This is a genomic window from Marinobacter sp. (assembly GCF_048266785.1).
Classification (GTDB): Bacteria; Pseudomonadota; Gammaproteobacteria; order Pseudomonadales; family Oleiphilaceae; genus Marinobacter.
The window spans coordinates 113003-169271 of record NZ_JBLWYX010000006.1 but is presented as its reverse complement, the minus strand read 5'-3'; the positions used below and the strand labels follow the sequence as shown (position 1 = coordinate 169271).

55 protein-coding genes and 1 tRNA gene (2 of these 56 cut by a window edge) are annotated in these 56269 nt (G+C 55.3%); 27 read left to right on the top strand and 29 right to left on the bottom strand.

From position 1 onward, the window contains the following. The 5 genes in view from ACN0V1_RS11160 to astB are tightly spaced (at most 53 nt apart) and all read left to right on the top strand, a layout consistent with a single transcriptional unit that may run on beyond the window. On the top strand, positions 1-714 hold the 3' portion of the coding sequence (locus ACN0V1_RS11160; protein ID WP_417545059.1) for an aspartate aminotransferase family protein. Its footprint begins 501 nt before the window's first position; the window shows 714 of its 1215 coding nt (coding positions 502-1215); its start codon lies beyond the left edge, outside the window; it ends in the stop codon at positions 712-714. 8 nt (positions 715-722) lie between these two features. After that, positions 723-1751: an arginine N-succinyltransferase gene (locus tag ACN0V1_RS11155; protein WP_417545058.1), complete on the top strand. Its 1029-nt coding sequence runs from the start codon at positions 723-725 to the stop codon at positions 1749-1751. Then, positions 1745-2809 (top strand): arginine N-succinyltransferase, encoded by a 1065-nt coding sequence (astA, locus tag ACN0V1_RS11150; RefSeq protein WP_417545057.1) that lies wholly within the window; start codon positions 1745-1747, stop codon positions 2807-2809. The genes ACN0V1_RS11155 and astA overlap by 7 nt, the downstream gene beginning before the upstream one ends. 35 nt (positions 2810-2844) lie before the next feature. Next, positions 2845-4323 (top strand): succinylglutamate-semialdehyde dehydrogenase, encoded by a 1479-nt coding sequence (gene astD, locus ACN0V1_RS11145; RefSeq protein ID WP_417545056.1) that lies wholly within the window; start codon positions 2845-2847, stop codon positions 4321-4323. Between the two features lie 53 nt (positions 4324-4376). Next, on the top strand, positions 4377-5717 hold the full coding sequence (astB, locus tag ACN0V1_RS11140; RefSeq protein ID WP_417545055.1) for an N-succinylarginine dihydrolase: 1341 nt from the start codon (positions 4377-4379) through the stop codon (positions 5715-5717). Here the strand turns inward: astB and ACN0V1_RS11135 are convergent. After that, positions 5714-6373, bottom strand: coding sequence for a TetR/AcrR family transcriptional regulator (locus ACN0V1_RS11135; RefSeq protein ID WP_417545054.1), 660 nt, complete (start codon positions 6371-6373; stop codon positions 5714-5716). The two genes, astB and ACN0V1_RS11135, sit on opposite strands and share 4 nt — an antisense overlap. A 161-nt stretch (positions 6374-6534) precedes the next feature. On the opposite strand from ACN0V1_RS11135, the gene ACN0V1_RS11130 reads away from it, so the two are divergent. Then, the gene (locus tag ACN0V1_RS11130) at positions 6535-7614 is read left to right on the top strand and encodes an efflux RND transporter periplasmic adaptor subunit (RefSeq protein WP_417545053.1); all 1080 of its coding nucleotides are present in this window, start codon (positions 6535-6537) and stop codon (positions 7612-7614) included. Then, positions 7614-10640: an efflux RND transporter permease subunit gene (locus tag ACN0V1_RS11125; protein ID WP_417545052.1), complete on the top strand. Its 3027-nt coding sequence runs from the start codon at positions 7614-7616 to the stop codon at positions 10638-10640. The genes ACN0V1_RS11130 and ACN0V1_RS11125 overlap by 1 nt, the downstream gene beginning before the upstream one ends. 21 nt (positions 10641-10661) lie before the next feature. Here ACN0V1_RS11125 and astE read toward each other — a convergent pair whose 3' ends face one another. The 6 genes from astE to ACN0V1_RS11095 form a co-directional block, all read right to left on the bottom strand. After that, positions 10662-11693: a succinylglutamate desuccinylase gene (gene astE / locus ACN0V1_RS11120; RefSeq protein ID WP_417545051.1), complete on the bottom strand. Its 1032-nt coding sequence runs from the start codon at positions 11691-11693 to the stop codon at positions 10662-10664. A gap of 161 nt (positions 11694-11854) precedes the next feature. Continuing rightward, positions 11855-12580 (bottom strand): ABC transporter permease, encoded by a 726-nt coding sequence (locus ACN0V1_RS11115; protein ID WP_417545050.1) that lies wholly within the window; start codon positions 12578-12580, stop codon positions 11855-11857. A 2-nt stretch (positions 12581-12582) separates the two neighbouring features. Beyond that, complete coding sequence (locus ACN0V1_RS11110) at positions 12583-13287, bottom strand: ABC transporter permease (RefSeq protein WP_417545049.1); 705 nt, start codon at positions 13285-13287, stop codon at positions 12583-12585. Between the two features lie 55 nt (positions 13288-13342). Beyond that, positions 13343-14119, bottom strand: coding sequence for a transporter substrate-binding domain-containing protein (locus ACN0V1_RS11105; protein WP_417545048.1), 777 nt, complete (start codon positions 14117-14119; stop codon positions 13343-13345). An 85-nt stretch (positions 14120-14204) separates the two neighbouring features. Then, positions 14205-14975, bottom strand: a complete 771-nt coding sequence (locus ACN0V1_RS11100; RefSeq protein WP_291945196.1) for an ABC transporter ATP-binding protein — start codon at positions 14973-14975, stop codon at positions 14205-14207. 155 nt (positions 14976-15130) lie between these two features. Further along, on the bottom strand, positions 15131-15889 hold the full coding sequence (locus tag ACN0V1_RS11095; RefSeq protein WP_417545047.1) for an FCD domain-containing protein: 759 nt from the start codon (positions 15887-15889) through the stop codon (positions 15131-15133). Between the two features lie 270 nt (positions 15890-16159). Here ACN0V1_RS11095 and dctP point away from each other — a divergent pair, with 270 nt between their 5' ends. The 9 genes from dctP (at position 16160) to ACN0V1_RS11050 (ending at position 25735) form a co-directional block, all read left to right on the top strand. Further along, positions 16160-17296 (top strand): TRAP transporter substrate-binding protein DctP, encoded by a 1137-nt coding sequence (dctP, locus tag ACN0V1_RS11090; RefSeq protein ID WP_417545046.1) that lies wholly within the window; start codon positions 16160-16162, stop codon positions 17294-17296. Between the two features lie 104 nt (positions 17297-17400). Next, positions 17401-18105 (top strand): TRAP transporter small permease subunit, encoded by a 705-nt coding sequence (locus tag ACN0V1_RS11085; protein WP_417545045.1) that lies wholly within the window; start codon positions 17401-17403, stop codon positions 18103-18105. Beyond that, entirely contained in the window at positions 18102-19637 is a 1536-nt protein-coding gene (locus ACN0V1_RS11080; protein ID WP_417545044.1) for a TRAP transporter large permease, read from the top strand. The genes ACN0V1_RS11085 and ACN0V1_RS11080 overlap by 4 nt, the downstream gene beginning before the upstream one ends. 19 nt (positions 19638-19656) lie before the next feature. Then, on the top strand, positions 19657-20082 hold the full coding sequence (locus ACN0V1_RS11075; RefSeq protein WP_417545043.1) for a GlcG/HbpS family heme-binding protein: 426 nt from the start codon (positions 19657-19659) through the stop codon (positions 20080-20082). A 24-nt stretch (positions 20083-20106) separates the two neighbouring features. Beyond that, the gene (locus ACN0V1_RS11070) at positions 20107-21582 is read left to right on the top strand and encodes an FAD-linked oxidase C-terminal domain-containing protein (RefSeq protein WP_417545042.1); all 1476 of its coding nucleotides are present in this window, start codon (positions 20107-20109) and stop codon (positions 21580-21582) included. Next, a complete protein-coding gene (gene glcE, locus ACN0V1_RS11065; protein ID WP_417545041.1) occupies positions 21575-22642 on the top strand; it encodes a glycolate oxidase subunit GlcE in 1068 nt (355 codons plus the stop codon). The genes ACN0V1_RS11070 and glcE overlap by 8 nt, the downstream gene beginning before the upstream one ends. A 66-nt stretch (positions 22643-22708) precedes the next feature. Beyond that, positions 22709-23917, top strand: coding sequence for a glycolate oxidase subunit GlcF (gene glcF, locus ACN0V1_RS11060; RefSeq protein ID WP_417545040.1), 1209 nt, complete (start codon positions 22709-22711; stop codon positions 23915-23917). 85 nt (positions 23918-24002) lie between these two features. Next, positions 24003-24446 (top strand): DUF4124 domain-containing protein, encoded by a 444-nt coding sequence (locus ACN0V1_RS11055; RefSeq protein ID WP_417545039.1) that lies wholly within the window; start codon positions 24003-24005, stop codon positions 24444-24446. Between the two features lie 83 nt (positions 24447-24529). Beyond that, positions 24530-25735, top strand: a complete 1206-nt coding sequence (locus ACN0V1_RS11050) for a multidrug effflux MFS transporter (protein WP_417545038.1) — start codon at positions 24530-24532, stop codon at positions 25733-25735. On the opposite strand, the gene ACN0V1_RS11045 is transcribed toward ACN0V1_RS11050, so the two are convergent. Further along, complete coding sequence (locus ACN0V1_RS11045) at positions 25732-27471, bottom strand: SulP family inorganic anion transporter (protein ID WP_417545037.1); 1740 nt, start codon at positions 27469-27471, stop codon at positions 25732-25734. The two genes, ACN0V1_RS11050 and ACN0V1_RS11045, sit on opposite strands and share 4 nt — an antisense overlap. A 225-nt stretch (positions 27472-27696) precedes the next feature. On the opposite strand from ACN0V1_RS11045, the gene ACN0V1_RS11040 reads away from it, so the two are divergent. Further along, positions 27697-27852 (top strand): hypothetical protein, encoded by a 156-nt coding sequence (locus ACN0V1_RS11040; protein ID WP_417545036.1) that lies wholly within the window; start codon positions 27697-27699, stop codon positions 27850-27852. Positions 27853-28395: 543 nt separating this feature from the next. Here ACN0V1_RS11040 and ACN0V1_RS11035 read toward each other — a convergent pair. Both ACN0V1_RS11035 and ACN0V1_RS11030 read right to left on the bottom strand, forming a co-directional pair. Further along, positions 28396-28797, bottom strand: coding sequence for a type II toxin-antitoxin system death-on-curing family toxin (locus tag ACN0V1_RS11035; RefSeq protein WP_417545106.1), 402 nt, complete (start codon positions 28795-28797; stop codon positions 28396-28398). 30 nt (positions 28798-28827) lie between these two features. Continuing rightward, positions 28828-29394 carry a virulence RhuM family protein gene (locus ACN0V1_RS11030; RefSeq protein WP_417545035.1) on the bottom strand — a complete coding sequence of 189 codons (567 nt, stop codon included), beginning with the start codon at positions 29392-29394 and terminating at the stop codon, positions 28828-28830. Positions 29395-29744: 350 nt separating this feature from the next. Between ACN0V1_RS11030 and ACN0V1_RS11025 the strand changes: the two genes are divergently transcribed. Next, a complete protein-coding gene (locus ACN0V1_RS11025; protein WP_417545034.1) occupies positions 29745-30617 on the top strand; it encodes a hypothetical protein in 873 nt (290 codons plus the stop codon). 73 nt (positions 30618-30690) lie between these two features. Here the strand turns inward: ACN0V1_RS11025 and ACN0V1_RS11020 are convergent. The 4 genes from ACN0V1_RS11020 to ACN0V1_RS11005 all read right to left on the bottom strand — a co-directional run bounded on the left by ACN0V1_RS11020 (position 30691) and on the right by ACN0V1_RS11005 (position 34513). Then, positions 30691-30766: transfer RNA gene (locus tag ACN0V1_RS11020), tRNA-Phe, on the bottom strand. Positions 30767-30887: 121 nt separating this feature from the next. Next, the gene (locus ACN0V1_RS11015) at positions 30888-31160 is read right to left on the bottom strand and encodes an oxidative damage protection protein (RefSeq protein WP_417545033.1); all 273 of its coding nucleotides are present in this window, start codon (positions 31158-31160) and stop codon (positions 30888-30890) included. 75 nt (positions 31161-31235) lie between these two features. Beyond that, positions 31236-32303, bottom strand: a complete 1068-nt coding sequence (gene mutY, locus ACN0V1_RS11010) for an A/G-specific adenine glycosylase (protein ID WP_417545032.1) — start codon at positions 32301-32303, stop codon at positions 31236-31238. Continuing rightward, positions 32300-34513, bottom strand: coding sequence for an AsmA family protein (locus ACN0V1_RS11005; protein ID WP_417545031.1), 2214 nt, complete (start codon positions 34511-34513; stop codon positions 32300-32302). The genes mutY and ACN0V1_RS11005 overlap by 4 nt, the downstream gene beginning before the upstream one ends. Before the next feature lie 213 nt (positions 34514-34726). Between ACN0V1_RS11005 and ACN0V1_RS11000 the strand changes: the two genes are divergently transcribed. The 5 genes from ACN0V1_RS11000 to hisF all read left to right on the top strand — a co-directional run bounded on the left by ACN0V1_RS11000 (position 34727) and on the right by hisF (position 38118). Further along, positions 34727-35188 carry a hypothetical protein gene (locus tag ACN0V1_RS11000; RefSeq protein ID WP_417545030.1) on the top strand — a complete coding sequence of 154 codons (462 nt, stop codon included), beginning with the start codon at positions 34727-34729 and terminating at the stop codon, positions 35186-35188. Positions 35189-35315: 127 nt separating this feature from the next. Beyond that, the gene (gene hisB / locus ACN0V1_RS10995; RefSeq protein ID WP_071264760.1) at positions 35316-35909 is read left to right on the top strand and encodes an imidazoleglycerol-phosphate dehydratase HisB; all 594 of its coding nucleotides are present in this window, start codon (positions 35316-35318) and stop codon (positions 35907-35909) included. Between the two features lie 48 nt (positions 35910-35957). Further along, positions 35958-36599, top strand: a complete 642-nt coding sequence (hisH, locus tag ACN0V1_RS10990; RefSeq protein WP_417545029.1) for an imidazole glycerol phosphate synthase subunit HisH — start codon at positions 35958-35960, stop codon at positions 36597-36599. Then, entirely contained in the window at positions 36593-37330 is a 738-nt protein-coding gene (gene hisA, locus ACN0V1_RS10985) for a 1-(5-phosphoribosyl)-5-[(5-phosphoribosylamino)methylideneamino]imidazole-4-carboxamide isomerase (protein ID WP_417545028.1), read from the top strand. The genes hisH and hisA overlap by 7 nt, the downstream gene beginning before the upstream one ends. Positions 37331-37344: 14 nt before the next feature. Further along, positions 37345-38118: an imidazole glycerol phosphate synthase subunit HisF gene (hisF, locus tag ACN0V1_RS10980; RefSeq protein ID WP_417545027.1), complete on the top strand. Its 774-nt coding sequence runs from the start codon at positions 37345-37347 to the stop codon at positions 38116-38118. Here hisF and ACN0V1_RS10975 read toward each other — a convergent pair. From ACN0V1_RS10975 to gpmI, 4 genes are all read right to left on the bottom strand, one after another. After that, on the bottom strand, positions 38115-38930 hold the full coding sequence (locus ACN0V1_RS10975) for a divergent polysaccharide deacetylase family protein (RefSeq protein ID WP_417545105.1): 816 nt from the start codon (positions 38928-38930) through the stop codon (positions 38115-38117). The two genes, hisF and ACN0V1_RS10975, sit on opposite strands and share 4 nt — an antisense overlap. Before the next feature lie 14 nt (positions 38931-38944). Next, complete coding sequence (locus tag ACN0V1_RS10970) at positions 38945-40342, bottom strand: S41 family peptidase (protein ID WP_417545026.1); 1398 nt, start codon at positions 40340-40342, stop codon at positions 38945-38947. 96 nt (positions 40343-40438) lie between these two features. Beyond that, on the bottom strand, positions 40439-41578 hold the full coding sequence (locus tag ACN0V1_RS10965) for a murein hydrolase activator EnvC family protein (protein ID WP_417545104.1): 1140 nt from the start codon (positions 41576-41578) through the stop codon (positions 40439-40441). 20 nt (positions 41579-41598) lie between these two features. After that, positions 41599-43146 carry a 2,3-bisphosphoglycerate-independent phosphoglycerate mutase gene (gene gpmI / locus ACN0V1_RS10960; protein ID WP_417545025.1) on the bottom strand — a complete coding sequence of 516 codons (1548 nt, stop codon included), beginning with the start codon at positions 43144-43146 and terminating at the stop codon, positions 41599-41601. Between the two features lie 159 nt (positions 43147-43305). On the opposite strand from gpmI, the gene ACN0V1_RS10955 reads away from it, so the two are divergent. After that, on the top strand, positions 43306-43722 hold the full coding sequence (locus ACN0V1_RS10955) for a rhodanese-like domain-containing protein (RefSeq protein ID WP_144777988.1): 417 nt from the start codon (positions 43306-43308) through the stop codon (positions 43720-43722). 152 nt (positions 43723-43874) lie between these two features. Next, the gene (gene secB / locus ACN0V1_RS10950) at positions 43875-44378 is read left to right on the top strand and encodes a protein-export chaperone SecB (protein ID WP_417545024.1); all 504 of its coding nucleotides are present in this window, start codon (positions 43875-43877) and stop codon (positions 44376-44378) included. Between the two features lie 55 nt (positions 44379-44433). Here secB and trmL read toward each other — a convergent pair whose 3' ends face one another. The 5 genes from trmL to ACN0V1_RS10925 form a co-directional block, all read right to left on the bottom strand. After that, positions 44434-44910, bottom strand: a complete 477-nt coding sequence (trmL, locus tag ACN0V1_RS10945) for a tRNA (uridine(34)/cytosine(34)/5-carboxymethylaminomethyluridine(34)-2'-O)-methyltransferase TrmL (RefSeq protein ID WP_417545023.1) — start codon at positions 44908-44910, stop codon at positions 44434-44436. Positions 44911-44918: 8 nt separating this feature from the next. Further along, positions 44919-46097: an acetyl-CoA C-acetyltransferase gene (locus ACN0V1_RS10940; RefSeq protein ID WP_417545022.1), complete on the bottom strand. Its 1179-nt coding sequence runs from the start codon at positions 46095-46097 to the stop codon at positions 44919-44921. 129 nt (positions 46098-46226) lie between these two features. Continuing rightward, the gene (locus ACN0V1_RS10935) at positions 46227-46973 is read right to left on the bottom strand and encodes a pteridine reductase (RefSeq protein ID WP_417545021.1); all 747 of its coding nucleotides are present in this window, start codon (positions 46971-46973) and stop codon (positions 46227-46229) included. A gap of 9 nt (positions 46974-46982) precedes the next feature. Next, complete coding sequence (locus ACN0V1_RS10930) at positions 46983-48104, bottom strand: multifunctional CCA tRNA nucleotidyl transferase/2'3'-cyclic phosphodiesterase/2'nucleotidase/phosphatase (RefSeq protein ID WP_417545020.1); 1122 nt, start codon at positions 48102-48104, stop codon at positions 46983-46985. Positions 48105-48222: 118 nt separating this feature from the next. Then, positions 48223-49476 (bottom strand): conjugal transfer protein TraF, encoded by a 1254-nt coding sequence (locus tag ACN0V1_RS10925; protein ID WP_417545019.1) that lies wholly within the window; start codon positions 49474-49476, stop codon positions 48223-48225. A 263-nt stretch (positions 49477-49739) separates the two neighbouring features. On the opposite strand from ACN0V1_RS10925, the gene ACN0V1_RS10920 reads away from it, so the two are divergent. Then, a complete protein-coding gene (locus ACN0V1_RS10920; RefSeq protein WP_417545018.1) occupies positions 49740-50288 on the top strand; it encodes an LPP20 family lipoprotein in 549 nt (182 codons plus the stop codon). 88 nt (positions 50289-50376) lie between these two features. Beyond that, positions 50377-51537: a flagellar assembly protein T N-terminal domain-containing protein gene (locus tag ACN0V1_RS10915; RefSeq protein ID WP_417545017.1), complete on the top strand. Its 1161-nt coding sequence runs from the start codon at positions 50377-50379 to the stop codon at positions 51535-51537. A 23-nt stretch (positions 51538-51560) separates the two neighbouring features. On the opposite strand, the gene ACN0V1_RS10910 is transcribed toward ACN0V1_RS10915, so the two are convergent. The 6 genes from ACN0V1_RS10910 to sufC all read right to left on the bottom strand — a co-directional run. Further along, positions 51561-52022, bottom strand: coding sequence for a SufE family protein (locus ACN0V1_RS10910; protein ID WP_417545016.1), 462 nt, complete (start codon positions 52020-52022; stop codon positions 51561-51563). Beyond that, the gene (gene sufT, locus ACN0V1_RS10905; RefSeq protein ID WP_291949554.1) at positions 52023-52565 is read right to left on the bottom strand and encodes a putative Fe-S cluster assembly protein SufT; all 543 of its coding nucleotides are present in this window, start codon (positions 52563-52565) and stop codon (positions 52023-52025) included. 148 nt (positions 52566-52713) lie between these two features. Next, positions 52714-53067, bottom strand: coding sequence for a HesB/IscA family protein (locus ACN0V1_RS10900; RefSeq protein ID WP_417545015.1), 354 nt, complete (start codon positions 53065-53067; stop codon positions 52714-52716). A 13-nt stretch (positions 53068-53080) separates the two neighbouring features. Further along, entirely contained in the window at positions 53081-54337 is a 1257-nt protein-coding gene (locus ACN0V1_RS10895) for an aminotransferase class V-fold PLP-dependent enzyme (RefSeq protein WP_417545014.1), read from the bottom strand. A 4-nt stretch (positions 54338-54341) separates the two neighbouring features. Continuing rightward, positions 54342-55631, bottom strand: a complete 1290-nt coding sequence (gene sufD / locus ACN0V1_RS10890; protein ID WP_417545013.1) for a Fe-S cluster assembly protein SufD — start codon at positions 55629-55631, stop codon at positions 54342-54344. Between the two features lie 12 nt (positions 55632-55643). Then, positions 55644-56269 carry the 3' portion of a Fe-S cluster assembly ATPase SufC gene (gene sufC, locus ACN0V1_RS10885; RefSeq protein ID WP_417545012.1) on the bottom strand. 148 nt of this gene lie beyond the right edge of the window, so only the last 626 of its 774 coding nucleotides appear in the window; its start codon lies off the right edge, out of view; its stop codon occupies positions 55644-55646.

Below are 56269 nucleotides of genomic sequence, written 5' to 3'. Positions count from 1 at the left end.
CATGCAGACTTCAACGATCTGGAGTCGGTAAAGAAGCTGATTTCGAAGGAAAAAACCTGCGCGGTGGTTGTAGAACCGATTCAGGGCGAAGGCGGCGTGATGCCGGGCGACGCCGAGTTTCTCGAGGGCTTGCGCCAGCTCTGTGACGACAACGATGCGCTGCTGATTTTTGATGAGGTGCAGTCTGGCGTGGGCCGTACTGGTCATCTTTATGCCTACCAGATGTACGGCGTGGTGCCGGACATTCTCACCAGTGCCAAGGGCCTGGGAGGTGGCTTCCCGGTTGCCGCCATGCTGACTACGGCAAAAGTTGCCGCCAGCCTCGGGGTCGGTACCCATGGCAGCACTTATGGCGGCAATGCGCTGGCCTGTGCGGTCGCTCAGAAGGTGATCGATACAGTGAGCCAGCCAGATATCCTCAAGGGCGTGAAAGCCCGTTCCGACCATCTGCGCAAAGGCATGATGGACATCGGGGAGCGCTATGGGATATTCAGTGAGGTTCGTGGATCAGGGCTTCTGTTAGGCTGCGTACTGACCGAGAAATGGCAGGGTAAAGCCAAGGATTTCCTGAACGCTGGTCTGGATGAAGGTGTGATGGTGCTGATCGCAGGCGCCAATGTGATTCGGCTGGCGCCCTCACTGATCATTCCGGATACCGATATTGACGAAGCGCTTGAGCGTTTTGAAGCGGCGGTGAAAAAACTGACGACGTAGGAGCTTTTATGTGGCTGGTACGCGCGGCGTTACCGGATGACGTGAGCCAGATACTGGAAATTGCGGGCACGGCGGGTTCAGAGACGGCTCGCCTCTCTTCAACTCTGCCCAAACAGCATGAAGCGCTTGTGAAAAAAATAGAACACTCGCTTGCCTCTCTGGCGGGTAAAGCCATCGTCGGTGGGCAGCCGCAACGGTTTCTGTTTGTGCTTGAAGACACGGCCACCGCCAAGGTTCACGGCACGGCAGGGATCGATGCCCGCGCGGGTAATGGCCAGCCGTTTTATAATTATCGTCGCGACGCACTTATTCATGCGTCTCATGAGCTTGGCATCTCCAGCCGGGTTGATGTTCTTTATCCCAGCCACGCCCTGACCGATCACACCCTGCTTTGCTCATTTTCCATAACGCCTGAACTGCGTTACACCGACGCGTTTGAGCTTCTTTCCAGAGCCCGGATGCTGTTCATCGCCGGGCACCGCGACTGGTTTACCCAGAACATTGCGGTGGAGATTCAGGGTGTTCAGCTTGCGGATGGCAGTGTTCCTTTCTGGGACAGCCTGGGGCGTCACTTTTTCAATATGGATTTTGACACCGCTGACCAGCATTCTGGCGTGCTCAGCAAAACGTTTATTGCCGAACTCATGCCGCCAAACCCTGTGTATGTCACACTGCTTTCCAAGGCGGCTCAGGCGGCACTTGGCCAGCCCCACGAGCTGACCGTGCCGAACCTTGAGTTGCTGCAGCGGGAAGGATTTCAAGCCGGTTGTTACCTGGATATCTTTGATGGCGGGCCGGTGCTTGAAGCGCGAACAGACGCGTTGCACACGCTGGTCACCAGCCGGGAAAAAACCCTTCACGGGGCCAGCGAAGGTGGTGGTGATAAATGCATGATAGCTGCGGGTGAGGGTGCCGAATTCCGCTGCACCCTGGCTCAGGTTGCCGATACGCTCGAAGGCACTCTCAAGGTACCTGTGAACATCTGGGAGCTGTTGGGCAAGACAGCCGGTGATGAGGTGAGGGTAGCGCCATGCTAGTTATCCGCCCGCTTCAGGAAAGCGATCTTGAAGATCTTTATGCGATGGCGCAGAAAGCTGGCAAGGGGCTTACCACGCTACCTGCCGATAAAGTCCTGTTGCAACGCAAGATCAACCTTGCCAGAGAAACCTTCAACCAGCGCTGTGCTCCAGAAGCAGGCCTTTACCTGTTTGCCCTGGAGGATACGGAAGCCGGAAAAGCGGTCGGTATCAGTGGCATTCAGGCTCGTGTCGGCCTCGACGAAGTGTTCTACAACTATCGGCTCAGCGTTACGGTAAATGCATCCAAAGAGCTGGGCGTTCATGTGCGCACGCCCACACTGCACCTCTCAAACGATATGACCGATACCAGCGAGATATGCTCGCTTCTGCTCTCTGATGACTACCAGGGTGGTGGCAACGGGCTGCTTCTGTCGCGCTGCCGGTTCATGTATCTGGATGAATTCCGTAAGCACTTCTCTGAAAAAGTGTTTGCCGAAATGCGTGGCGTATCAGATGAACAGGGCCTGAGCCCGTTGTGGGATGCCCTGGGCAGCAAGTTTTTTGATATGGAGTTTACCGAAGCGGATATGCTGTCCGGGCTTGGTAATAAGTCTTTTATTGCGGAGTTGATGCCCAAATATCCCATATACCTGCCCATGCTGCCGGATTCGGCGCGCTCGGTTATTGGCCGTGTTCATGGCAACACGGCTCCTGCGCTGAAGATGCTGCAAGCAGAAGGGTTCAACTTCAACGGTATGGTCGATATTTTTGATGGTGGCCCCGTGGTCGAGGCGTTCGTGAACACTATTCGAACGGTTCGGGACAGCCGGAATCGCTACGCCATGGTAACCCGTAAAACCATAAACCTGGATGTGCCGGCAGCAGAGCGGGTGATGGTGTCCAACCGTTCGTTCCGTAATTTCCGGGTAACGACGGTGCCGGCCAGTTGCGTTGGCATAGATACCGTCAGCTTGCCGCCGGATGTGGCGGAAGCCTTGCAGATTGAATCGGGTGACCCGGTACGGCTGGCGCCCCTGAAAGACAGAGCAAAGACAGCGGTAAAGGCGGCAGGTTGAAGTCCTTTAAAATCCAGTATCGGAGGTGAAGTGATATGGCAAACCTGACAGGCGAACTGTTTATCGGCGGGCTTTGGCTTCAAGGCCATGGAGCCGCGTTTGAGTCGGTTCAGCCCGTTACCGGCGACACTGTCTGGGAAGGTTCCGGTGCCAGCCTCGCGGATGTGGACGCAGCGGTGCGTGGCGCCCGGGGTGCCTTTTTAAAATGGCGTCGCAAGAGCTTTGCCGAGCGTCTGGCGGTTGTTGAAGCCTTTGGTGAATTGCTGGAATCCAGTAAAGAAGAGCTCGCCTACCAGATTGGTCTGGAAACCGGCAAACCTCTGTGGGAGTCGCGCGCGGAAGTGGCGGCCATGGCCGGCAAGATAGGTATTTCTGTGAAAGCCTATAACGATCGTACTGGCCATTCAGAAGCCGACGTAGCGGGTGGCCATGCGGTACTGCGCCATCGCCCCCACGGTGTTGTTGCAGTATTTGGCCCTTATAATTTCCCCGGCCATCTCCCGAATGGCCACATTGTACCTGCGCTGCTTGCCGGCAATACCGTCGTGTTCAAACCCAGTGAGCTGACGCCAGGCGTGGCGGAGCTGACAGTGAAACTCTGGGAAAAAGCGGGCCTGCCGGACGGCGTGATCAATCTGGTTCAGGGGGCGTCCGACACCGGCAAGTCACTTGCCGGGCACCCAATGATTGATGGTCTGTTCTTTACTGGCAGCTCAACGGTCGGCCATATGCTGCACCAGCAACTTGGTGGCCAGCCGGAAAAAATTCTTGCTCTGGAAATGGGTGGCAACAACCCACTTATTGTTCAGGACATTTCCGATGTTGACGGGGCGGTGCATCATGCGCTGCAATCGGCGTTTTTGTCGGCTGGACAGCGCTGCACATGCGCCCGGCGTTTACTGGTTCCCAAAGGCAAAAAGGGTGATGAATTTCTGGACCGGCTGGTGGCCGTGTCTGCCCGTATTCAGGTGGGCGAATTTGATGCCAAGCCCCAGCCGTTTATGGGGTCGGTGATTTCTGCGCAAGCGGCGGAAAAGCTTCTGGCCGCTCAGGCCGATATGATGGCGAAAGGCGGGAAATCCCTGCTGGAAATGAAGCAGGTCAAGCCGCGAACCGGTCTCCTTTCGCCTGGCATTGTGGATGTGACGGGGCTTGAATTGCCCGATGAAGAGTTCTTCGGACCCCTTTTAACGGTTTATCGTTACAAGAGTTTCGACGATGCTTTGAAACTCGCCAATAACACCCGCTACGGGCTCTCTGCAGGCATTCTCTCCGACGACCGTAAGCTCTACGAGCGGTTGGTTGAGGAGGCCAGAGCCGGCATTGTTAACTGGAACCGCCCGCTAACCGGGGCCAGCAGTGCGGCGCCCTTTGGTGGCGTGGGAGCCAGCGGTAACCATCGTGCGAGTGCTTACTATGCGGCAGATTACTGCGCCTGGCCCATGGCGTCTCTTGAAGCGGGCAAAAGCGAGTTGCCAGAAAGCCTGGCACCGGGCCTGAATTTCGATTCCTGAATTGCAGTTACTGAGCCTCATTCCCTGAATCCGGATGGACGGAACCCTAAGCCATGGTTAAGCATGCAGTAGAAGCGAACTTTGATGGCCTGGTTGGCCCCACCCACAATTACGCGGGCTTGTCCTGGGGTAATGTGGCATCGAAATCCAATGTGAATGCGGTATCCAATCCACGGGAGGCGGCGCTTCAAGGTCTGGCCAAAATGAAGCGGCTGACTGATCGCGGCTATGTTCAGGGCATTTTGCCTCCCCATGAGCGCCCTCATATTCCATCGCTGAGAGCGCTCGGCTTCAGCGGCACGGATGCACAGGTTCTGGAACGGGCCGCAAAATCCAGCCCGTCCATTCTGGCGGCCGTGTCTTCGGCTTCCTCGATGTGGACAGCCAATGCCGCCACCGTTTCACCCAGTGCCGATACCACCGATCATCGGGTACATTTCACGCCGGCCAATCTGAGCGCCAAGTTCCACCGCTCCATTGAGCACGCCGTGACCGGCCGTACTCTGAAGTCTATCTTCGCGGACGACGGATATTTTGCCCATCACCCGGCGCTGCCTTCGGTCAGCCATTTTGGCGATGAGGGCGCGGCCAATCATACCCGGCTTTGTGGGCGTTACGGTGAGCCGGGGGTGGAGCTGTTCGTGTATGGCCAGGCGGCCTTTAATGAGCAGGCACCGGCACCGCAGAAATACCCGGCCCGGCAGACCCTCGAGGCCTCGCAGGCCATCGTCCGCCTGCACGGCCTGAAAGAGGGGAGCCGGGTGTTTGCCCAGCAGAATCCGGCAGCCATTGATGCTGGCGTATTCCATAACGACGTTATTGCCGTGGGCAATGGCAACACCCTGTTCTACCACGATATGGCGTTTCTGAACGAAGAGCAGGTATTGTCAGATATCCGTGCACGCCTTACCGGAGCGGAACTTGAGGCAATTCGCGTAAGCAGCGCGGAGGTGCCCCTGGAAGACGCAGTCGCCTCGTATCTGTTCAACAGCCAGCTACTGAATACGCCTGATGGCATGTTGCTGGCGGTTCCGGGGGAGTGCCGCGAAGTGGCCTCTATCAGCAGATATCTGGATAAGCTGCTGGCCGTTGGCGGGCCGATTACGGCGGTGGAAGTGTTTGATGTGAAGCAGTCCATGCGCAACGGAGGTGGCCCTGCCTGCCTGCGCTTGCGTGTGGTTCTGAATGACGACGAGTTGCAAGCCATGCATCGCGGCGTGATTCTCACCGATAAGCTATACGAACGCCTGACTTCCTGGGTTGCAGCGCACTACCGTGATCAGCTTGCCCGCGAAGATCTTGCCGACCCTATGCTGCTGGATGAAGTGCGCAAAGCACTGGATGAGCTGACCGGTATTCTGGGTTTGGGCTCTATCTACGACTTCCAGATTTAGGCGCTTTTCAGCGCCTCATCGGAGGCGGCGATTGACGATGTCAGCATATCCATAGTGTGCCGGATCAAATTCTCGGCGGGAAAGCTGCCGCCGCTCTCACCGGCTTCCGACTGGCATAGCAAAATGACACCGTGCAAGGCCCCGCGCAGATAAAGAGCGGTCTGTTCCGGGCTTTTGATACGCTGGCGGCTCATAGTGCCGTCCTCAAGCCCCAGTTCGACGGCCTCTATCATCAGTTCCATAAGTTCTGATTTCGAGCAAAGCATCTCCATGGTCTGGGTCTCGTCGGCCTCGGCCATGGCAGTTGAAGCTTTGGTGAGTGCTGAGAAATAATCCGGCTCGTCCAGGTAGAAGCGGTAGTAGGATTCTCCCATAGCCCGTATTTGCGCCAGCCCCGTATCCGCGGTGTGTTTCGCCTTTCGGAAGCGTTCAGACAGGCTTTGCCCGGCCCTCAGCATAATGCCTCGCTGAATAGCGGCTTTGTCCTTGAAGTACACATACAGCAGTGCCCGGCTCAGGCTGGACGTGCGTGCAATGTCGTCCATGGATGTGCGCTCGTAACCCTTCTCCGAGAAAGCCCGCTCTGCGGCATCCAGAATGGCATCATAACGGGCCTGTTTCTCTCGTTCGCGGCGTGTTTTCAGAACTTCAGTCATCCGGTCCTCTCATCAGAGTCTTTCACAGGCTATTTGCCAATGGAGAATGAAAACCGATTATTGACATAATGTCAAAGAATGACATTATGTCGAAACCAACAACCGGATTTCCGCAGGAAGCGGTATCGACATCAACTTGAGCAAGGACGAAAGGATACCTTATGACACCATTCCGCATCCCTGTTGCCCTTATTTTTCTCGCTGCCAGCGGCCTGTTTCTTTCCGGTTGCGTCGCCGATGATGTTCAGGAGGCACCTGCCGAGCATGTCGTGTCAGTGCGCGTTTCAGACGTAACCGGGGGAGAGGCTCAGGAAATAACCCTGCGGTTTTCCGGGATCGTGCGTTCAACCCAGAGGGCAACCTTGACGTTCCAGGTCAGCGGCACACTGAGAGAGCGTGCGGTAGAACTGGGCCAGACCGTTGCCGCTGGCGATGTACTCGCCCGGGTATATAACCCGGCGCTGGAGCCGGCACGGGATTCAGCCAGAGCCAGGTTGGACGAACTGAAAACCGGATACGATCAGGCTAAGCGCGAATGGGAGCGCTCCAGCCGTCTGCATGAACGTGGTGTGGTGTCCGAGCAGAACCTGGAGCAGATCGCCGCCAGGCGCGATTCGCTGAAAGCCAGCGTTGCGACAGCCCGGGCCTCGCTTTCAGAGGCCACTCAACTGCTGCAAGAGAGCACCCTGAGAGCGCCGTTTGGCGGGCGCGTTGAGGCACTTCTGGTCGAAAATGACGAATTTGTCGCCGCCGGTCAGCCGGTTATGCGTTTGTCTTCACCGGAAGGCAAGGAAGTGGAAGTGCGGGTGCCGGCTTACCTGTTGGCTCATGTGTCGGTAGATCAGGAACTTCCCGTGTGGTCTGTGCAGAATCGCATAGAGGCCCCGGTGACCGGCTCTGTTGTTGAAATTGCCCAGGCAGGTGCAATCCGTGGTGAACTGCACCCGGTTCTGGTCAGCCTGCCGGTCAACACCCTGGATACGGGTGAGCCGGTGGAAGTAGGTATTACACCGCTTCGCGAATCTGCACTTACCGTTCCCCTTCTATCGGTGATCCGCAGCGCGGATGGTATGAGGGTATTCCGGGTGCGCGATGGCGTGGCACGCCGTGTACCTATAGACGTTGAGCGGGTGGTTGGCGAGCGCGTTGTCGTGCGTACAGGTGAGCTGGAGCCCGGCGATCAGGTGGTGTACGCGGGCATAACCCGCCTCGCAGACGGTGATACCGTGGAGGTGCGTTAATGACGCGCGGGTTGCTCAACTTCCAGCGTTTGTTGGGCATGGTGGTTACCATGCTTTGCCTGTTGGGCCTGGCTGCATACAGCACCATGCCACGGCAGGAAGACCCGTCGTTCCCCTACCGGGCCGGGCTGATTTCGGTGAGCTATCCCGGTGCCAGCGCCGATGCTGTAGAGCGGTTGGTGCTCAGGCCGCTGACAGACGAGCTGCGCCAAGTGGAAGAGGTAGACGTATCCCAGGGCACGGCTCGCACCGGCGTTGCGCTTGTCAGATTGCGCCTCAATGATGACATCTATGATACAGATCCGGCCTGGGATCGCATCCGTCAGGCGATGGAGCGTGCGAGACAGGATTTCCCGGACGATGTGGGCCAGATGGTTCTGGACGATCGGCTGATCGACAACCCCGCTATTGTGCTGGCGATTGGCGGCGCGCCTTCGGTGAGTGAATTGTCTGATGTGGCCGAACGACTTAAACAGAGCCTCTCCGATATTGCCGGTGTTTCCCGCATTGAGCTGGAAGGGGACGCTGACGAACAGATTACTCTGGCGCTGGACGATGCTGCGCTGTACCGGTTGGGTATCTCACCGGCCCGGATTCTGCAAACCCTGGCTCAGCGTAACCAGACTACGCCCGGCGGTTTTGTGGTGGTGGACGGTCGTCGTTTATCAGTGCTTCCCAACACCGAATTTGCCGATATTGATGCCATTCGCGCTACCCCCATTGAGCTTCCCGATGGCTCCCAGGTGCCGCTGGCAGCGGCGGCTGATGTATGGCGTGGCCCCGCTGAGCCGCGTCAGCCGGACACCTGGTTTGATGGCGAGCGGGTTGTACTGCTGTCGCTGATCATGGAAGAGGGCACGACGGATGCGATCCGTTTTGGTGAGCGGGTGCGGGAGCGGGTTGCGCAAATTCGTCCTGACTTTGAGCCTTACGAAATCCGTGAAATGTTCTTCCAGCCGGATAAAGTCTCGGATCGTCTGGATAACCTCGCCTGGAGTCTGGTGCTCTCTGTTCTGATCATTGTGGCGGTAGTGTTCACCGGCATGGGCATTCGAATGGGCTTGCTGGTTGCTTCCATTCTACCGATGGTGGCTTTGATAAGCGTTGGGCTTTACGACCTTGGCGGCGGCGTACTGCACCAGATTGCGGTGATCGGCATGGTGATCTCTCTGGGCATTCTGATCGACAACGCTATTGTTATTGTTGAGAACATTCAGGGCCATCTGGACGAGGGCATGCGCCGCCTGGATGCCCTGCGCAAAGCGGTCAGCGAACTCGCCGGGCCACTTGGCGCCTCCACTGGCACCACGCTTGCGGCCTTTGCTCCGCTCCTGCTTGCCAAGGGTGGGGCGGCAGACTTCACCCGGGGTGTGCCAGTGATGATCATGCTCACTCTGTCCGTCAGTTATCTGCTGGCGATTTCCGTAGTGCCTCTGCTGGCGGCCCGCTTCCTCAAGCCTCGCCGCAATGCCGAGGCTGACCGGTTGATTGGTTTGGCCCGGTTTCTCGGTGGACTGGTTTATCGTCACCCCCGGCGACTGATCGCGGCCGGTATCTTGCTGGTTGCCATGAGTCTGGCCATGACGCCGTTTATGGCGCAACAGTTCTTTCCCAATGCCGACCGGCCCCAAGTGATTGTTGAACTCTTCATGCCCGAAGGCACAGACCAGTCGCGCACCGCAGAAGCCGCTGCCGATCTGGAGCAAGCCATACGCACACGGCCGAATGCGCTGAAAATCCATCGGTTTGTCGGCTTTACCGGCCCTGCGTTCTATTACAATCTCCAGCGTGCACCCCAGGCGCCGAACAGAGGCAGGCTCGTGGTAACGACGCCGGCGCTGGAAGACACCACCGAAATGATCCGCTGGATTCGTACTCATGTGAATGAAAAGATGCCCGAGCTGGACGTAACGGTAGGCGTTCTCGGGCAAGGGCCGCCAAGCATTGCTCCGGTGGAGGTGCGCGTTTACCACGCCGATGATCAGGCTCGCACGCACGCGGTAGAGCAGTTGTTCAGCGCGTTACGCCAGGTGGAGGGCACCGTGGATGTTCGGCACGATCTGGACATTGGCGTACCCAGCATTGCAATCAACGTAGACGATGCCACCGCTGCAAGATACGGGCTTACCCGGGCGGACGTGGCGCAGAGCCTCTACGGCCAGAGTTTTGGTGTTGTCGCTGAGCGCTATCGCCAGGAAAAAGATCCGATTCCATTGGTTTTGCGGTCGCAGGAAGGCACATCATTGCCCCTGGAGCGGCTGCTTTCGGTGAATATCTACAACGATCGCGGACAAGCGGTTCCTCTGTCTGCCGTTGCCAGCGTGGAAACCGCATGGGAACCAGCCGCACGTTATTTGCGCAACGGTACCCGGCTTAACACCGTTACTGCCAACCTGCTGACCGGCTACAGCTTCAGCCAGGCACTGAGCGGCCTTGGGCTCACGCTGGAAGAAAACCCTCTGCCTGAAGGTACTCGTCTGGAAATGGGCGGCGATGCCGAAGGTTCCGGCGACGCGAACGGTGCTTTGCTGACAGCAGCTCCGATCGGCATACTCTTGCTGTTGTTTTTCCTGCTGCTGCAGTTCAATTCGTTCCGGCGTGTTGGCATCATCCTGTTAACCGTGCCCCTGGCAACGGTAGGTATTTTCCCGGGCCTGGTGCTCTCGGGATCACCCTTCGGATTCCAGTCATTGCTTGGTGTGATTGCACTGGTAGGCATTGTGGTGAACAACGCCATCGTGCTGCTTGATGTGATGGACAGAGAACTGGAGAACGGTGAGAACATACACGAAGCCATGCGCAAAGCCGTTGTGCAAAGAACCCGGCCCATTCTGCTGACCACGGCAACCACCGTGGCCGGCTTGCTGCCGCTGGCGTTCTCCAGCTCCACACTCTGGCCGCCCATGGCCTGGGCGATTATTTCAGGCTTGCTGGCCTCAACCATACTGACCCTGCTGGTGATCCCTGCGGTATGCACGCAGTTGATCAAGGTGAAGGTTGCCGAGCCGGAAAACGCCCCGGCATAGCCGCCCCCTGTGCCGGCGGGCTTACCTGGACTTTATCATCAGGCCCACCCGCTGACCAACCGGCACATCGCGGTTCGGAAACACAATCGCCTGAGGCGAGCGCTCGACCTGATAATAGGTATCGTCATCCTCCCAGATGACGGTGCCTGGCGGGTATTCGGTAAAATTGGCCACGTCATCCGGAATGTGAAACCGGAAGTTCTTCCCGGTATTCAGAATTTCATGCACCACCTCAAAAACCGTGAGATGGTCAAACTGTGCTTGCTTTGCCGAGCATGGCTTGCCACAAAAACGCCGCCGCAAAGCTTTCTTGATCCCCTCAAAACGCTGCAGATCATTCTCTCCGAATGGCCTGACCTTGCCCAGCTCCACGGTAAAGCTTTCAGCCCCCAGCGCGGAGGAAGAAAATGACGAAAAGGTGGTTCCTGCCTTATGCTGCAGCAACAAGGTTTCCACCTCCGCTTCCAGCAGAAAATCGCACTGCCCCTCCGGGACCTGTCGGCCCTCAACAAACGGATAAAGCGCAAACTTCTCCCGTCTGGATGGCCTTATGGCCGTATGCAAGTCGTAATGAGACAAGGCTTGCGGATGCGCCATGGCAAACTGACGGCAAGCCTCTTCAAGAAACTGTGCCCGTGCCGCTTCCGGCAAATCAGCATACTCATGCTTGCCATGAGCACCGTTGAACAACCGGTTAAGATTCGCATCCAGAAACCGCTCTCCGGCCACCATGGCTGGCGGGTTCCCCAGAATCAGTAACAGCGGACATGCCAGTAGCCACTCCCCCTTCAGCAATTCGCTGACGAGCGCGTTCAGCACCTCAACAGGTGCGGTTTCATTACCATGAATGCCAGCGGAAACAATCAACGCCTCCTGATTCGGATTGGCGCGACCGGCTGGGGGTGTGAGATGCAAAACACCGACACTTTTGCGGCTTATACGTGTGCCATCGGTAAGCGTGGGTTTAAACTCTGGAAGGTCAGCTGTGGCGTTGGTGAGAGTATGTGATAACCAGTCAGAACTGGATTCGAAAAGATCTGGATAAGCAGACATAGAATCCCCGAAGCAAGTCTGGGGCTGGCAGGGTATTGCCTCCCGGGAGTGTCTGAAGCCAGGGACGGCTTCAGACAAGCGCACATGGATGTGCTTGTAGCGTCTCCCGGGAGGCAATACCCTGCCAGACCAGGCACCTAAGTCGAGTGGCTGCTTACCGCTCAGGAACCCACAGGCCGCTGATGCCGCAACAAATGATTTTCAATTTTACGGAATACAAACACCAGAATGAATGTCAGTGCCATGTAGCAAAGCGCTACAAAGATAAATGCATCAAACGGCGCATAAAACCGCGAGTAGATATTCCGCGCAGCCCCCGTAAGATCCACAATGGTCACCACACTCGCAATCGCACTCGAATGCAGCATGAAAATCACCTCATTGGAATACGCCTGCACAGCACGCCGTGCCGCACTGGGAAGCACAATGCGCCGCATCCGCATAAGCCAGTTCATGCCGTAAGCCTTCGCCGCCTCAATTTCACCATGGGGCGTGGAAATAATCGCACCACGAATAATCTCCGTGGTATAGGCGCAGGTATTCAGAGTGAAGGCCAGCAGAGCAGGGTAGAAAGGCTCCCGGAAAATCTCCCACCAGAAGGTTTCCTGGATACCGGGAATCTGGGCAACGCCATAGTAAATAATATAAAGCTGAATCAGCAGCGGCGTGCCGCGGAAAAGGTAGGTGTAAAGCCACACGGGGCCAGACACAAACGGATTTTTAACCGTGCGCAGAATTGCCAGCGGAACCGCAAAAACAAGCCCGATAACCAGGCACAGAAACACCAGTTGAACCGTTGTAACCATCCCATCCCAGTATTCCATGATGGTCATGGCGGTAAAAATGTCGTTCTTGTTAAGCCAGGCGGCGATAAAGTCGGGTGGCATTATCAACTCTCCTGAATCACGCCGGCGTTAGCTCGTTTATCGAGCCACTTGATGAACAGTTCCGAGCCTGCCGTGAGGGCGAGATACACAAACGCCACCGGAATAAAAAAGTGGAACGGCATGCGCTCCGCCTTGGCTGCTTCCTCCGCCACACGCACCATATCTGTGAGGCCAATAATGGAAACCAGCGCGGTAGTTTTGAGCAGTACCTGCCAGTTGTTGCCGATACCCGGTAAAGCATGGCGCAGCATCTGCGGAACCATCACCCTGCGGAAGGTATGCCAGTTGCTGAACCCGTAGGCGCGTGCCGCTTCGATCTGGCCTATTTCAACCGCGAGAAAGGCACCGCGGAAGGTTTCCGTCATGTAGGCGCCAAAAATCAGTCCGATCGTTACCACGCCGGAAATGAACGGATTAAACTGGAAGAAGAAATCGACTTCGTAGGTTTCCCAAATATAGTCGGAGAGCATGTTTACGCCCACCTGACCGCCGTAGTAAAACAGCAGCATCATCACCAGATCGGGAACACCACGAATCAGCGTGGTGTAGGCCGTAGCGATGCCAACCGCTACACGGCTGTTTGACAGCTTTGCAGCCGCGCCGATCAGCCCGAGGGCTAATGCGAGGGCAAGAGACAGGAAGGCAAGTTCTATGGTGACAACTGCTCCGCTCAGCAGTTCCGGCCCATAGCCTTTCAGATCAAACATGGGAGTGTCCGGTGATCAGGGGCAGCCATAATGGCTACCCCTGAGGCTTGTGTGTTCAGATCTTTACGTCGTACGCGAAGTACTTCTGCATGATGGTGTCATAGGTACCATCTTCTTTCAGAGTGCGAAGGGCAGAATTCACTTCCCGGGCAATATCTGCGTCGCGCTTGCGCATGGCAACACCCACGCCTTCACCCAGCTTGACCGCCTCGCCAACTTCTTTGAAGCCTTCCTTGGAGAGTACCGTCTGTTCGCCCACCGGATAGTCTACAAAGACCACATCCAGACGCTGGCCTTCCAGATCCAGAACCATGTCATCTGCGGTGGTGTAACGCTTGATGGTAACTACGCCGCTCATTTCCTCGGTCACATAGGTGTCCATAGTGGTGCCACGCTGAACGCCAACGGTTTTGCCTTTCATGGCGTCCATATCGGTAACGTCGGCATTGAAGCCCTCAGGGCCAAACCATCCGCCCGGAGTGTTGTAGTAAGGCTCAGAGAACAGAACCCGCTCCGCACGCTCCGGAGTGATCGACATGGACGACATGATCAGATCGAACTTGCGCGCAAGCAGCCCGGGGATCATGCCGTCCCATGCCTGGATCACGAACTGGCAAGTCGCGTTCATCTGGTCACACATTGCTTCGGCCAATTCCACTTCGAAACCGGTGAGCTCGCCATTTTCATCTTTGTATTCGAAAGGCTCGTAAGGCACGTCGAATGCGATGCGCAGGCTTCTGGGGTCGGAACTTCCGATGCTCGTGTCCTGGGCTTGAACACCTCCCGCCAAAAAGGCGAGAGCACAACTTGCCGCAATAAACAGGTTTTTCATGTGTCACTTCTCCAGTGGATCGCCTCGAGGGCGTTATTTTTTGTGGAAGTTCTATATCCAACAACATTTACGATAGCACTGCACATCAAAACTTGGGAGCCAGGAACTGTTTCATGCGTTCCGAGTCCGGATGGTCAAACACCTTCTCGGGTGTTCCCTGTTCCTCGATAACGCCTTGATGCAAAAACAGCACCTGGGTTGACACATCCTTTGCGAACGCCATTTCGTGGGTTACCACGATCATGGTGCGGCCTTCCTCAGCCAGGCTTTGCATAACTTTCAGTACTTCTCCGACCAGTTCCGGGTCCAGTGCCGAGGTCGGCTCATCAAACAGCATTACCTCCGGTTCCATGGCCAGCGCCCGTGCAATGGCCGCCCGCTGCTGCTGGCCGCCAGACATCTGCGCCGGATAATAATCCTTACGCTCATAGATGCCGACTTTGTTCAGATAAGCTTCGGCGCGCTCAATGGCTTCCTTTTTGGGAACCTTGAGAACGTTGATGGGCGCTTCGGTAATGTTTTCCAGCACCGTCATGTGTGACCAGAGGTTAAAACTCTGGAACACCATGGAAAGCTTGGCGCGAATGAGCTCCACCTGCTTGTTGTCTGCGGGAATCCGGTCACCCTTGCGGTTGTTGGTAAACCGTATGGGGTCGCCGTGCACAATAATGTCGCCCGAGGTGGGTGTTTCCAGCAGGTTGATGCAACGCAGAAAGGTACTTTTTCCGGAGCCGGAACTGCCAATCAGTGAAATTACATCGCCTTTTTTTGTCTCCAGCGAGATACCTTTGAGTACTTCAAGCTGGGCAAAGGTTTTGTATATGTCCCTGCAGATCAAAGGCGCTTGGTCCGCCATGCGTGGCTCCTGAAGCTGTCATTCAAAGGCGATTGTTTTACGGACTGTGACGCTGGAAATCAATACCTTGTGCACACAGTTTAACGGTTTTTCAGCGATAATTTCCGCAGCTTATTGTGGCGCAATGAGTGTTCAATGCAAGCATTTTGCCGGTTTCAATCCTGGGCGTGTTGATGGCTACCCGCAGCCTCCTGCTCAACCGGAACACGGATCAACGTGCTGCCTTCCAGTTCCAGGTCTCGCATGGACTTGCTGACGAAGCGCACGTGGGCCATGGCCAGTTTTTGTGCGCTGGCGGGCCTTCCGGAAATAATGGCGTCGTATAGCTGGCGATGCTGAAGCACAATTTTCTTGCGCATTTCGGCGCGCGGATTGAGATTGGCGACCGATGCCTGCACGGTCATAAGCATCATGTTTTTGAGGCTGTTCAGCACATGAACCAGAATCGGGTTGTGGGAGGCCTCCACAATCGCCTGATGAAAACCGTGATCCGGGCGGGCATTGCTCAGAGGGTCTGTTTCTTCCAGCGCGCGGAAGGCTTTGGTTATCCGGTGGCGGTCAAGGCTGGTCGCTCGCTGCGCGGCCAAGCAGGCTGCCTGCCCCTCGAGCTGCTCTCGAACTTCCAGCAAATCGTAAAGCGTTCGCGGATGACCTTCGAAAAGGTGCATCAGGGGACCTTGCTCACGGAGATCACCAGACCCGGGTACCATTGTGGAAACAAAGGAGCCTTTACCGTGGCGGGTTTCGATTACACCACGCCCCTGCAGTTCGTGGAGCGCTTCACGGATAACCGATCGCGATACCCGCAGGCGCGCCGCAAGTTGCCGTTCTGAAGGTATTTTTTGTTCCGGCGCCAGCCCCCCGTCGAGGATAAGCCTTTCCAGCCGGTAGGAGATTTCCTGTGAAATAGCCATTTTGTTGCCTGTGCGATCACTGGTCTGACCAGTGCCTGTTGTCATTATTGTTATTAGGCCTACGCTTCCAAATGCATGCAAGCCCTCTGAATATGGCTGGTCCGTAGGGGTTCGTCCATTTTTACAAATTCAAAAACTGGTCTGACCAGTGCCCTCTTTGCTGGACTAAACAGGTGTCGCCTACGAGTATTCTTCTTGGTGCCGGGTATTATGCTGGTGCCACTCTGACTTTTATAAAAGCATAAAAACAATTTCAGCGGAGATGTCTCAATGAAATCGAGCAAGACCATTACAAATAATTGCGGAGCCGGTGCGGCTTCGCAGCGTAGACGTTTTCTCAAAACCGCAGCCCTTGGTGCAGCCTTCGCTGGCGCGTTGATGATGGGTGCTGGCCAGGCTTATGCTGCAACAACCTGGAAGATTCAGTCGGTCTGGGATGCCGGTACCGTCGGTTATGATCTGTTTGAAGAATGGTGCGAGAGCATCGAGGAAAAAAGCGGTGGAGAGCTTATTTTTAAACCCTTCCCCGCCAAAGCCGTTGCAGCGGATAACAACGCGCTGTTTGAGGCTGTGCGCAATGGCGTATTGCAAGGCATGAATCCGTTCACTCTTTACTGGTCTGGAAAAATCCCGGCATCGGTGTTTTTGTCTTCTTATCCTGCGGGTCCGGATCAGCCGCACCAGTGGGACACCATGTTCTACTCTCTGGGAATGTTGGAGAAGACTCGCGAAATCTATAAAAAATTCGGCCTGTTTTACGTTGGACCGATCCAGCACGATTCCAACATCATTCACTCCAAAAAGCCGGTTAACAGCCTGGGCGACCTTAAGGGCATGAAGATTCGCGTGCCGGGTGGGATGGTAGCAGAAGTGTTCCAGCAGTTCGGTGTGTCTACTGTCAGCTTGCCGGGCTCTGATATTTTCCCGGCTCTGGAGAAAGGCACCATTGATGCGGCGGACTATGTTGGTCCTGCGGTGAACTACGAACTGGGCTTCTCCCAGGTTACCGACTACATCATGTTCGGCCCTCCGGGTGTCATGTCCATCTACCAGCCAGTGGATTTGATGGACCTTACCGTCAACTTGCGGAACTGGAACAATCTGGATCCGAAACTGCAGAAGCTGGTGGAGGATGAAGTCCGTAATTACTCCCAGATTCACTATCTCACTATTCAGAAGCGCAACATTGAAGCCATGAAGAAGTTCAGGGCCGATGGCGACACCGTGACCCGGCTCAGCCAGGACGATCTTGCAGAGTTCCGCCGTGCCGCGATTCCCATCTGGTACAAGTGGGCGAACAAGGACGAGGATGCACGCGCAATCTTCGACATTCAGCTTGAGTACATGATGAACGACACCGTTGGTTATGTGAACGAGTCTGATCTGGAAGGCGTCGAAGGCAAGTAAGCCTGCGTTATCTGACAACAATAAAAGCATAGTGGGAAGGGCAGGGACTGCTCCGATAAAGAGGAGTTCCACCTTCCCTGTTTTTTGGCTGAGGTAGTAACAAGATGTCTGACCTAGAAGGCTTCGGATTTGTAATGCCGCACTGGTTGTACTGGGGCTGGCTGGCGGTGATGCCGCTGATCATGATGGCGTGGCACAGGTGGTCTTGCGCCCGGGGTGACGAGCCCGCAGACCCTGGCATGACGCCTGGCGAGCTGCAGGCGGAGGAAGACGACCCTTTGATTTACCTGAAGTTCGAAGGTAACTGGTTTACCCGCATAATTGACTGGACCAGTGAGATGTCGGGCGAGTTTGTGGCCTTCTGGACCGTCAATGCGGTCGTGTTCTATTTTTTCGAAGTGATCATGCGTTATCTGTTCAACCAGCCAACTGTCTGGGTGCATGAGGCCAGTTTCCTGCTGCTGGGAATGCAATACCTGCTGGCTGGTGCGTTTGCAATGCTGCATGGTGCCCACGTACGTGTAGATGTGGTTTACAACCTTTTGCCGGTGCGAGGCAGGATCGGCATGGATATCTTCACCTCAATGTTTTTCTTCGTATTTGCGCTGGTACTGATGACTACGTCCTGGACCTTTTTCGAGAACTCCTACTCCATGAGTGAAACCACAGTTGAGACCTGGGGGATTCAGTACTGGCCGGTTAAAGGCATGATGATGCTCGGCTCCACCCTGCTGCTGCTCGCGGGCATATCCAAGCTCATCAAGGATATTGTTCTGTTTATCCGCCTTGGACAGGAGCGTGTCGCATGAGCACCAGCCCAATGACTGCTTCAGGCCCCAATCTGTCGGGTAAGCTCGGCACCTGGCTGATGATTCTCGCCACCGTAGGATTCGGTTTGATCATCTGCGTCGAGATGATCAATATCCTGTTCTACGATCCGTTCAGCGATGAGAAATTCCTGTTCAAGTTTGCAGGTAGCCTTGCCAGTGTCGAAATTGGCCCACTGACATACCTGATGTTTGGCTCGCTTTTCGTGGCTCTGATGATGGGCCTGCCACTGGCCTTCGTGACGGGTGGCCTTGGGGTGCTGTTCGTCTATCTGGTGGGGGATGCGATGATGCTGAATATCGTGCCCAGCCGGATCTTCCCGATGATGACCAACTCCGATCTGGCGGCTATTCCCCTGTTTATTTTCATGGCGTCCATGCTGGAGCGTGCCGGGCTGATCGAGGAAATGTTCAGTGTGGTCTACAAATGGATGGGCGGGCTTAGCGGTGGTTTGGCGACGGCAACCATATTGGCCTCCACTCTTCTGGCCGCTATGGTCGGAGTGATCGGTGCTGCGGTTGTCACCATGGGCATCATTGCGCTGCCTGCGATGCTTAAGCGGGGTTACGATCACAAAATCGCTATTGGTTCGATTATGGCCGGCGGTACTCTGGGCATTCTGATTCCGCCCTCTATCCTTGCCATTTTGTATGCGGTGGTGGCCCAGCAATCCGTGGGCGAGCTTTATCTGGGTTCTGTGATACCCGGGTTGATGCTTTCGAGCCTGTATATTGCGTATGTTCTGATTCGTAGCTGGTTAAATCCGAGCCTGGGGCCACCGGTACCGGAAGACGAGCGTATCTCCCTGCGTGAAAAACTGGCGCTTCTCAAGGGCCTTATTGCGCCGCTGATTCTGGTTGGCTTGGTTCTTGGCTTACTGTTCGGCGGTATCGCAACACCGGTTGAGGCTGCGGGTATCGGGTCGTTCGGTGCCATTGTGGTCGCTATGATGCACGGCAAGTTCAGCATCGGTGGCCTGCGTGAGGCCTCGATAACCACGGCCAAAGCCTCCGCTATGGTGTTGTGGATCATGTTCGGGGCTTCCGTGTTTGTAGGCTTCTACATTCTCCAGGGTGGCCAGCAGTTCGTAACGGACGCTATTCTGAGTACTGGCATGTCCTCCTACGGCATTCTGTTTCTGCTGATGGGGCTGTTGATAGTGCTGGGCATGTTCCTGGATTGGGTTGGTATTCTCCTTTTGGCTGTTCCAATCTTTATCCCAATCGTGAAGGCGCTGACGTTTGAGGGTCTTTTCGGATTGCCGCCGGTAGATGGGGATGATGTAGTGCTCTGGTTCGGGGTGCTGTATCTGGTCAACATGCAGATGTCGTTCCTCAGCCCACCCTTTGGCTATGCACTGTTTTACATACGTGGCGTGTGCCCACCGGAAATATCCATGGGCACTATTTTCAAATCTTCTCTGGTGTTCCTCGCCATTCAGGCCCTCGGTCTGATGGTCTGCATCGCTATTCCGGGCGTTGTGACGTGGTTGCCAGGGTTGGTTTACGGCTGATTTTTTGGAGATGAGTATTATGTTAACGATTAAAAGACTGGATCTGTCCGAGGCTCGACTGCTGATTGCCGGAGCCGCTGAAAAGGCCCGGGAAATTGGCGTGCCCATGTGCATTGCCATTGTGGACGAGTCCGGCAACCTGATCGCCTTCGAGCGTATGGATGGCGGAAAAATCACAAGCGTCACGATTGCCCAGGACAAAGCGTTCACGGCGGCTGCCGCAAAGAAAGCCACCCACGATTACAACGCCGTCAACGTGCCGGGCAGTCTGGCCTTTGGTATTCACACCGAAGTGGGTGGGCGGTTGAGCTCGGTGGGCGGTGGCTTGCCGGTGATCATCGACGGTGAGGTGGTCGGCGGCATCGGGCTGAGTTCCGGCACGCCGCAACAGGATATGGATTGCGCCCAGGCGGGGATCGACTACTTCGAAACCCAGCGTGGCTGAGACAGGCGGGTTGAGGCAGATCTTATGACTACCAAATCGAAAATCAGCAAAGTGGAGCTGGCTGAACAGCTCCGGACGTTTGTTGATGCGGACTTCGTTATCACCGATGACGAGACCATGAAGCCCTACGAATGCGACGGCATGTCAATGTACTGCGAAATGCCTTTGCTGGTGGTGCTGCCTGAAACCGTAACTCAGGTGCAGCGGATTATGCGCATCTGCCATGAGCACGGGGTTCCGGTCGTTGCCCGGGGGGCGGGAACGGGCCTCAGCGCCGGCGCCATGCCTAATAAAGAAGGCGTGGTGCTCTCGCTGGCCAAGTTCAATCGCATTTTGCACATTGATCCGCTGGCGCGAACGGCCAGCCTTCAACCGGGTGTGCGCAATCTCGCTATCAGTGAGGAGGCGGCTCAATACGGTCTCTATTACGGGCCAGATCCGTCGTCGCAGATTGCCTGCACCATTGGCGGCAACGTGGCGGAAAACTCGGGTGGAGTGCACTGTCTGAAATACGGTTTGACGGTACACAATATTCTCAGTGTGGAGATGGTGACCGCCGAGGGTGATGTGGTGACGGTCGGAAACGATGGGCTGGATAGCTGTGGTATGGACCTGCTCGCCCTGCTGACGGGGTCTGAAGGCTTGCTTGGCGTGGTAACCGAAGTGAAGGTTAAACTTCTACCCACACCAGAGGTGGCACAGGTTGTAATGGCTGGCTTTGACAGCGTTCAGAAAGCTGGTGACGCAGTGGGCGGGATTATCTCCCACGGCATCATTCCGGGCGGGCTGGAGATGATGGACGGCCACGCCATTGTGGCTGCTGATGACTTTGCCGGCGCCGGTTACCCCCGTGAAGCCAAAGCGCTGCTTCTTTGCGAAGTGGACGGCACCGAAGAGGAAGTGCACGAGCACATCGCCGAGGCCGAGGCGGTTTTCCGCAAGCTCGGTGCCACGTCGGTTCGTACCTCCCAAAGTGAACAGGAAAGGACGCTGCTCTGGCTGGGCCGGAAATCCGCGTTCCCGGCTGTTGGCCGCATTTCTCCGGATTATTACTGCATGGACGGCACGATTCCCCGCCGTCATATCGCTCATGTACTGACAGAAATGCAGAAACTGTCTGAAGAGTTTGGCCTGCGCGTGGCCAATGTGTTTCATGCCGGCGATGGCAACCTGCACCCGCTGATCCTGTTTGATGCAAACGTACCCGGGGAGTTTGAGCGTACAGAAGCGTTTGGGGCCAGCATCCTGAAAATGTGCGTTGAGGTCGGAGGTTGCATTACCGGTGAGCACGGTGTGGGCGTGGAGAAGATTCGCCAGATGGCGATTCAGTTCAACGATCAGGAGCTGCAGCAGTTTCACGATGTGAAGGCGGCCTTCGATCCAGCGGGCATTCTCAACCCTGGTAAAGGCGTACCCGCCCTGAAATTCTGCCAGGAATACCGTTCGCTCGAATACAAACAACACAAGCATGAACACACGGAAGCCGCACAACATGGGTGATATCTCGCAACAACTGCAGGAGCAAGTGCTCCAGGCCCGCTCGGGCGGGGAGAAGCTCAACATTGTCGGTGGCGGCACCAAAGCCTTTATGGGGCGGGAGTCAAGCCCGGATGCCGGCATTCTCAACGTGGGCGGGCACACCGGGATTGTGGATTATCACCCCGTTGAGCTGGTAATGACGGTTCGCGCAGGAACACCTCTGAGTGACATTGAAGCCGCGCTTGCCGAACAAGGTCAGGCTCTGCACTTTGAACCTCCTCACTTTGGCCCTGAATCGACTATTGGCGGCACGCTGGCTTGCAACGTTTCCGGCCCCGCCAGGCCCTGGGCCGGATCGGTGCGCGATCAGGTGCTGGGCATACGTCTGCTGAACGGTAAAGGTGAGCACCTTCGGTTTGGCGGTGAAGTGATGAAAAACGTAGCCGGTTACGATGTTTCCCGGCTTCAGGCGGGAGCCCTGGGCACGCTGGGGCTTATCACTGAAATCAGCCTGAAAGTGATGCCCGGCCCGGCTGCCAGCCTGACTCTGGTGCAGGACATGGCAATGGACGAAGTGCTGCACTACATGAACAGTCGTGCCGCAGAGCCCAAACCCATCACCGCCGCCTGCTGGGTCGACGGCAAGGTTTACCTTCGCCTCTCCGGTGCCAAATCGGCGGTAGAAGCAACCGCGGAAAAATGGAGCGGTGACGTCATGGAAAACGGCCAGGCTTTTTGGCGCTCTGTGCAAGACATGCAGCACGAATTCTTTACCGGCAACGATTCACCACTTTGGCGCTTCTCCGTGGGATCCACGGCTGCTAATCCCGCGATAGAAGGCAAATGGTTCATCGACTGGGCCGGCTCCCAGCGCTGGTTCCGGGGTGCGGGAGAGCTTAGTGATATGGAGCCTCTGGCACGCACCGCTGGCGGACAGGTAAGCCTGTTCCGGGGTGGCGATCGCAGCGGGGAGGTGATGCACAGTCAACCCAATGCGCTTAAAACGATCCAGCGGCGGGTGAAAAACTCGTTTGATCCAGATGGGATCTTCAACCCGGGCCGACTGTATAGCTGGTTGTAGATCTACCAAGGCCGGACAAGCGGCTCGGTCGCTAAAACACCGAATGAGAGTCTAAGCAGGTAAAACATGCAAACAAACCTGGTTCAGCAATTTGCCAACACAACGGAAGGACAGGAAGCGGAAGCCATCCTGCGGGCCTGCGTCCACTGTGGTTTCTGTACCGCAACCTGCCCGACCTATCAGGAACTGAACGATGAGCGAGACGGCCCCCGTGGCCGCATCTACCTCATGAAGATGTTCCTTGAAGGCGCCGAGGTAACCGAGAAAACCCGTGAACACCTCGACCGCTGCCTGACCTGCCGCAGTTGCGAAACCACCTGTCCCTCAGGTGTTCAGTACGGACGCCTGGTGGATATCAGCCGGGGCCTTATTGACAAAGAACTGCCCCGTGCGCCAAAAGACAAATGGATGCGCTGGGCGCTGGCGCGGGTTCTGCCCAACCGGGTGTTGTTCGGATTCCTGCTGCGCCTTGGGCAGACGTTCGCCCCTATCTTGCCCGGCAAGCTGCGAGCCAAAGTGCCGCCCAAAAAGCAGGCCAGCCCCTGGCCGGCCGCGAGTCATAGCCGGATTGTTCTGGCCTTGGCCGGCTGTGTGCAGCCGTCCGCAACACCGAACACGAACGCCGCGGCGGCTCGTGTTCTGGACAAGCTCGGAATTACCATGGTTGAAGCTCCGGAAGCCGGGTGCTGCGGCGCGGTGAATTACCATCTCTCCGAGCATGAAAAAGGTCTCGAGCGTATGCGCCAGAATATTGATGCCTGGTGGCCGGCTATTGAGTCCGGCGCAGAGGCCGTGGTGACCACGGCATCTGGTTGTGGAGCCATGGTGCAGGACTACGGTCATTTGTTGAGGGACGACCCGGCTTATGCCGCGAAGGCACAGAAAGTCAGTCAGTTGAGTACCGACCTTGGTGGATTTTTGCTGGCGCAGGATCTCGAGAGCCTGAAAGTGCAGAACAATCCTGGCAAGGTTGCGTTTCATTGCCCCTGCACACTGCAGCACGCCATGAAACAAAACGGCATTGTGGAGCAGGTGCTCATTAAAGCGGGCATCAACTTGGCTGTCACCAAAGAAAAGCATCTGTGTTGTGGTTCAGCCGGCACCTATTCGGTGTTGCAGCCAGAACTCAGTCAAAAACTGCTGAGTAATAAACTCAAAGCGTTGACCGTGGATAATCCTGATCGCATCGTAACGGCCAACGTCGGTTGCCAGATGCACCTTGAGACGAAAGCCCAGGTGCCAGTTCAGCACTGGATCGAACTGCTTGATCAGTAAACAGTAGGCCAAGCCTGCCTTACACTTCCTGTGGTAATCGTTATACTGCCTTGGCAATTAACGTCACCACAGGGAGTGGAAAGTTATGCCAGGGATTATGGCAGTTGCAGTGTTTTTATTAATGTTCGCCTCGTCGGCTACCGCCGGAATCTATACCTGGACAGACGCCAGCGGCGTGGTTCATTTCACCGACACCCCGCCACCTGATAAAAATCATCGGCCCGTTGATGTTGCCGCCCCGGTCACTGTGCCAATGGCGGAAAACCTCCGTCAGCATCGGCGTGTTTCAGAGATACGCGGGCAGGTGCAGGGTATGCTCGGATCTGATCGCAAGCGTGATTCAACGAGAAGTAAGTCCAAAGCGAAAGCAGCTGCAAAGCAGGAGAAAACCTGCACCAGCTACCGGCGTAAACTGGCGCAGGTTCAGTCTCAGCTCCGGTCAGGCTATGGCAATAGCAAAGGGAATAACCTGCGCCGCAAACGGCGCAAACTCAGTCAATCGCTAAGCCGTGAGTGTATTTTGCGCTGATGATGTAGACTGCCGTGTGATGAGCACCCTAACAATCCAAGGTTTTTCATCTTCTGTCTGGTTACTCTTATCTGGATACCGGTTTGAAAACGACACCTTTATCGCACTTTCAGCTTGCCATTCTTCTGGGTATGACCGTTGCCCTGGGGCCGTTGGCGCTTGACGCCTACTTGCCAGCGTTTCCGGAAATTGCCGATAAGCTGGGCGTTGGCCATGGAAGTGTGGGGCTGACTCTTAGCGCCTATGTCGGAGCGCTTGGGCTTGCTCAGTTGCTGGGCGGTCCTTTGTCAGACCGCTACGGCCGCCAACAGATTCTGTTCACAGGGCTGGCGGTATTTGCCAGTGCTGCATTCATGATCGCACAGGCGCAAACGCTCCCGGAGATGCTGGGCTGGCGGATTGTGCAGGGTATTGGTGGAGCCTTCTGTGCGGTATCCGTTCCTGCCATCGTTCGTGACCAGACCAGCGGACAGGACGCCGCGCGTCTGTTCGGGCTTATCGGGCTGGTGATGTTTATCGCACCGGCAGCAGCACCCTCAATTGGCTCAATGTTGCTTTATTTCAGTGAGTGGCATTCGATCTTCCTGATGTTGGCCGGATACGGCGCGCTGTTGGCAGTTGTTCTGCACTTCCTGTTGTTCCGGCGCCTCCCGCCTCGGCAAAAAGACCCTACGCCGGTTTCAACGTTGATTACCAACTATGCGTTTGTACTTCGTCACCGCGTAACTATGCGGTTCGTCGGGCTGCAGGCTTTATGTTTCAGTGCCATGCTTGTGTTTATTACGCATGCGTCGTTTATTTATCAGGAATGGTTCGGGCTATCAAATGCCATGTTCTCTGCGTTATTCGCAGCAAATATAGTGGCCATGGCCAGCCTGAACCTGCTCAACCGGCGCCTGCTCAACAAGTATCAATCGGTGCAAATTCTCAGGGTTTGTGTGTTCCTGCAGGCCATTGCCGTTAGTGTACTGGTCATTTTTGCCTGGGCTGGCGCGCCCTACTGGGTGATTGCCGCCTGCATTATTGCAGTTGTCGGATTCATGGGGGCTATTATTCCCAATAATATGGCCAATGCGTTGGAGTTTTTTCCTCATCTCGGCGGGACTGCTGCGGCGATGCTCGGAGCTGCGCAGTTCACTATTGCAGGCGCGATAAGCGCGCTCTCGGCGACTCTGGCTGGTGTGGCGCTATTGCCCATTGTGCTGGTTATGGCGATCTGTATATACGGTGCAGCCATGCTGGCAGCAGGTGGGCCGGGTGCGGTTGAGCGAGAGACTGGTTTAGCTTAGCGCCGCCGGGCTTTTGCAGCGTTGCTCTGTTTGGCGATCGCCGCGCGCGAGCTGATGCCTTGATCAATGTACAGCACGGCGTCTGTTATCTGGGGGAACATATGCTCATCCAGCACATACTCGCGCAGAGCCGCAGAGTGTGTGAGGGTATCGCGAACGGGGCCGATGAGGCTGACCAGGTATAACTGGATACCCTGTTCCCGCAGGTTTTCGATCACGCTTTCAAGCATGATCAGTGAGGTACTGTCGATACTGCTCACAGCTTGCGCGTCCATAATGACGGCTTTCAGGGCACCCTCGGGGCGTCGTTTCATCATGCTGTATAATCGCGATTTGAAAAAATCTTTGTTCGCGAAATATAGCGGTGCATCGAAGCGGAAGATCAGAAGGTCCTTTCGCACACTTATGCTTTCGAAGCGGTGAATATTTCGATAAAGGTCTTCTCCGTCGATTTTGCCGAGCTCAGTCATGTGCGGTGTAGTGCTGTTATAAATAACCAGTATCAGCGATACCGCAACACCCACCAATAATCCCTGCTGAACACCGAGCATCAATGTGATCACGAAGGTAACCAGCAAGATCAGAAATTCCTTTCTGTCTTGCCGGAACAGGATCTTCATCTCGCTGTACTTGAACAGTCCCAATACCGACATCACGATGATTGCGGACAAAACCGCTTTGGGTAGCGGGTAATCGGTAAACAGAGGTGTAAGAAAGACAACTGTAATGGCAATCAGGGCTGAAGAGACAACGCCTGAAACCTGCGTCAGCGCGCCGGCCTCGCGCAGCGCGGCGCTGCGTGAAAAACTGGCAGAAACCGGAAAGCTTCGGAACATGGCGCCCAGGGCGTTGGCCAGGCCAAGCGCTATCAGCTCCTGGTTTGGCTGAACGCTGCGCTTGTCCTTCGGCGACTCCTGAGACTTGCATATCGACATGGTGCCCACGAAGCCCATAAGGGCCACGGTAAACGCTACCGGCAACAAATCACCAAGCCGCGCGAAGTCGATAAACGGTATCTGCAGAGCCGGAAAACCACGTGGTACCGAGTCGATAACCTCTACGCCTGCTTGCCCGGCATGGAACAGCCCCGATAGCAGCATGGTGCCAACCAGCAGGATCAGAGCGTTAGGCAGCTTTGGCAGGTGCCGTTTGCAGAAAAAGATAAACAGCAGGCTTACCACTGAAATTCCCACCGTGACGACGTGCCAATCGCTTATATGCATCAGCAACTGCCAGGAAAGATCCAGTACATTGGCGCTATCCAAATGAACGCCTGTCAGGCTCTGGAGCTGACTGCCAATGATGATAACGGCCGCGGCGGAGGTGTAGCCAACAACAACCGGGTAGGAGAGGAAATTGACGATAAACCCGAACCGTAACAGCCCGAACAGAAACTGTATCAAGCCCACCAGCAGAGTCAGCTCGATCGCAAGTTGAAGGTATTGATCCGAGCCAGGCTTGGCCAGCACGCTGAGGCCAGAAAGAATGAGAATGGCATCCAGCGCTACCGGCCCAACCGAAATCTTGTTGGAGGTTCCCAGCAATGCGTATAGAAGCGGCGGGAAAATCGAGGCGTAAAGCCCGAACTCAGGTGGCAGCCCCGCGAGCACCGCATAGCCCATGCTTTGCGGGATCAGCATGACGCCAATGACAAGGCCCGACACCACATCCTGTCTTAACGTATGGGCCGTGTACCCTTGCAGCCAAAGCAGACCAGGCAATAATTTGTAGAGCATAAAAGCAGTTTTTCGCTTTGGGGGCTGGACTGCAAGTGTGTGGAAATCAAAGAGCTGAATCAAGAAGTATCCGCATGGCAGGGGCTTACATCGGGCGATGCTCTGCCAACACTGCTGCGATGCAAAAGGTAGGCCAGAGAGTGAGTGTCATTCCTTACGCTCCGGGCAGGGTTGGATGGTGTTATAATCAAAGCGTGTAAACCAACTGCCAACGGAGGCATGACGATGACGAAAAAGAAGGCGAAACCGACGAAGCACAGCGCGGTGCAGCGGGAACTCAGAACCCCTAAGTATCAGATGCGGGTGGTTGAAGACAAAAGCAAATACCGCCGCAACCGGGACAAGAGCGTACGGATGGAGGATTTTCGCAAGGCTGCCTGAGAGGCTGTTTTACGAAAATCCTTTGTTTGTGCCTCTGCCTCTGCTTTTGTTCCGTTCTAATAATCTGCTTTATCAGATCAGCATGTGAGCCGATTAGGGTTTCTATTCGGCTTACAGGTTGATGTGGCTTCGCGTATCTGGCGCTTGCCACTAAGCAGATAGACGCAGAGCCCATATTCCATTCAACCAGGCCAAACCTGTTGGGTAGAAAGGCAAAAATCAGAAATAGACCACCTTCGGTAAGGAGCTCAAAAATCAGCGTAACAATGCCGCAGCTCATGTTGGTGAGGCTATCGTTGAGCCGTAAAGAGGTTCGGTTTTTCGCCAGAAGAAAAGTGATTTCGAGGCTATAAACAGAAGAAAAAACGGAAAGGAAAAAGTTACCCAGTGATAAGCGATCAATGACCTCATTACTTTTAATAGCAGTTTGAAGTTACATCGACTGTTAAGCAAAAGCTTGCGCTAATACGACACTTTTTTGCTTTGTTGTGTCGCAAGCATTGGCTGTAATTTGCAGACCGAATCAACATCAGTAAGCGTGCTCTATTCTCTTGCGGTCTCTCGTAACAGGATGAAATGCTCGATCAACCGGATCATCAGCGTTTTCTGATCCGGCAGGCTTTCAGCTACCAGAAGGGCGAGCGCAACCAAAGTATTGTCGTTGATAAGTTGCTCTACCGGTCGAGCCAGCAGAGCTGCATTGCGGCGTAGATACCACAAAAACAGAAAAGAACCACAGCGCTTGTTGCCATCGGCTAGCGGGTGGTTCTTGATGACGAAGTAGAGCAAATGAGCGGCGCGGGTGGCGATGTTTGGATAGAAGAATTCGTCACCAAAGCCCTGTTCTATCGTGGCAAGAGCAGAGGTAAGACCTTCGCCACGTAATTGGCCGAACAGCTCCGTTGCTTCTCTTTTCGCGATCAATGTCTGCTTTAGCTCGCCAATGGCCCGCAGTGCTTCATCTAGTTCGAGAGGCTACATGTTGGGCTGCTTGATGCCGATCTCTGCCAAATGCTGTTCGTCGTAGCCTTGCAACAGGCTCCATGAGCGGGCGTAATCGCTGATTACTTGGGCAACGGCTTCGCCTTCGTTAGAAACCAGGCCTTGATTGGTGAGGGTGCGGCTTAGGAGATTAACGGCTTGCTCGAACTCAATGCCCCGCTCTGTGAGGCGGCGCTGGTTGAGGGTGTAGCCTTGAACTAAGTGGTTTTTGATGACTTGGGTTGCCCATTGACGGAACTGGGTTGCGCGTATGGAGCTTACCCGATAACCCACTGAAATGATGGCATCGAGGTTGTAATGCTTGGTGCGATATCTTTGCCCGTGGTCGGCCATATGTTCCAAAATGGAACACGTGTTCTCTTCGATCAGCTCGCCGCTTTTATAGATGTTGCTTAGATGTTTTGTGATGGCTGGCCGTTTAGTGCCGAATAGCTCTGCCAACTGAGCCTGATTGAGCCAAACTGTCTCCTCATCCAGCGCGACTTCCAAACGCGCCTGGCCGTCGCTAGACGTAAAAATCCGTACCTGTTGTTCAGTCATGACATCTCCTTGTCGTTTTTTCTCAAGCCACACAGTATAACGGTTGATGAGCATCCCGCCAGGCCGCTATCTGTGCTTATTCCGGTCGTATGGTAATCCCCCGATGGCTATTCTCGGTGAGAAGGCCCCGTGCTTCTTGTAATCGCGGCATGTACCCGGTGGTCGTGTTAGAGTTGGGAAATAAGTTGGGCGACCAAAGGCGAGCTTAATTTGAACGGGTTAGATTACCAAAATGAGATAGTCGAGCGCCTGTCTCAATTTGCCTTTAGGATTAAAGGAAGCGGCAATTTTCAACCCAGTTGTCCAAATTACTGCCTTTAACACCGTCTAATAGTTCGTAAAGGGATTTTATGTTGTCATTATTCGAGACTGGAGCTCGTTATGTTCGTGTCTTCGTAGAGCTATGCGTGTTCGTTGGAATACTTCTTCTTTTATATTTTTTGGCTGAGATTATTGAGTTTTTCCCACCGTCGCTCACACTCGGCGACGCTGCAAAATTAGCCCTTGTCTCGGTCGTTGCTGCATCTGTTCACTTCGCTACCGCTTTCGCCAGCTTAGGGGTTGCGTCGATAGTGACGCTAGTCATTTTGTTTCTTTTGAAGTGGTCTGTCCGGGTGATTAGTGGGCCACCCAAATTTGTAGATGATATCGATTGGTACTTCTCTAGAATATACTCCTCCGGTTTTTTTCAATTAACGGTTTTTGGTTTCGCCCTGATATGGGCAATCGTTTTCGAATTTATTCCTGCTCGAACCTTCGCGACTAACCCTTGGATCATCGCCGCTTGTTCGGTAGCTTTCATTCTTCTTACCACATCGTCTTTTCAATCCCCTGATAAAATTAGGTCGGAAAAAAAAGTGCTCAGGGGTGGTGAGTTGGGTGATTTGCCTCTGAATTTACAGGTCTTTCTCGTCGGTTTAGCGATTGCTTTTATCGCCCCAGTTTTTGCTTGGGGCAGCTTTGATACGTTTGTGCTTATTACAATGACTAAAGCTGGCCTTGTTCAAGTCCCTGCAAACCTGTTTATCAAACAGGAATACTGTGGATTGGTAATCGCTGGCTTTGATGCAATTAGTAATCGGGAAGGATTCTGTTACCTAGAAGATGTCGCGATTATGTTTCACGGAATTGGAGATAAGGTGCTAGTTGAGAACTTTGCTAACGGCTACAAGGTAACTCTGCCAGCTGACAGCGTGTTTTTGTCGTCGGGTAGGGAAGGATAGTAGGTGGTGGACACTTTGCGGAGATCAGAAACAACAAAAACCCGCACGAGGCGGGTTTCATCTGAATTCATAATGGTGCCCGGAGGCGGAATCGAACCACCGACACGAGGATTTTCAATCCTCTGCTCTACCAACTGAGCTATCCGGGCAAGTTGCCATACTGCTGTGCAACGGGGCGCTATTAAACCGGTTTCGGTGTAGTGAGTCAAGGCCGGCCCGGAAAAATTTCCGAATCTTTTCAGGGTTGATCGGGCTTTGATCAAACCGGCGTTATTTCTCCGGCGGTACGTAGCCTTCGGCTTTGTCGAAAGGCTCGTTATTGAAGTAATGCTCCATCTGCGCCTGCAGGTATTTACGGGTGTTCGGGTCCATCAGGCTCAGGTGTTTTTCATTGATCAGCATGGTTTGCTCGTGCTGCCATTCTTCCCAGGCCTGTTTGGAAATGTTCTCGTAGATCTCCTGGCCCTTTGCGCCGGGCATGGGTGGGAAGTTCAGGCCTTCCAGCTCTTTCTGGTGTTTGCGGCAGAAAACGGTGCGGCTCATGATCGCTCCTGTTGTCATGGGTAAGTGGCTGGATGATAACAGATAGTGTCGGCTGAGCGAGTGGGCGCTATGTTATCAGAGCAGGGTAGTCTGTTCCGGATTGGTGAGCAGCGTGCGGATTGGCGCCGGCAGGCCAAGGGCCAGTGCTTCGTGCCTGTGCAGCCATCTCAGCTGTGCATCATCCTTCACGGTATTTACCCCGGTCACGTCCAACCGGGCTGGCTGGATGTGGAGGTGATAATGGGAAAACGTATGGCGGAAACTGCCGATCAGCTCCGGTTCTCCGCAGTTAAATCCAAGGCTCCGTTCACAGGCTTCCTGGAGCTCCTCCGCACCATAAGCCGGGTCCAGTTCCGGTAAGCTCCAGAGGCCACCCCAGATACCGCTGGGCGGGCGACGCTCCAGCAGGATCCGACCTTCGTGATCTTCCAGTATGACCATCCAGGTGGTTTTTTCAGGTTTCGCTTTTTTTGGCCTGGAGCCGGGGTAGAGGCTGGTCTCTTCTCTGGCGTATGCGGTGCAGCCTTGTTGCAGAGGGCAATCATTGCAGGCCGGTCGGCTGCGCGTGCATATCATCGCGCCCAGATCCATGATGCCTTGGGTATAGTCCCGTACACGTTCGTTCGGTGTATGTGCCTCGGCGTGTTCCCAGAGCTTCTTCAGCACGGGAGCTTGCCCGGGCCAGCCGGGAACGGCGTGATAGCGGGCCAGTACCCGTTTCACATTGCCATCAAGAATGGCTGCGCGCTTGCCGTATGCCTGGGCAACAATTGCGGCTGCAGTGGAGCGGCCGATGCCGGTGAGGCTTTCCAGCTCATCCTGTGTGTCGGGGAAAGTACCGCCAAAATCCTCCACAACAGACACGGCGGCTTTTTGCAGATTGCGTGCACGGGCGTAATAGCCCAGCCCGGACCAGTGGCTGAGCACGTCATCGACCGGCGCCTCTGCAAGGGATTGGACATCCGGGAAGCGTTCCATGAACGCCAGGAAATAGGGGATCACAGTTGCAACCTGGGTTTGCTGAAGCATGATCTCGGACACCCACACCCGGTAGGCGTTGCGGTTGTGGTGCCACGGCAGGTCGTGCCTGCCATTTTGATCGTACCATTTCAGAAGGTTTTCAGCGAAGTGGTCTGCTGTCACTTGAACAGACCTTTGAGGGCATCTTTTACCTTGTCGCCCGCACCTTCGCCGAGCTTTTCTTCCAATTTTTCGCGAGCCTTCTGCTCAGCTTTGTCTTTGGCTTTGTCCACTTCTTCGTTGGCTTTTTTCCGCGCGGCGTTTGCTGCAATGTCTTTGAGCGCGTCGCGGAAGCGAGAGCCGTCAAAGGAGCACAGGCTGGCTGCGCCCGCCGAGAAATCACCACGGCACTCGACCGGAATAACAACGTCTTCGACATATTCGGTTACCCGGCAAGCATTGTCGCGATGAATCTCACCGACAATCCGCAGGCCCAGCTTGTAATCAACCAGAGACTGCTTCAAATCGACGGTGCCCTTGCCTTCCAGCTTCATACCAGCCAGCGAGGCGACCAGGTCTGTGTTATCGAAGGTGTTGCCGTTGATCTCCAGAGTGCCGCGCATGTCGTTAAACGGGGTTGTATCGCCCCAGTCATCGGTCGTCAGCTGGTCCTGGTTGACCAATGCAATACCCTGGCATGCCATGCGGGTCAGGTTCATATTACGGAACTCGCCTTCAGCAAGATTGAAGCTGATCTGACCATCTGCTTTGTCTCGCAGAACCGAGATACGGTTACCGGAGGTGGTGGCGTTTATTTTGAGGTTTGCACCGCCGGACAGCATGGTGACTTCCGCCACATCCGCCAGCATTGGAAGAGTCTGCACATTACTTACATCGGAGTTGATTGACCACTTCGGAGTGTCGCTGCGGGCGTCAATGGTGGCATTGGCGCCAAAGCTGCCCTCGTACAGCTTGCCGCTGAACTCGTCCATTTTCAGCAAGCCGTTGCTGGCGGTTGTGCTGGCTTTGATTTCGTTGATGGTCAGGTTGCTGACAACCAGCTCACCCAGCCCCAGGTCGATATCCAGAAGCAGGCTGCGCAGGGTTTCCAGTGGCAGGAGGTCGCCTTCAGGGCTTGTGCTGGCCGTTTGCGCAGGGGCGTCGCTGGTGGCTTTTGCGCTGTCGCCCTCGACTTTTGGCGGCAGGTAGCGATCAGCGTCAAGCTTGTCGCCCTGAAGGTCGAACACAATGCCGCCGTTGTCGAGGTTATAGCTGCCGGAGCCTTCGAACGTGGTGTCATCCAGTTTGATCACGAGATCTGATAATGCGGGCTTGCCTGCAGCGCCGCCGATACTGGTAGAAAAAGCGATGGCCTGGAGTACCTCTGCATCGGTTGTTTCAACGACGGGTTGCCCCAGGTTGTCGAGCAGATCCTTCAGGGAAAACTCGGCGATGGCTATTTTGCCTTGCACGGCTGGCTTGTCGCCAAAGCCCTTAACATCAAGGTTGGTTGTCAGAGTCAGATTAGCGAGGCTGGCGGTGAAGTCACTCAGGGTCGCTGTTTCGTTCTCCAGGTTGGCGTTGGCGGAACCGCCCAGTTTGGCCGTTACGGATTTGCCGGCAAAAGCTTCGCCGTTCATTTTGAATTCGGCGTCCAGGCCGGAAACGGCAAAATCGTTCAACGCTTCGTTGGCCGCCAGGCGGGCCTGGATGCTCCCGTCTACAGAAAACTGTGGTTGCGTTGTTTCTACACGAAAGCCAACTTCAAGCGGGAATTCAGAGCCCAGAGTAATGTTGCTGGCGTTTACCGTGAAATCTTCAAGTGTCACCGTCTGGCCAGTTTGCAGGTCGCTATAATGTACCTGTGCATTGCTGATCTGGACGTTCTCGACATTGAAATTCAGAGGCTCACTGCTGCCTTGCTCGCCGCCGGTTTCCGCGGTGGCTGGTTGTTCTGGCTCGCTGGCAACGTCCTGTTTGTCCTTCTGCGCGACACCGTCTGCTGGCTCCGGCATGATGCGAGTCCAGTTGCCTTCACCCTGTTCATCAACCGTCAAACGCGCGTCGAGGCCATCCAGAACAAAGGTGCTGACCTGTGGCGACATGGCAATCAGCGACCAGAAATCGACTTGCGCGACCAGTTGCTTCAGTGCAATCAGGCGCTCACCGTCCAGAGTGGCTTCTACATCGTTGAGTTCAAGCCCGAGAGGAATGAAAGACCAGCCGATATCGCCTTCCAGAATGAGGTCGAGGTTGGTTTTTTCTTCAACCACTTTTTCGATTTGCGGTTTGTAATCGTTCGGGTTGATAACGGCCATGGCAATAGCAATCGCGGCGATGGCGAGAACAACAAGTGCAACGATGGCGATCAGCACATAACGTATGGCTTTCATGATTCAGGCTTCCTTTCTTGTTGCGGGAGCTTTCAGGATTCAAGGCGAACCCGGGCGCGAATATGCTAAAGGATAACGCAGGGTTAACAAATTAACAGGGCGGGAGTATGACAATGCCGTAGTGTTAGGCCAAAATACACCCATTGTTTTCTGGCTCGACTGTTACGCTTAAAGATAAAAAGTGGTTTGTATAAACATAATAAGGAGTTCGCTGTGGCTATTACTGTGTCGATTGAACTGAATCGGGAGCTTGAAATTCCGGGTAGCTATGATGAGGTATTTGCGTTGCTGGCCGATGTGCCCAGCTCTGCAAGTCATTTTCCGAAAGTCCACAAACTGACTGATCTGGGCGACAATATTTACCGCTGGGAAATGGAAAAGGTGGGTATCGACAAGCACGCAATTCAGTCCATTTACGCCAGCAAGTACTTTTCGGACAAGGATGCAGGAAAAATTACCTGGGAGCCGGTGAAAGGGGAAGGTAACGGGCTGGTGCGTGGGTCCTGGACATTGACGGCAAAAGGCGACAAGGCTACGGCCGCGAAATTCCAGACCAGTGCCCAACTGACACTGCCGCTGCTCGGTTTGCTGAAGCTCGCCATCAGCCCCGTTATCAAGCACGAGTTCAACGGTCTGGTGGATACTTATATGAACAACTTGAAGAAGGCGTTCTGATTCTCCTGTGACAAGGCAAACTATCGTGCCGATTAACCCGGCTATGGGACTACCGAGGGCATAAAAGGTATAATCCCGGAATCAAGTTTTCCGGCGTTGTGCCACCTAAATCTGCTACGGAGTCCCCATGGCCGAACGTAAGGCTCGGGTAGAACGAAATACCCTTGAAACCCAGATCAGCGTTGAAATCAATCTCGATGGCACCGGTAAATCCAGTTTCGACACCGGTGTGCCGTTTCTTGAGCACATGATGGAACAGATTTCCCGTCATGGCTTGATCGATCTCACCATCGTGTCCAAAGGCGATCTGCACATTGACGACCATCACACGGTAGAAGATGTGGGCATAACCCTGGGCCAAGCCTTTAAGCAGGCGGTTGGCGATAAAACAGGTATTCGTCGCTACGGTCACGCCTATGTGCCCCTTGATGAGGCGCTCTCCCGAGTGGTAATTGACCTTTCCGGTCGCCCTGGTCTGATCATGGAAGTGCCCTTTACCCGCAGCACCGTGGGCGGATTTGATGTGGACCTGTTTGAAGAGTTCTTCCGCGGTTTTATTAACCACGCCCTGGTGACGATGCACATCGATACTTTGAGGGGCAAGAACACCCACCACCAGATCGAAACCGTGTTCAAAGCATTCGGCCGCGCCTTGCGCATGGCCATTGAAATGGATGAGCGCATGGCGGGTATTACACCGTCGACCAAAGGCCTGTTGTAAACCGCCGCTCTTAGCCGCTTTCAGCCACCTAAGGACACCGTACTAACCATGAAAACCGTTGCCATCATCGACTACGGCATGGGGAACCTTCACTCTGCCCGCAAAGCGGTAGAGCATGTAGCCCCGGATACCAGGGTTCTGGTAACCGATAATGCAGATAAAATCCGCGAAGCCGACAGGGTGATTCTTCCCGGCGTCGGCGCCATACGCGACTGCATGGCAGAGATTCGCCGGCTGGGCGTGGACGCGCTGGTACGGGAAGTTTCCCGTGATCGTCCGTTCCTCGGTATCTGTGTTGGCATGCAGGCGCTTATGTCCCGTAGCGAAGAGAACGGTGGCGTTGACTGCATCAATCTGTTCCCTTCCCAAGTGCGTTTCTTTGGCGAGAACCTGGTAGAAAACGGCGAGCGGCTAAAGGTGCCTCACATGGGGTGGAACGAGGTTTATCACGCCATGGAGCATCCGCTGTGGCAGGGCATTCCTGATGGTGATCGCTTCTACTTTGTGCACAGTTACTACGCTGAGGCGGAAGGTAACGCAGACATAGCCGGGCGCAGCCATTACGGTGTTGATCTTGCGGCTGCGGTCGCCCGGGACAATATTTTTGCTGTGCAGTTTCACCCGGAGAAAAGTGCCAGGGCAGGGCTGCAACTTCTCAAGAACTTTACTGACTGGAACGGAACATGCTGATTATTCCCGCCATTGATCTAAAAGACGGCCGATGCGTGCGGTTGCGCCAGGGCCGTATGGAAGACTCCACCGTTTTCGGTGGCGACCCGGTTGATATGGCCACTCGCTGGGTGGAAGCCGGTGCCCGCCGCTTGCACCTTGTGGATCTGAACGGCGCGTTTGCAGGCGAGCCGGTTAACGGAGAAATTGTTAAGGCTATTGCCCGCAAGTATCCGGATTTGCCGATACAGATTGGCGGCGGTATTCGGTCGGCAGAAACCATTGAGGCCTATCTCAAAGCGGGTGTGCAGTGGGTTATTATCGGCACCAAGGCAGTCAAAGAACCTGAGTTTGTTACCGAAATGTGCAAGCGCTTCCCCGGACACATTATTGTGGGGCTCGATGCCAAAGACGGCCGTGTCGCAACAGATGGCTGGGCTGAGGTGTCCGAAGTTATGGCGGTCGATCTGGCAAAACGCTTTGCGAACGATGGCGTTGAAGCGATTGTTTACACCGACATCAACCGCGACGGCATGATGCAGGGTGTAAACGTGGAAGCCACTGCCGCTCTTGCAGAAGAAGGTGGCATTCCGGTTATCGCTTCCGGTGGCGTAACCAATATGGATGATCTCAAGCGTTTGGCGCCAGTCGCTCACAGGGGCATCATCGGCGCTATCACCGGCCGCGCTATTTACGAAGGTACACTGGATGTTGCAGAAGCCCAGGCGTTCTGTGACTCCGTGAAAGGCTGAACAAGGTAGAACCTATGACACTGGCGAAGCGTATTATTCCCTGTCTGGATGTGGACAAGGGGCGCGTTGTGAAAGGCGTGAACTTTGTGGATATCCGGGATGCTGGCGATCCTGTGGAAGTGGCCCGTCGCTATAACGAGCAGGGCGCCGACGAGATTACCTTTCTGGATATTACGGCAAGCCATGAAAGCCGCGACACGACCTATGAAACCGTGGAACGCATGGCGTCAGAAGTGTTCATTCCGCTGACAGTCGGCGGCGGTGTTCGCACTGTCGACGATATCCGTAAGCTGCTGAATGCCGGTGCAGACAAGGTGGCCATTAACACGGCTGCGGTATTCAACCCGGAGTTTGTGCGGGAAGCAGCGGATCGGTTTGGCAGCCAGTGCATTGTGGTGGCTATTGATGCCAAACAGGTCAGTACCGAAGGTGAGGAGCTGCGCTGGGAGATCTTTACCCACGGTGGCCGTAAGCCAACAGGGCTGGATGCCGTGGAGTGGGCGCGCAAAATGGTAGAAATGGGTGCCGGCGAGCTCTTGCTCACAAGCATGGACAGAGATGGTACCAAGATCGGTTTTGATCTTGATCTGACCAAGGCAGTCAGCGATGCGGTAGTTGTTCCAGTGATCGCCTCAGGTGGTGTGGGTGAGCTGCAACATCTGGCGGATGGCGTAACCAAGGGTGCTGCAGATGCCGTGCTGGCAGCGTCTATTTTCCACTTTGGTGAGCATACGATTCCTGAAGCCAAGGCCTTCATGAAGGCCCAGGGAATCGAAGTCCGGGATTAGTCTTTTTTAGCGAAAGCAGGCCGGATGGTCTGCTTGTCCCCTTCTGCAAACATCCTTCGGTTGTTGTTACGTATTGCCCAGAGACCGCTCACCGTGGCAACGGCAATGCCCTGTTCATCAAGTAACGGCAGATGTTTTTCGAGGTAATCGACGGTCACTGTATGTGGGTGGCCTATACCGACCGCACTGCCGTTCTCTTTTGCCCGCCGAATCAGTTCTTTGAATTGCTTGTCTACAAACGCTTCCGTTTGCTCATGATCCAGAAACACGTCCCGTGTCAGGGTGGGGACCTGATAGGCTTCAGCAACGTCGCCCGCAACGGATGAGGCAATTGTCCTGCTGTCGACAAAATAAACCGGGTAGCGGTAGAGCTCTTTCATCACCCAGTCCATAGGCCTGAGCTGCTGGGTCAGCAAGCTGCCCATGTGGTTGTTCACACCCCGTACGTAGGGAATGGACTGCAGCGCGCGGCGCAGAGTGGTTGTGAGGCTCTGCTCATCCATATCCGAAGTTAACCCGCCGGGGCCAAGGCCAAAGTTATGGGTGTTGGCCATGGGCGCGTGCAGCATAATTTCTTTTTCGCGGCTGTGCGCCAGACGGGCAAGGGTATCGGTGTGCCGGCGATAGGGCAGGAATGCCAGGGTCAGTGGCTGGTCCAGATTGGCAAGCCGCTTGCCCTCGTGCAAGTTATGTCCCATGTCGTCAATGATGATGGCAATGGTTGGTGGGATATCACCTTTTGCCGGATCTGCCGCCACCCCGCCGGAGGCCAAGCTTGTCAGTGCCGCCAGGGCCAGAGTTAGCAGGGTCAGATTAGAGAGCGCCTTCACTGTGCTGCGTCAGCTCCCTTGGGGTTGAGAATGTGTAGCCCTTTCAGCAAATTCAGCGCTGAGCGCAGCTGGTAGTCGCGGTCGGGTATTGAGCCGACCTGGTTTTCAGGCTTCGGCTGATTACCTTTACCTTCCGCTTCCTCATCCTGGCCAATCAGGTGGCCGCTTAGATCCGCTTCAGTAAAGAATGGGCGGCTATCCAGTTCCTTCAGCTCTGCCGGCTTTACTTCAATATCCGGCTTGATGCCTGTGGCCTGGATAGAACGCCCGTCCGGGGTGTAATACCGCGCGGTTGTCATTTTGATCGCGTGGGTCTCATCCAGGGGGATAACCGTCTGGACGCTACCCTTGCCAAAGGACTGGGTGCCCATGATCACGGCCCGTTTATGATCTTGCAGCGCGCCTGCAAGAATTTCGGATGCAGATGCGGAGCCGCCGTTGATCAGGACAACAATGGGTGTGCCTGCCATCACATCGCCGTCTTTAGCGCTAAAGCGAAGGCGCGAACTCTGGATCCTGCCTTCGGTATATACGATCAACCCCTCGTCCAGCAGCGCGTCTGCAGTTGCTACAGCTGCCTGCAGCACCCCGCCCGGATTATTGCGCAGGTCGAGTACCAGCCCGTCAAGCACGCCGCCATGATCCTCTTTGAGCTTGTTCAGTGCTTTCGTGAACTGTCCGCCGGTCTCCGCCTGGAACTGGGTCAGGCGCACATAGCCGTAGCCGTTTTCAATCATGCGACTCTTTACACTGGTGACCTTGATAACAGCCCGCTCAACGTCAATCTCAACGGGCGCGCTTTCACCCTCGCGCATGATGGTCAGGGTGAGTATGGTGCCGGGCTTGCCGCGCATGAGCTGAACGGCTTCTTCCAGGCTCATGCCTTTTACCGGTTTCTCATCAAGTTTGATGATCAGGTCGCCCGCCTGAACACCGGCCTGTTCTGCAGGCGTATCGTCAATGGGAGCGATAACTTTTACAAAACCGTTCTCCATACCCACTTCAATACCCAGACCACCAAACTCGCCGGAGGTGCTCTCTTCCAGCTCTTCATAGTCTTTTGGTGCCAGATAAGTGGAGTGCGGGTCCAGATCGGAGAGCATGCCTTTGATGGCGCTTTCCAGTAACTGTCTGTCGTCTACTTCTTCAACGTAAGCTGCCTTGATGCGGCTGAAGACCTCGGTAAATTTGCGCAGATCGTCCAGTGGCAGTTGTTTTTCCGGGTCGGGCAGGGTGATTTCAACACGCTCGCCGTTCTGGATGCCTTCCAGAACCCGATTATCCTCTGACGAATTATCCTGAGAGAAGGCCAATCCGGGGATGGTGACGAAACAGGCGGCAAGTAGGGCGGAGCGCAAAGGTAAGGCTTGGAGTTTACTTTGGACCCATTTCATTCACATATCCCGTGGTTATTCCGGTAGTTGAGCAGAAATCTCTGTTCCCGACAGTATGGCGCCAGCGGGCGCATTTGTCAGCCCTGCAGCTGGGGTTCATTTGCCCAGCCAGCGCCCCGGGTTGTCTGGCTTGCCATTATGGCGCACCTCAAAATAAAGCGCCGGGCTTTCTGTGCCCCCGGTGCGACCAGCCAAAGCAATGGCTTCCCCGGCAGCAACCCAGTCTCCGGGGCTGGTAAACAGGCTGCTACTGTGGCCATAGAGTGTCATGTAGCCATCGCCGTGATCAATAATTGTTATCAGCCCAAAGCCCCGGAGCCAGTTCGCAAACACAACTCTGCCGTAGTGAATGGCTTTTACTTCTGCCTCTTCGCCGGTCTGAATGAGCAGGCCGTTTCTGCTTAGTTTGCCATCTGCGTATTTCTCGCCAAACCGGCTTATGACCTTACCCTTTGCCGGCCAAGGCAGTTTGTTTTTGAGTGACGGGAAGGGCTGTGACTCGTTTGGAGATGGAATGCTGGCAATGGCTTGCTGAACTTCCGAAAGCAGCTTCTGCAATCGCTTGCGATCAGATTCAAGTTCATCTTTTTCGCTGCGACGGTTGCTGATGTCCTGGTTGAGAGCTGTCAGGGTTTTCTGACGGTCCTGGCGGGAGGCCTGCAGTTCCTGTTGGCGTTTGCTGACGCTTGCCTCGGTTTTGGCAAGCTCGGCCCGGGTACTGTGCACGGCAGCTTGGGTCACTTTCAGTTCTTGCAGGCTTTTCTGGAATGCTTCCAGACGCCCGACCGTGTCGCGGCTGAGGTATTCGTAGTAGGTCATGGTCCGGGCAATGTTGTCCGGATTGATTTCGTTAAGCAGCACTTTGACGGCTGGGGCGTCACCTTCCATCCAGGCGGTGCGGATCTGCTGTTTGAGGTTTTCGCGCTGGCGTTCCAGGGTTTGTGTCAGTTCCCGCTCCTCGCTCTGGAGTCTGGCGAGGTGCTGCTGCTGTTTTTTTACCTGCTCCCGCAGAGACCGACGCTCGCGGGTCAGCCGGCTGATCGTGCGTTCGGCATCGGCGAGTTGTCGCTCCAGGGAGGAGCGATCCTTTTCGGCATCGGCCAGCCATCCATCGATATCCTCAATCCGTTCCTTGAGGTCTTCGATCTGGGCTGGTGTAACCTCTTGCCCGGAGGCTGCCGGCAGTGCACCCAGTAAAAACGTGAGTGCGAACGCCAGTAACGCAGTCAGACGCAATGGTACGGCCTGCTTCTGAGTCAACCGATTTTGACCAGGCTATGCCCGGTCATTTCTTTCGGTTGTTCCAGTCCCATCAATGTGAGCAGGGAGGGGGCCACATCGCTCAGGCTGCCGTCGTCACTCAGCCTTACCTCGCGGCTGCCCGTGTAAACCAGTGGAACCGGCCCGATGGTGTGCGCTGTATGAACCTGGCCAGAGTTCGGATCCGTCATCTGCTCGCAGTTGCCATGATCGGCCGTTATCAATGCCTGGCCATCGACTTCTTCCAGCGCTTCGACCACGCGCTGCACGCACTGATCAAGACATTCTGCAGCCTTGATGGCGGCATCCAGTTTGCCAGTATGGCCTACCATGTCCCCGTTGGCGTAGTTGCACACCACCAGATCGTACTTGCCGCTCTTTATGGCTTCTACCAGTTTGTCGGTTACTTCCGGCGCGCTCATTTCCGGTTTCAGGTCGTAGGTGGCCACTTTGGGTGAGGGCACCAGAATTCTGTCTTCGCCAGCAAAGGGTGTTTCCTGCCCGCCGTTAAAAAAGAAGGTTACGTGGGCGTACTTCTCGGTTTCAGAAATGCGTAACTGGGTTTTGCCAAGGTTGGATATGTATTCGCCCAAGCTGTTAACGAGAGTCTCAGGTGGATAGGCACAGGGCGTTTTAATATCTGCTGCATACTCGGTAAGCGTCACAAAATCGGCAAGCTTGGGGTGTTTTTTGCGCTCGAACCCGTCAAAGCCTTCGCCTACAAACGTGCGGGTCATTTCCCGGGCACGGTCAGCCCGGAAGTTCATGAACAGAACCGCATCGCCATCATTAATGTTGCCTGCAGGCTCACCTGCACTCTGGATACGGGTCGGCTTTACGAATTCATCGTTTTCACCACGCTCGTAAGCCCGCTCCAGGCCCGAAACGGGATCGGCGGCCGTGAATTCTGATTCACCCAGGGTCATCAGGTTGTAGGCGGCTTCAACCCTGTCCCAGCGGTTGTCCCTGTCCATAGCGAAATAGCGGCCGACAATGGATACCACTCGGCCTACGCCCAGGCTTTTTAATTTCGCGGTGGCCTTCTCCAGAGAAGGGCGAGCGCTGCGAGGTGGCATGTCACGCCCGTCAAGAAACGCGTGAATGTACACTTCTTTTGCGCCCCTTGAGGCGGCAAGCTCAGCGGCTGCCAACATATGATCTTCGTGGCAGTGAACGCCACCGGGCGAAAGCAGGCCCATGAGATGAACGGCGCCGCCATTACCCACGGCTTTGTCTATTGCGGAACACAGGGTCGGGTTTTGATTAAATGTGCCTTCTTCCAGATCCTTGTCAATGCGCGTAAGGCTCTGATAAACGACGCGACCTGCGCCCAGATTCATGTGTCCGACTTCTGAATTCCCCATCTGGCCCTGTGGTAGCCCTACAAACATACCGGAAGTGTTAATGAGGGTTCGTGGCCTGGATTCCCAGAGCTTGTCCCAGAAGGGCGTATTGGCGTTGCTGATGGCGTTGTCTTCGGCGGGATCACGATGGCCCCAGCCGTCCAGAATTATCAGTGCTGTCGGCTTGCGCAATGCTGTCATCATTCAGTCCGGAAGTAGAATAGCGGTAAGTTTACAGAAGTCGAAGTGAAGCTTATCCATTTTTGCACTTTGAGGCCACAGTCGTCACCTGTATGGTCACCTTCTGTCCGGCGAGCAGGCTGTGTATAATCCGCCCAAACTTATTTTCAGGGTAACCTCATGGATCGGTTGTTTGAATTTGTCGTTAACCACTACGTTCTCGCCTCGTTGTTTGTGGCTTTTCTGGTTGCAATTCTGGTGCTGGAGTCCAGGCGGGGCGGTGCTAAAATCTCTGCCCAGGGCGCCGTTAGCCTGATCAACCGGGATGAGGCCATAGTGGTTGATATCCGTGATCGCAAAGAGTTTGGCGAAGGCCGCATTACCGGCTCTGTGAATATTCCGCTGAACAGCCTGAAAAGTCGCGCCGCTGAATTGAAGAAGCATAAAGATAAGCAGATCATCGTAGCGGACAAAATGGGCCAGCATTCTGCCATGGCGGTAAAGCAGCTCAACGCTGAAGGTTACGCCAATGTGGTGCGGCTGAATGGCGGCGTCAGTGACTGGAAAGCCAGCAACTTGCCGTTGGTGAAGAAGTAGAGGCAGCTTCAGAGGTTGATCTGAGCACCGATCTGCCGCACTGTTTCACATAACCGAACGCAGCCAGGCAGTAGACTGTTCCGGCAGATGTAACCATAAAAATGGGTCTTGAGCCCACTCTACAACTCTCTACAAAAGGGAAAGGACTTAACATGGCTGAGAATCAGCAAGCCGCCGCAGGCAGTGATACCCAGAACCAGGCCCAGTTTGCCTTGCAGCGTATTTACGTGAAGGATCTGTCTTTTGAGTCACCGAACTCACCGGTGGTATTTCAGGAACAATGGAAGCCGCATGTGAATCTGGACCTGAACACCGCTCACACCAAAGTCAGTGACAATCAGTATGAAGTTGTTCTGTCGCTGACAGTTACGACAAAAATCGACGAGAAGGTCGCTTATATTGTCGAGATTCAACAGGCGGGTGTGTTCCTCGTGGCAGGCATCGAAGGGCCCCAACTCGGCCAGATGCTGGGCGCTTACTGCCCGACTATTCTGTTCCCTTATGCCCGTGAAGCAATCGACGGTGTCGTAAACAAGGGCAGCTTCCCGGCATTGATGCTGGCACCGGTTAACTTCGATGCCATCTACGCCCAAGCGCTCCAGCGCAAGCAGGAAGAGGCCGCTGGGGAAGCCGGAGAAGTGCAGAAGACGCACTGACAGTTCCGCTCTGATCTGATGACAAAACAGCCCGACAATTGCCGGGCTGTTTTGTTTATGATTTGCCGTTTATCGAGCCCCTGAACCCCAGCTGTCGCCAGGCTTCGTAGACTACCAGAGCGGCCGTGTTTGACAGGTTCAGGCTTCGGCTCTCGGGGCACATGGGTACTTTCAGGCAGTGACCTGCTGGCAAACCCTCGCGCACGCCGTCTGGCAGACCGCGGGTTTCCGGCCCGAACATCAGGTAGTCATCGTCATGGTAGGCAACCTGATGGTAGGAGCGGTGGCCTTTCGTGGTGAGGCCAAAAAGGCGCCGAGGTTGCTCGCTTTCGAGAAATGCCTGATAGCTCTTATGGATTTTTACCGTGGCGTATTCGCTGTAGTCCAGCCCGGCCCGTCGCATCTGTTTGTCTTCCAGAGTAAAGCCCAGAGGTTCAATCAGATGCAGCCGGCAACCGGTGTTGGCGCACAGTCGGATGATATTGCCTGTATTCGGCGGTATCTCCGGTTCATAAAGCACCACATTCAGCATATTGTGCTTTAGCGTTCCACAGCCAGGGCAACACCCATGCCGCCGCCGATGCACAGGGTTGCAAGCCCTTTGTTCGCATCACGGCGCACCATTTCATGCAGCAGCGAAACCAGAATACGGCAACCAGAAGCACCGATGGGATGGCCTAGCGCAACGGCGCCGCCGTTTACGTTAACCTTGTTGGTATCCCAGCCCATGTCGCGATTTACAGAGATGGCCTGGGCGGCAAATGCCTCGTTGGCTTCAATCAGGTCCAGATCGTCAACACTCCAGCCTGCCAGTTTCAGGCAGCGCTGGCTGGCGGGAATCGGGCCTGTGCCCATGATGGTAGGATCAACACCTGCATTGGCGTAGGCCTTGATAGTCGCAAGTGGAGTCAGGCCCAACTCTTTGGCCTTCTCGGCGCTACACACCATAACGGCCGCCGCTCCATCGTTGAGAGATGAGGCGTTGCCAGCGGTCACTGTGCCATCTTTCTTGAAGGCTGGGCGCAGCTTGCCGAGGCCTTCGCCGGTCACGCCGTCGCGCGGCCCTTCGTCCTTGCTGACGATGATCGGGTCGCCCTTACGCTGGGGGATAGAGACCGGCACGATTTCGCCATCGAAGCGCCCGGTTTCACGGGCTGCAACGGCTTTTTGCTGAGACGCTGCGGCAAACTCGTCCTGTTCTTCGCGGCTGATGCCGTATTTCTCGACAATGTTCTCGGCCGTGACGCCCATGTGGTAGTCATTGAAGGCATCCCAGAGGCCGTCTGTGACCATAGTGTCGATCATGGTCCAGTTGCCCATGCGCTGGCCGTTGCGGCTATTGGGCAGAACGTGAGGGGCCAGGCTCATGCTTTCCTGCCCACCCGCAATAATCATGTCTGCATCGCCGCAGCGGATAGCCTGCACAGCCATATGCACGGCTTTGAGCCCGGACCCACACACCTTGTTGATGGTCATTGCTGGCACAGACGCCGGGATGCCGGCGTTAATGGCAGACTGGCGGGCAGGGTTCTGGCCACAGCCTGCAGTCAGTACCTGGCCGAGCAGCACTTCGTTGATCTGCTCGCTGGCGACACCGGTCTCTTCCAGCAGTGCCTTGATAACGGCAGTGCCAAGCTGATCCGCACGCAGGCTGGCGAGGCCTCCACCGAACGCTCCGATGGCAGTACGCCGGGCGGCAACAATGACGACATCACGCATGGGTTTTCTCCGTTTAAGGTGTTGTGTTCCCGCAGGGCAGCAAACCGATCCTGAGCCCTGCGGAGTAAAAACTGCACACATTATAGCCGGAAAGGCGGAATCGGCAAAAGCTCGGTGTGAGCAATGTGCCTAAATGTTCAGGCTTCGCCCGCCGTCTACAGCAACAATCTGCCCGGTGATAAAAGGCGCGTCCGTTAACAGAAATACAATGGTGCGAGCGATGTCATCCGGCGTGCCGGTGCGGTTCAGAGGCGTTTTAGCCAGAATTTTGCTCTGGTAATCGGTATCAACTGCGGCATCGCCTTCCGGCCAGAGAATGGCCCCTGGAGAGACCCCGTTTACTCGAACTTCGGGCGCCAGGTCTTTGGCCCAGGAGCGGGTGAGGGCGGCGAGGCCGGCCTTACTGGCGCAGTAGAGTGGATGCTCCGGCAGCGGCTTTTCACTGTAGATATCGATGAGGTTCACGACACTGCCGGTGCTCTCACGCAGCGCAGGCAGGCACGCTTGCAGAAGAAAGAAAGGCGCCTTCAGGTTGGTGTGCATGATGCTATTCCAGTCGCCTTCAGTCACCTGCGCCGTCGGGGTTGGATAGAACACCGATGCGTTGTTAACCAGTGCGTCCAGTCGCCCCCAGTGTGCCGTTGCCTCTTGGCCCAGGCGCTTGATATCCGCTATTTCGCTCAGGTCGGCCTGCAGCGCGATTGTGGAGTTCTCGCGCTGGTGGTTCATAGCTTCCGCGAGGTTTTTGGCCTGCTTGTCACGGCTCCGATAGTGGAGCACCAGGTTCCAGCCCTGCTCGTGGAGTAATTGCGCAGTGCGGGCGCCAAGCCGGTGCGCCGAGCCGGTAATCAGGGCAACGGGTGTATTCGCGGGCATGGTATTTCCTCAGGTTGATGAACCGCAAGCTGCCTGAGCTATACGCGCCAGACGCTCGGTCCGGATTGCCTCGCCCAGTTCTTTGCCCGAAAACCCCTGCTTAATTAATGTTTGAGGTTCAACGCCTGATGCGGCAACTTTGGCTTTCTCAAGTGCTTCAAGGTGTTGTCGGTCCAATGGGTCAAGACTGCATCCCAGCACATGTATCAGTTGTGAGAAGCGTTCGGGCCGGCGCCAGACGTCTGCCTTTTCCAGTAGCTCAAGGAGTGTGCCTGCGCTCGGCTGGACCGGGTCGAGTTGCCTGATCACTGGAGTGAAGGCTGCCGCCAGCCGGGCAAGTTGCTGGCAGTCATTGGGCGCTTTCATCGCCTTCGCTCGTGCCACGCAGGCGTGCTCATCAAGCCTGCTGAGCAATGCAGCATAACGTTCTGCCGTAGAGCCGTCGCTGGCGTGAACGCAGTTAAGGGCATTAATCGCAGCATGGAAATCGACTTCGGACGCCAGTTCGGGTATCAGAACGTCGAGTGCGCCACAGTCTCGCAGTACCTGAAAAAATGTGCCGGGAGCCTTCTCATGCAGGGCCCGCTGGATCTCCTGCCACACCCGCTCGGGTACAAGATGCTCCACTTCGCCGTCGGCAACCATAGTGTGCATCAGGGACATGGTTTCTGTGCAAACGCGAAAGCCAAGAGGCTGGAAACGCGCCGCAAAACGCGCGGTTCTCAGAATTCGGAGTGGGTCTTCTTTGAAAGCCCCGGATACGTGGCGTAACTCTCGCGATTCGAGATCTTTTTTGCCATTAAAAGGGTCGGTCAGTTCGCCTTGTTCCGAGCGTGCCATGGCATTGATGGTCAGATCTCTGCGCAGCAGGTCTTCTTCAAGAGTGACATCCGGTGCGCTATATACGCTGAAGCCGTGATAGCCTCGCCCCTGTTTGCGCTCGGTGCGGGCGAGCGCGTATTCCTCATGGGTTTTGGGATGCAGGAATACGGGGAAGTCTGACCCTACCTGGGTGTAGCCCTGGGCAAGCATCTGCTCCGGGGTCGCGCCTACGACTACCCAGTCCCGGTCTTCGACTGCAAGGCCCAGTAATTCGTCGCGTACGGCTCCGCCAACCAGGTAGGTTTGCATGAAGGGTCAGGTTCCTTTCCAAGAAGTGTGCGGGAATTATCCTTTTCCCGGGCGGGTCAGGCAAACCCCCTTATTGTGATGGGCTTGCCTGGCGCCAGAAATAATAATCAAAGCCAGGTCAGAAAGAGGTACCTAACTCCAGAGCCGCGCCTACATCGGCACTGCTGAACAGGGCGCCGAGGTCAAAACGTACGCCCATCAGATTGAGCCCAAGGCCGGCGGTAAACTGGGTTTTCTCCTCGATACCTTCGTTATTATCGTTGCTGGCCAGGTTGTGACGAACACCAGCGCGGAGCTGAGCGTAGCGCCAGGCATCGAATTCAGCACCCAGAGCAAGCCACTGAGTGTCATCTTCAAAGCCGAAGGCTTCTTTTTCTGTCAGGTCAATTTCGGCTGTAACAACGTGGTATGCGCTCTTGTGAGCGATGCCTACGGTTGCCGTCGGGTTGAGCTTAAGCGTTCTCGCTTGCTCGCCGAGCAACGGGCGGCTTGCTGCGGAATCCAGCTCCATCGGGATCAGGTTTTTAACGGCGATACCGGCGTTCCATTGTTTTTCATCACCAAAAGCGTAAGCCGCACCTATGTCGAGGTTGAAGCCACTCTTGCTGGTCTGATACTGATCACCGTCGAATTCGTCATCTTCGAAGCCGGAAACGGTTTCCGTGTATTGGAAAGTTCTCAGCTCGACATACTTTGGTGAGATGCCCAGTTGCAGAGTTTCTCCGTTATTCAGCTCCAGGGCATGGGCAAAGCTGACCCCTGCTTCTATAACTGCAGACGCAAGAACTCTGCCGCGCGATTGGAGATCGTCGGTAGCGCCCGGGATCAATATTCCATTTTCGATAGCCTGAAGTTTTGCGTCATCGCTTTGGTCGTATTCACCTCTGGCTGTCGCGGTCAGGTTCCCGTTGCTGAACAGGCCAACGGATAGTTTCTTTCCCGGAACGGCGAGAGCAAAGCCGAGACCTATGTTGGCGCGCATCGTGTCCTTGTCAAAACCTTCGAATTGCTCGCGCAGCTGGCCGGCTAATTGCTGTGCATCGGTTGTATTTAAGGTGTTGATTGCAGTCTCAAGGTCATCAATTGTTTCTTGAATGTCATCAACCTGATCAATTGTTTCTTCTTCATCCGCAACCCGCACATTGATGGACGGCAGGGCCAGGCCGAATTCATCAGACCATGAATGGTGGTCGGCGGCCATCATGGCCGGGTTGGTGGACGTGGCCGAAGACGGATGAGCAACGGCGACGCCGGTTCCACCCATGGCAAATGATCGTGAAGACATAAAAGCCTGAGGGCTGGCAAGAGTGGCGGTGGTTGCAACGGATAGACCCACAGCAACAAACAGTCTGGACAAGCGATATTGGTGCATTCGGGTACCTTCGTAAAAAAGAGATATAAATTAGTGAACTTATAAACTGTTGAAAGGTTAGAGCAATATGGGTGCCCGGACATGACATAAGCGGTAACGGTTTGTCTTTGATGTGTAAACAGAGGCAGGTTATTGCCGGTTTCAGACCCTGCTTTGTTACTCTTGCAGAGAAAGCGCTTTCAATCAGCGTGTTAGCAAAACTGGCGCGAATTTTTCATAGATATCGGAAACGGTTAGCTGAAACGATCTCTGGAGACAAAAGCATGGTCATTCGCTGGATACTAATCCCCGTTCTGGCATTTACACTGGCGGCCTGCGCACCCGTTGGTGGCCACCGGGACAGCGGCGGAAACAGGGCACAATCAGAAGCAAGGCTTGAGCCTGTAACGGTGCGGGTCAGCGGCTTTGGTACTTATGAGGATGTCAGTGCGGATCGCCTGAACACTCGCAAACGACTGATGGCGCGCAGAGCTTCCCAGATGGACGCCTACCGGAACCTTGCAGAGCGGGTATACGGCACAGTCATTTATGGCAGCTCTACGGTGAACGACTTTGTTCTTCGCAATGATATGTTCCGCACTTATGTAGACAGCTATATCCGTGGGGCCAAAATGGTCGCCGTTAACGAGCACAGCGACGGTGTCATTGAGACGGTCATGGAGTTGAAGCTGGAACCGCGCTTCCGCGCCTGTGTATCCAAGGTGGAACCTGACCAGGTTCAGGACCTTTGCCCGATACCCATGCCCGGATACAACGACAGTGTTGGTGATGTTCAGAGCAGAAACGTCGACTCTCTGTACTATTTGGATTGAGGCTTGGCAAATTGAACGAACAAACGGGTAGGAAACGATGCGCGGGTTTATAAAGCAGTGTGTGCGCTTGTCGCTTTGGTGTTCATTAATGCTGGCTGTAAGCGCTCACGCCGTCGTTCTGGAGGGTGTGGGTCACGCCAGTATCCACGGTGATGATATTGCCTCTGCCCGCGCTGAAGCACGCAATGCGGCCATGCGTGACCTTGCCCTGCAATATGAGGCGCAGGTTAGCACCAGCGACACTATGGAAAACGGTGTTCTGACAGAATCCAGAATGCGCCTGGCCTCAAGCGCCAGAGCACGGAACGTGAAAGTTATTGATGAACATCGCAGCGGCAACCTGCTTCGCGTGACTGTGCGTGGCGATATTTCCGCCGGGACGGCAAGTTGTGAAGGTGGAGAGGCCGGCCGGTTGAAGAAGCGGGTAGCGGTTACCGGATTCCCGCTTGTGTATCCGGATCAGGCCCGGGTGGGGCGCATTGATGATGCTGGCGAAATCCTGCCGCAATTGCTTCAGCAAGGCTTGCGGGACGCCGGCAGTCTTCAGGTCTTTTCGACTACCAGCACCCGCCTGTTTCCCGATCTATTGAACGCACCGACCATGCAGGAGGGCGGCAACCGCCTTACCAATGTCATTCAGGTGGCTCGGGAAATGGGGGTTCAGTTTGTGGTGACCGGCGTTATCCGGGATATCGGTGTTGCAGATCCGGCGGCGTGGGGTTCGTCGGTGCTGGACAAAATGCAGCGGGGTATTGGTGCATCGGATATGCGCCGTCGTTTCGCAGTGGATATGGTGGTTCTGGATGGCTTCAGTGGTTCGCCGGTGTACCAGCAGCATTTCGAAACAGCAGCCGACTGGAATGCTGGGCCGGGCAGTTCTTCGGGATTCGGCTCTGCAGGATTCCAGAAGACCCACTACGGAGAAGCCGTTTCCGGCGTTATCGGAGATATGACGCGGGCAGCAACCGATGCCCTTGCGTGCCAGCCTTTTATGACCCGGATTACCCGGGTAGATGGCCAGCTTGTGACGCTGGCATCAGGTGCGACAGCCGGTTTGCGGCCGGGAGATGAATTACATCTGTATCGCAGCGCCCGTTATTTTGATTCGCTGGGAGGGACGCCGGAGCTGAGTGACAGCCAGATGACGGTTAGGCTTAACAACGTTCATCCGGACTTCAGTAACGGTCGCATGCCCCAGGTTGGCGGGCAGGTAAACATTCAGCGAGACGACATTGCCATTATCTGGTAACTCACCCTGACACGGTGAGCTGATCAGGCCGACACTTCAGCAGCTGCGATATCGCGGATCTTTCCCACCATGGAGCGCAGGCCGTTGCCTCGGGTCGGGGAGATGTGATTGAACAGGTCCAACCGTTCGAACAGCTCGTCAATATCCGTTGCCAGCAGGTCTCTGGGAGGCTGGCCATTCAGCGCAACCAGGATCAGTGCGGCAAGACCGCGAACGATCAGCGCATCGGAATCAATGAGTAAGTAGAGTTTTCCGCTCGCTTCGTCATAATGGGAAATCAGCCATACCTGGCTCTGACAGCCGTGAACGTAGTTCTCTTCGATCCGGGCATCGTCCGGAAAAGCCGGCAACTGTTTGCCAAGATCGATAATAAATGCGTACCGTTCTTCCCAATCGTCCAGAAACTCGAAGCCGTCCAGTACATCTTCAAGCGTCGGGTTTTTCCCGAGCGGGTTGTCCAGAAAATCCTGCTCTGTCGCTGGCATTTATAACATTCCCAGTTCGAGTTTGGCTTCGTCGGTAAGCATGTCGTTGTTCCAGGGCGGATCAAAGGTAAGCTCTACGGTCACCTTGTCGACGTTGGGTACGTGCTCTACCTTGACCTTCACATCTTCAGTAATGACTGGTCCCATGCCGCAACCTGCAGCCGTGAGAGTCATCAGGATGAAAACATGGTTGCCTTCGGGCGTATTGTTTTCGATCCGGCATTCGTAAATCAGGCCCAAATCCACCACGTTAACCGGAATCTCCGGATCGTAGCAGTTGCGTATGGCTTCCCATACCTGGTTTTCATTGATGGACCCGTCTGCCGGCGTCTCGAAACTGCTTTCCAGCGGCTTCTTACCCAGAGCATCAGCGTTGTGGCCTTCGATGCGGGCGAGGTTGCCATTAACCGCAACCGTAAAGGTGCCGCCGAGTGACTGGGTGATGGTCACAAAGCTGTCTACCGGAATCATGATTTCTGTTCCGGTTGGAACAAGGCGGGCTTCCACCTCGCGTTTGGTCAGGACGACTTCACGTTCTTGCATGCCAGGTTAAACCTCATTTTGTGCTTTTGCGTCCCCCTCTCCCCGGCCCTCTCCCGCCACGGGAGAGGGAGTCGCCGAGCCAAACCGGGAGTTGCCTTTTAGCCCCTCTCCCCCTGCGGGAGAGGGGTTGGGGAGAGGGGGCGCAGTATCAGCTTACGGTAAAGCTCTCACCACACCCGCACTCGGCGGTGGCGTTTGGATTGCGGAACTGGAACATGGAGTTCACGCCTTCGGTAACGAAGTCGATCTCGATGCCATTCACCATGGACAGGTGTTCCTCTTTTACAAACACGTCAACGCCATCAATGTGGAATATTCTGTCGTCTGCTGCGGCTTCGTCCACCCACTGGGTTTCGTATTTGAAACCGGAGCATCCGCTTTTTTTGATTGCCAGCCGAATGCCTTTGGCATTCGATGCTTTGTCGAGTTGCTTGCGCACGTGCTTGACGGCACTTGGCGTCATGGTGACGCCGACGGTCGGTGTGAAGACTTCAGCTGTCATGGTGTCTCCTCCATCAGGCAAATAAGCGCTGAACTTTTTGCAAGGCGGTAAATAATTGATCCACCTCGTCCGGTGTATTGTAGAACGCAAAAGAGGCCCTGGCTGTACCGGGAACTCCGTAGAAGGCCATTAGCGGCATGGCGCAGTGATGGCCGGTGCGAATAGCGATGCCTTGCTGATCCAGTAAAGTCCCTATGTCACTCGGGTGCAAGCCTTCGATTTTAAAGGACATTACAGGCACTTTTTGCGCTGCAGTACCGATAATGCTCATGCCCGGAACAGTTTCAACCAGTTGGTTGGCGCGTTTCAGTAACGCGTTTTCGGCCGCTTCCATTGCCGCTCTGTCGAGGCGGTTCAGGTAGTCGATAGCAGCGCCCAGGCCTACGGCTTCGGCGATAGCTGGCGTGCCTGCCTCAAACTTGTAGGGCAGGACATTCCAGGTTGTGCGCTCGAACGATACCCGCTCAATCATCTCGCCGCCGCCCTGGTATGGGGGCATTTCTTCCAGCAGAGCGGCCTTGCCATAAAGCACGCCAATCCCCGTTGGGCCAAACAGCTTGTGGGACGAGAACACGTAAAAGTCGCAACCCAGTGCCTGTACGTCCGGCTGGAAGTGGGGAACCGCCTGCGCGCCATCAAGCAGGGTAATGACGCCGCGAGCCTTGGCCTGGCTCACCATCTCTGCAACGGGATTGATGGTGCCCAGAACGTTGGAAACGTGGGTGATGGCCAGTATGCGGGTGCGATCGCTCAGCAGGCTGTTGAACGATTCCATATCCAGTTCGCCTTCTGGCGAGATCTGAATCGGCACCACTTTTGCGCCAGTGCGCTCGGCGATCATCTGCCAGGGCACGATGTTGGCATGGTGCTCCATGCGGCTCACCAGAATTTCATCGCCGGCCTGGAGCCTCGGAGCCAAGCCATTCGCCACCAGGTTAATGGCCTCGGTGGTGCCCTTGGTCCAGATAATCTCCTGTGTGCTGCGTGCATTCAGGAAGCTGCGCACGGTTCCCCGGGCGCCTTCAAATGCAGCTGTGGCGCGGTCTCCCAGGGTGTGCGCGCCCCGGTGTACGTTGGAGTGCATTTCCCGGTAATAGCGATCCATGGCATCCAGAACAGCGAGTGGCTTTTGCGCCGACGCTCCGTTGTCCAGGTACACCAGCGGTTTCCCGTTCACCTGTTGTGACAGAATGGGGAAGTCCCGGCGAATGGCTTGTACATCAAACGCCTTGTGGTGGGTCGCTGTGTTTACCATGGACAGGTCGTTCATACGGTCAGACCTCCTGAAATGCTTGATCAAAGAACTGATTGAGGCGGGCTTGTACCGTCTCTTTTACAGCCTCCACCGGAACCTGGGCCACCAATTCGTTAATGAACGCCATGGTCAGCAGCACGTTAGCGTCCCGGCGGCTGATGCCCCGTGATACCAGATAAAAGAGAGACTCTTCATCGAGCTGACCGATGGTCGCGCCGTGGGCACACTTGACGTCATCAGCGTAGATTTCAAGCTCTGGCTTGGTGTCGATTTCTGCGCCAGTGGTCAGCAGCAGGTTCTTGTTGTTCATATTCGCGTTGGATTTCTGTGCATCCGGGTGAATATGAATCCGACCGTTGAACACAGCGTGAGACTTATCCGCCGCGATGTTGCGATAGGTTTCTTCGCTGTTGCAGTGTGCCGCTATGTGCTCAATGGTGGTGTGGTTGTCGTAGTGCTGGGTGCCTTGGGTGACGACTACGCCGTTGAGTTTGCACTCAGCGCCTTCGCCTTCCAGGCGTACCTGCAGATCGTGACGACGAAGCGGGCCGCCAAAACCCACGCAGTGACTTTCAAATCGTGAACTACGCTGCTGCCGAACACCGGTGGCGCCAATGTGCTGTACGTTCTCGCCATCCATGTTCAGGCGAACATTGGTAACCTGAGCGCCTTCGGCAAGAGTGAACTCGGTTACGGTATTAACCATGACCGCTTCCTGCCCGCTGGAGATGTACTCTTCTACCAGAGTCATCTGGCTGTTGCGGCCTGCATCCACAAAAATACGTGGAAAGGCAGATCCGCTGGCGCCTGCGGTGACCTCGTGAATGATAAACAAAGGCTGATCAAGAACCGCATCCGGTTTCAGGCGAATGACCAGGCCGTCTTCAAAACGTGCCGAGTTCAGACATGCCAACTGCACGGTCTTGCGGTTCAGAGTGCTATCCAGGCGTTCGGCCAGTTCGCTGGCTTCTGTGTCTGAAAGGTCGCCAAAACGCTGAATGAGGATGTTGTTCAAGTCCGGATAGTCGCTGGCCTCTGGCATAATCACGCCATTGATAAACACCACCTTGTAGCCCGGAACTGCCAGCGCGCTGCCGGCTTTACCGTCTACGGGCAGTGATATAGCCATCTCGTCGGTCAGCTTCAGGTACTTGCTGGAATACTTCCAGTTTTCCGTTTTGCGCGTTGGCAGAGGCATATCCACCAGGGCGGCACCGCGCTGCTTGCGCAATGCGAGGAGCGGCTCCGGTAGGGCCTGGCCAGCCGGATGCAGGAACGCGGTGGAAAGAAGAGTTGGTGCTGGTTTCATTCCTCGGTCTCCTTAATTGGCTGAGTCGGCTGCTGTTGCGTCGTCCTTGATGCCAAGCCAGCCATAGCCGCGCTCTTCCAGCTCCAGAGCCAGTTCGCGACCACCGGATTTTACGATTTTGCCATCGGCCAGAACGTGCACGTAATCCGGCACAATGTGATCGAGCAGGCGCTGATAATGAGTCACCATCAGGATGGCGCGGTCTTTGGAGCGGAGGGCGTTAACGCCGTCTGAAACGACTTTGAGAGCGTCGATGTCCAACCCGGAGTCGGTTTCGTCCAGAATGGTCAGTTTTGGCTTCAGCAATAAGGCTTGCATGATTTCGTTACGTTTTTTCTCACCACCGGAGAAGCCTTCATTTACGCCGCGCTTGAGGAATGCGGGGTCCAGGTCCACCTGTTTTGACACTTCCCGCGCCAACTTCATGAACTCAGCCGCATTCATTTCCGGCTCACCGTTATGGCTGCGCATGGCATTCATGGATGTGCGCATGAACTGCAGGTTACTGACGCCAGGAATTTCTACCGGGTACTGGAATGCCAGAAATACACCGTCCCGCGCCCGCGCCTCGGTTTCCTTTTCAAGCAGGTTTTCACCGTTCAGGGTGACACTACCAGAGGTGACTTCAAATGCGTCGT

Bases quoted from the DNA above. Each gene is read 5' to 3' on its own strand.
- ACN0V1_RS11155 (WP_417545058.1), top strand. From the start codon at position 723: ATGTGGCTGGTACGCGCGGCGTTACCGGATGACGTGAGCCAGATACTG.
- astA (WP_417545057.1), top strand. From the start codon at position 1,745: ATGCTAGTTATCCGCCCGCTTCAGGAAAGCGATCTTGAAGATCTTTAT.
- astD (WP_417545056.1), top strand. From the start codon at position 2,845: ATGGCAAACCTGACAGGCGAACTGTTTATCGGCGGGCTTTGGCTTCAA.
- astB (WP_417545055.1), top strand. From the start codon at position 4,377: ATGGTTAAGCATGCAGTAGAAGCGAACTTTGATGGCCTGGTTGGCCCC.
- ACN0V1_RS11135 (WP_417545054.1), bottom strand. From the start codon at position 6,373: ATGACTGAAGTTCTGAAAACACGCCGCGAACGAGAGAAACAGGCCCGT.
- ACN0V1_RS11130 (WP_417545053.1), top strand. From the start codon at position 6,535: ATGACACCATTCCGCATCCCTGTTGCCCTTATTTTTCTCGCTGCCAGC.
- ACN0V1_RS11125 (WP_417545052.1), top strand. From the start codon at position 7,614: ATGACGCGCGGGTTGCTCAACTTCCAGCGTTTGTTGGGCATGGTGGTT.
- astE (WP_417545051.1), bottom strand. From the start codon at position 11,693: ATGTCTGCTTATCCAGATCTTTTCGAATCCAGTTCTGACTGGTTATCA.
- ACN0V1_RS11115 (WP_417545050.1), bottom strand. From the start codon at position 12,580: ATGCCACCCGACTTTATCGCCGCCTGGCTTAACAAGAACGACATTTTT.
- ACN0V1_RS11110 (WP_417545049.1), bottom strand. From the start codon at position 13,287: ATGTTTGATCTGAAAGGCTATGGGCCGGAACTGCTGAGCGGAGCAGTT.
- ACN0V1_RS11105 (WP_417545048.1), bottom strand. From the start codon at position 14,119: ATGAAAAACCTGTTTATTGCGGCAAGTTGTGCTCTCGCCTTTTTGGCG.
- ACN0V1_RS11100 (WP_291945196.1), bottom strand. From the start codon at position 14,975: ATGGCGGACCAAGCGCCTTTGATCTGCAGGGACATATACAAAACCTTT.
- ACN0V1_RS11095 (WP_417545047.1), bottom strand. From the start codon at position 15,889: ATGGCTATTTCACAGGAAATCTCCTACCGGCTGGAAAGGCTTATCCTC.
- dctP (WP_417545046.1), top strand. From the start codon at position 16,160: ATGAAATCGAGCAAGACCATTACAAATAATTGCGGAGCCGGTGCGGCT.
- ACN0V1_RS11085 (WP_417545045.1), top strand. From the start codon at position 17,401: ATGTCTGACCTAGAAGGCTTCGGATTTGTAATGCCGCACTGGTTGTAC.
- ACN0V1_RS11080 (WP_417545044.1), top strand. From the start codon at position 18,102: ATGAGCACCAGCCCAATGACTGCTTCAGGCCCCAATCTGTCGGGTAAG.
- ACN0V1_RS11075 (WP_417545043.1), top strand. From the start codon at position 19,657: ATGTTAACGATTAAAAGACTGGATCTGTCCGAGGCTCGACTGCTGATT.
- ACN0V1_RS11070 (WP_417545042.1), top strand. From the start codon at position 20,107: ATGACTACCAAATCGAAAATCAGCAAAGTGGAGCTGGCTGAACAGCTC.
- glcE (WP_417545041.1), top strand. From the start codon at position 21,575: ATGGGTGATATCTCGCAACAACTGCAGGAGCAAGTGCTCCAGGCCCGC.
- glcF (WP_417545040.1), top strand. From the start codon at position 22,709: ATGCAAACAAACCTGGTTCAGCAATTTGCCAACACAACGGAAGGACAG.
- ACN0V1_RS11055 (WP_417545039.1), top strand. From the start codon at position 24,003: ATGCCAGGGATTATGGCAGTTGCAGTGTTTTTATTAATGTTCGCCTCG.
- ACN0V1_RS11045 (WP_417545037.1), bottom strand. From the start codon at position 27,471: ATGCTCTACAAATTATTGCCTGGTCTGCTTTGGCTGCAAGGGTACACG.
- ACN0V1_RS11040 (WP_417545036.1), top strand. From the start codon at position 27,697: ATGACGAAAAAGAAGGCGAAACCGACGAAGCACAGCGCGGTGCAGCGG.
- ACN0V1_RS11030 (WP_417545035.1), bottom strand. From the start codon at position 29,394: ATGACTGAACAACAGGTACGGATTTTTACGTCTAGCGACGGCCAGGCG.
- ACN0V1_RS11025 (WP_417545034.1), top strand. From the start codon at position 29,745: ATGTTGTCATTATTCGAGACTGGAGCTCGTTATGTTCGTGTCTTCGTA.
- ACN0V1_RS11015 (WP_417545033.1), bottom strand. From the start codon at position 31,160: ATGAGCCGCACCGTTTTCTGCCGCAAACACCAGAAAGAGCTGGAAGGC.
- ACN0V1_RS11005 (WP_417545031.1), bottom strand. From the start codon at position 34,513: ATGAAAGCCATACGTTATGTGCTGATCGCCATCGTTGCACTTGTTGTT.
- hisB (WP_071264760.1), top strand. From the start codon at position 35,316: ATGGCCGAACGTAAGGCTCGGGTAGAACGAAATACCCTTGAAACCCAG.
- hisH (WP_417545029.1), top strand. From the start codon at position 35,958: ATGAAAACCGTTGCCATCATCGACTACGGCATGGGGAACCTTCACTCT.
- hisA (WP_417545028.1), top strand. From the start codon at position 36,593: ATGCTGATTATTCCCGCCATTGATCTAAAAGACGGCCGATGCGTGCGG.
- hisF (WP_417545027.1), top strand. From the start codon at position 37,345: ATGACACTGGCGAAGCGTATTATTCCCTGTCTGGATGTGGACAAGGGG.
- ACN0V1_RS10970 (WP_417545026.1), bottom strand. From the start codon at position 40,342: ATGAAATGGGTCCAAAGTAAACTCCAAGCCTTACCTTTGCGCTCCGCC.
- gpmI (WP_417545025.1), bottom strand. From the start codon at position 43,146: ATGACAGCATTGCGCAAGCCGACAGCACTGATAATTCTGGACGGCTGG.
- ACN0V1_RS10955 (WP_144777988.1), top strand. From the start codon at position 43,306: ATGGATCGGTTGTTTGAATTTGTCGTTAACCACTACGTTCTCGCCTCG.
- secB (WP_417545024.1), top strand. From the start codon at position 43,875: ATGGCTGAGAATCAGCAAGCCGCCGCAGGCAGTGATACCCAGAACCAG.
- trmL (WP_417545023.1), bottom strand. From the start codon at position 44,910: ATGCTGAATGTGGTGCTTTATGAACCGGAGATACCGCCGAATACAGGC.
- ACN0V1_RS10940 (WP_417545022.1), bottom strand. From the start codon at position 46,097: ATGCGTGATGTCGTCATTGTTGCCGCCCGGCGTACTGCCATCGGAGCG.
- ACN0V1_RS10935 (WP_417545021.1), bottom strand. From the start codon at position 46,973: ATGCCCGCGAATACACCCGTTGCCCTGATTACCGGCTCGGCGCACCGG.
- ACN0V1_RS10930 (WP_417545020.1), bottom strand. From the start codon at position 48,104: ATGCAAACCTACCTGGTTGGCGGAGCCGTACGCGACGAATTACTGGGC.
- ACN0V1_RS10925 (WP_417545019.1), bottom strand. From the start codon at position 49,476: ATGCACCAATATCGCTTGTCCAGACTGTTTGTTGCTGTGGGTCTATCC.
- ACN0V1_RS10920 (WP_417545018.1), top strand. From the start codon at position 49,740: ATGGTCATTCGCTGGATACTAATCCCCGTTCTGGCATTTACACTGGCG.
- ACN0V1_RS10915 (WP_417545017.1), top strand. From the start codon at position 50,377: ATGCTGGCTGTAAGCGCTCACGCCGTCGTTCTGGAGGGTGTGGGTCAC.
- ACN0V1_RS10910 (WP_417545016.1), bottom strand. From the start codon at position 52,022: ATGCCAGCGACAGAGCAGGATTTTCTGGACAACCCGCTCGGGAAAAAC.
- sufT (WP_291949554.1), bottom strand. From the start codon at position 52,565: ATGCAAGAACGTGAAGTCGTCCTGACCAAACGCGAGGTGGAAGCCCGC.
- ACN0V1_RS10900 (WP_417545015.1), bottom strand. From the start codon at position 53,067: ATGACAGCTGAAGTCTTCACACCGACCGTCGGCGTCACCATGACGCCA.
- ACN0V1_RS10895 (WP_417545014.1), bottom strand. From the start codon at position 54,337: ATGAACGACCTGTCCATGGTAAACACAGCGACCCACCACAAGGCGTTT.
- sufD (WP_417545013.1), bottom strand. From the start codon at position 55,631: ATGAAACCAGCACCAACTCTTCTTTCCACCGCGTTCCTGCATCCGGCT.